A 57,671-nucleotide genomic window follows, 5' to 3' on the forward strand; every position below is an offset into this window, starting at 1 on the left:
CTGTGGATCCGGATCGTTGGGAGCGGGGCGTTCCGGGCAGGCTTGCGTGCCGTAGGGGGACCGATTCCTGTTAGGCTCCGAGGATGCGAGTTCTCTTCCTTCTGAGCGACTACGTGCTCCACAACTCGCTCTTGACCGAGTATGTCAAAGCTCGGCCGGGAGACGCGGTCGCCGTCGTCAAGATCCCGTTGGTCTTGAAGGGGAAGGGTCGGCGCCGATCGGTCGAGCGGATCGTCCCGCAACTCTCCAGACGATTTGCGTTCGGAAAGCTCGCCGAGTACGGGTCCCTCCTCGCGATCACGGCGTTGCCCAAGTTGCTGGCCAGAGGCGCGGTCTTTCGTCGGTTGCGCAAGACATGTCATGTGCTGGGGTTACGATTCCACCGCACGGAAAACATCATGGACCAGGGCACGTTCGCGTTCGCAAGCGAATTCCGCCCCGATGTGATCGTCAGTCTCTGTCATCAAATCCTGAAGGAGCCATTGATCTCGCTTCCGACGCTTGGGGTCGTCAATATCCACCCCGGGATCCTGCCGAACTACCGAGGGATCCAACCGTACTTCTGGGCGCTCGCGGAAGGCGCATCCCGATCCGGCGTCACGATGCATCTCATCGAGGACGAACGGATCGACGCAGGGGGAGTCCTCGGACGGGCGAGCTATCCCAACCGCCCCGGGATGTCGGTCCAGCTGAACTACTTCTTGACGATCAAGTGTGCGTCCGCACTACTGCCGGACTGTCTCGCCGCGCTTGCGGCGGGGCAGTTGACTCCGCGCCCGCAGCGCCCGGACGAGGGAGGCTACTTCCGGTGGCCCGACTCTGCGGCATTCGAGCGACTGCGAGCCCGGGGGTACCGGCTCATTTCGTTCCGGGAACTGACCAAGATCCTCATCGGTCGCTACGATCGGTTCTCCGCCGAAACGTCCGAGTTAAGCCTGCGTTCCGCCGACACGACGGGCAGATCCGGATAACGGCTGCTACATTGGCGTCTCGCCAAGTTCCATTTCCCCCTCATTAACACGGGTACCGAACGATGATCGCCACACAGGATCTCTCGCTGCAGTATGGGAAACGGGTCCTCTTCGAGGATGTGAGCCTGAAGTTCACCGACGGGAACTGTTATGGACTGATCGGTCCCAATGGTGCAGGCAAGTCGACCTTCCTGAAAATCCTGTCCGGCGAGATCGACTCCAACGCGGGATCCGTGATCATCCCTCCCGGCCTGCGGATGGCGGTCCTCAAGCAGGACCACTTCGCGTTCAACGATTTCGACGCCCTGACCACCGTCCTGATGGGTCACAAACGACTCTACGAGGTGATGCAGGAGAAGGACGCGCTCTACGCCAAGCCGGACTTCGACGAGGCCGACGGGATGCGCACCGCGGAACTGGAAGCCGAGTTCGGGGAGCTCAACGGTTGGGAGGCGGAGGCGCAGGCAGGAGAGCTGTTGTGTGGGCTCGGCATTCCGGTAGCCCGTCACGGCAACCTGGTTCGCGATCTCGACGACGGCGACAAGGTTCGTGTGCTCCTGGCCCAGGCTGTCTTCGGCGAACCGGACATCCTGCTCCTCGACGAGCCGACCAACCATCTGGATGTCGACTCGATCCTGTGGCTGGAAGAGTTCTTGATGGCGTTCAAGCACACCGTGATCGTTGTCTCGCATGATCGTCACTTTCTTAACAAGGTCTGTACCCATACGGCCGACATCGATTTCCAGAAGGTCCAGCTGTACACCGGGAACTACGACTTCTGGCGTCAGGCCAGCGAGATGGCGCTCCGTCATCGCTCCGCCAAGCGAGAGAAGGCCGAGGATCGGGCGAAGGAACTGAAGGCGTTCATCGCGCGGTTCAGCGCCAACGCCGCCAAGTCCCGTCAGGCGACGGCCCGGAAGAAGATGCTGGGGCAACTGAACCTCGAAGCGTTCAAGCCGTCCTCGCGAAAATACCCACACATCGTCTTCGACCCGAAGAAGGTCCACGGCAAGGAGATGCTCGTCCTCGACAACGTTTCGAAGCATCTCGGCGAGACCTGTCTGTTCAAGGATGTCAGCCTGACGATTACCAAGGGCGAACGCGTCGTCGTCGTCTCCCGAAACTCGGTTGCCGTCTCCACATTCCTCGAGACCCTCGCCGGCACTCAAGAGCCCGATGAGGGTGAGGTGAAGTGGGGAGTCTCCGTCCAACGCTCGGACTTGCCGAAGGACTACAACGATCTGTTCGAGATCGACCGAAGCGTGATCGACTGGCTGCGACAGTTCAGCGAAGAGCAGGATGAGCAGTTCATCCGTCAGTTCCTGGGCCGGATGCTGTTCACCGGCGAAGAATCGCGAAAATCGGTACGGGTCCTTTCGGGCGGTGAGAAGGTGCGTTGCATGATCGCCCGGCTGATGTTGGAAGATCCGCAATGCATGATCCTCGACGGCCCGACCAATCATCTCGACCTCGAGTCGATCATTTCATTGAATAACGCCCTGGTTAAACGGAACGGGACGCTGATCTTCGGATCCCACGACGTCGAATTGATCGAATCACTGGCAGATCGGGTGATCGAGATCACCGACGATGAGGTGATCGATCACCAGCACAGCTATTCCGAGTTCCTGCGTCGCCGGACGGCGGGGATGGGCCTTGACTCGGACCTGACGCCTACCCTAGTCTCGCCCTGATCTCCATTGTGGCCGAATAGATCGTCAGTCGCCGGGTATCTACGGATACTTGGGCCCCCGGAGTCACCGGAGGGCAACGAAATGGCGAGGTGATGGCTTCAATATAGAACTCGCATCTTGGTTGCGGCACTTCATCGAGGAGCCCGATATGACCTGGTGGATCTGGATCGTGGGGGGAATCGCCCTTCTTGCCTTCGAACTCGCCATTCCCGGCGGAATCATCTTCCTGTTCTTCGGCGTCTCGGCAATCGTCGTCGGCACCCTCGTCGCGTTGGACATCGGCGGGCCACTCTGGCTGCAGACGGTCATCTTCGCCGTCATGTCGATCGTCTCGACGTTGACCCTCCGCGGCCCGATACTGCGGAGAATGGCCGCCAGCACCGGAGACTCGGCGTCGATTGACGCCATCGTCGGCCAGGAGGCGGTCACCGCCGAAGAGATCATTCCCGGCGCCGAAGGCAAGGTCGAGTTACGCGGTGCATCGTGGACCGCCCAGAACGTCGGCACCGAGGCTCTTGCCGCCGGCCACCGGTGCACTGTCGAGCGAGTCGACGGGCTCAAACTGTACGTACGCTAAGGAGAAGCTCATGGAACCAGGGATTATCATCGGTGTCGCAGTCGCAATCGTCGTCATTGTCTTTCTGGCAAAGGCCGTTCTGGTTGTTCCCCAGCAAAATGCGTATGTCGTCGAACGTTTGGGTAAGTTTCAGGGTAGTTTGCGGGCCGGTTTTCACATTCTGGTGCCGTTCTTCGACGCCGTTCGCTACAAGCACTCCTTGAAAGAGCGTGCCGTCGATATTGCAGAACAGATCTGTATTACCCGGGACAACGTGCAGGTCGGCGTTGACGGCGTGTTGTACATGAAGGTCATGGACCCGCAGCGGGCCTCGTACGGTGTGACGGACTATCGATTCGCGATCAGCCAATTGGCGCAGACCACCCTCCGTTCGGAGATCGGCAAGATCGATCTCGACCGAACATTCGAGGAACGGAACCACATCAACGTCCAGGTCGTTGCAGAGGTCGACAAGGCGTCGGAACCGTGGGGCATCAAGGTGCTGCGTTACGAGATCAAGAACATCACTCCGCCTAACGACGTGCTGGCCGCCATGGAAAAACAGATGCGCGCCGAACGTGAGAAACGCGCCGTGGTTCTGGGATCCGAAGGCGAGCGGGACGCGGTCATCAACGCGGCCGAAGGTGATAAACAGCAAGTCATCAAGGCGTCGGAGGCCGCGCGGCAGAAACAGATCAACGAGGCCCAGGGCGAGGCCGAGGCTATCCTGGCGGTCGCGACGGCGACCTCAGAAGGGCTGCGAAAAGTCGCAGCGGCGACCCAGGCGCCAGGTGGCTACGAGGCCGTTCAGCTGCGGGTCGCAGAGAGCTATATCGATCGCTTCGGCGAGTTGGCCAAGGAGAGCAACACCATGATCCTGTCGGCTAACGCGGCCGATATCGCCGGGACCATTGCCACGGCGATGAAGGTCATTCAGAAGAGCCCGTCACCGGGTGCCGGCTAGGGTCTCCCTGAGTCGAGCCGATTGCTCCGCAAGCGCGTCCATGCCCTCGGCATGGGCGCGTTTTTCGATAGCGGTCAGATGATCGACTAACAGGTCGTTCAGGCCCTCGTCGACCTTGCCCGCCAACTCCGACACGATGCGGAAACGGGTATTCAGGTCGGTCTCCTGACCGAGCCGATCGATGAGGAGTCCTCGGGCGATGCTTCCCCGACGACCCCGCGACCGTCCGCTGACGGCCAACTGGGAATCCAGCTCGAACGCGTCGGCCTCTTCATCGCCGTCACACGAACCGAAGGCGTCCCCGTGACGCATGTGCGCCCGCACCGCGTTGGGTGAGATGTTGATGTCGTGCTGGTTGGACGGGTTGCCTCGTGGGACATGGCACATCGTGACCTTGCCGTCGCCGTAGTAGTCCTGCGCCTTGGCCCAGGCTCCCATGCCGATGTAGGAGCCCATCACCCGTCCGGGCAGGTCGTCGGCGATGGGGTGGATCCCACCCCACAGTCGGGAGATACCGGCCTCGTCGGCGGCATCGTAGTAGGTCGCCCACTGCAGTTGGACGGTCTCGCTGGGGCCGTCCTCGAACTCCAGGTACTCGTTCTGGTGAGCCGTGAACGTACCCATGCCACCCGGGAAGAAGATGTCCCCGGTCAGCCCGGCCATGACTTCGGCTGCGGCACGGCTGAACGTGCTGTGTCCGGAGACGTAGCCGGCGAACGGCGGTGTGACGAAGGTGTCCCGTTGGTAGGGCAGCCACAGGAGCGCGCGGATCCAGCCGACGCCCCCGATTTCGTTCTCCGGGTCGTCCGGAATGCCGAGCCAGGCTCGGATGGCGATCTCGCCCTCGTAGCCTGCTAGATGTTCGTGACGCTCGCCGGCCATCGTTGTTGCCGCGGTGATGACCTCGATCAGGCCCGGCTCGAGCGGCAGGCCGTCGGGGTGGTAGGACGGGCCCATGGGATCGGAAGACTGACCCTGTTCCGCCATGTGGCGAATATGGGAGATCGGCCGCGAGTAGTCGTAGTACCCCTTGCAGCCCCAGGCGGCGACCGCGGCGTCATGGACGGCACCGTTCATGGCGAGGTATGCCTTCACATCCCACTCGAGGGCATCCAGCAGCGGCCCCTCGCCTCGCAGTCGTCGTTCGAACTGTGGGTGGTCGGTCACGTAGTTCAGCAGCGTATTCCAGTGTCCGGGAGGTGTCTCGGAGTCCGGCCCGTCGGCCCAGAACTCGGCGAGCACGCGACCGTAGTCGCCACGCCTGACCAGATTGGGTGCGTAGGGTTGGCCGGTATGGGGGTTCAACGGACGCCCCGTTCCGTCGTGGGTGCCCAGCGCGTTGTTGTGGATCGCGCCGGGGGAGATATCCATCATGACGGCGTCGATCGGATCGAGGTAGCTCTGGAGTCGGATCAGATCGACGGCGTTGGTCTTGAACGCACCATCGGTCGCGGTCCCCAGCATTGGCGGGGCACCGGGATCCAGGTAGACCCACGGGAACGCCTGATCTTCGGGGCGCAGCGCAAACGGCGCGACCTTGCCCCAGTTGGGTCCCAGGAACTCCTGGACGGCAGCACCGACGACGATGCCGTTCTGAAAGATGAAGTGTTCAAACGCCAGCGGCTGCCAGTAGTTCGGTTGGAACATCAACGCGCCGGGGAGCTCGAATACCAGTGATCGATTGCGGGGGAAATAGCCGGTGTCGTCCGCGTAGTCCAACATGGGGCCCTCGTTGGCCCCGTCGGTCAGTCCGTAGTCGATGATCGTCTGACCGATTCGATTGCCGATCGCCGCCGGGGAGTCTCCGTCGGTCGAGGTGTTTGACCGATCGTAGCCCAGGGTGTCCATCAACTGATCGAAAGCGGCCTGGGAGGTCGCCTCGCCGGGTCCGAACCGGTAGCGATGTTTGAGGACCCGATACGCTGCGAAGCTGATCGCTTCTTCGCGAGCGGAGGTTGGATCGTTTAGAAGAATCTTGTCGGTCACCAACACACCATGGGCCGTCGGATCGTAGACCGCCCAGGCATCCCACATCGCGATCGATACATGAAACAGGTTTCGCGAGTGGACCGTCGGCTTCGGAATGTCGATCCGAATGGAGTCCAGCAGAATCTCGTTCCACTCTCTCGCGACGCTCGGCTCCGTGGTTTGCTGAGCGGGTGGGGTGCCACCTACGACGCTGCCCAGCAGCGCGAGCAGGACCCATCCCGTCGCGATCCATTGACGCTTCATCACGCTGTCCCCCCAGTGACGTGTGCCCTTATACCCGTCGGTCCCATACACGTACCGCAAAACCGACCGGTTTTCCACCCCTCGCTTGATATCGGATCTAAATGATACGGGAGCGGTGGCGCGCGGGTTCTCGACGACTCGCCTCCGGGTCGGCGGCCCCCCCAGTTTCTTGGTCGTCGTGCTTGTCGGGTGCCCGTGCGTTCAGCGCCCGCTGCCGGGACGATAGCTCCGTCGCCGCCGAATTACTCGAGCGGTAACTCGTCATCTTCATCCCGCGGTCTCAGGTTTGCTCGCCGGATCGTTCGTACGCAGCTATTCCATCTCAGGATCGCGTCGTCGTGACCGGCCGGCCGAAGCGTCTCCGCAGCTTCGTAGCCGTCCATCGCCTCGCGCAGACCGTCGTACGCGAACGAACTGGACATGCCCTTTGCAAGCAGGGCGCGTGCGTGCCGCTCGCTGATCAGCGCCGAGTAGTAGGTTCGGGCATAGTCGTCCTGCAGTTTTCCGGCGTATTCGCGGGCGTTTCGAACACCGGCGGCGTCACGCCCAAAGCGGTCGGTCAAGGTCAGGACAATCTGGACAAGGGCCTGTTGATTGTCAGGATCGACTCGAAGGACGTCGCGACAGATGCTCTCCGCCTGAGTGGGTTCGTTGAGAAGTCGGTATCGCTCGGCCTTCTTGAGCGCTTCGGCGACGGCTTCTCGCGAAATGGGTTTCAGATTAAACGTCTCGACGACCGACATCTCGCCACCTCATTAACTCGTCTCGCCACCGCCGAATTTCTTGCCGAACAGTTTGGACGCGATGACCCGCAGCGGGTCGTAGTACCGATCAACAACCCGTTCCTTCAACGGGATGATCCCATTGTCGGTGATGTTGATGTGTTCCGGGCACATTTCCGTGCAGCAGCGGGTAATGTTGCAGAGTCCTGAACCAAATTCCTTCTTGATCTCGGGTATGCGATCGTCCACGTCGAGCGGGTGCATCTCGAGGCCGGCGAGGCGAATCATGAATCGCGGCCCGACGAACGCGTCCTTTCCGTCGCGGTCCCTGAGAACGTGGCAGACATCCTGGCAGAGGTAGCACTCGATGCACTTGCGGAATTCTTGCACGCGATCGACATCTTCCTGGTACATCCGACGCTGACCGTCGCTATCCTTCGGCGCCGGCTTGAACGGGCGAATGCGACGATTCTGTTCGTAGTTCCAGGAGACATCCGTCACCAGGTCGCGGACGATCGGGAAGGTCTTGAGGGGCTGAACTGTGATCGACTGCTCGGGTCCGAAACTGTTCATCCGCGTCATGCAGGCCAGGCGTGGCTTGCCGTTGATCTCGACGCTGCAGGATCCACATTTGCCCGCCTTGCAGTTCCAGCGGACCGCCAGATCTTGCGCCTGGTGGGTCTGGATCCGGTGGATGACATCCAGGACGACCATTCCGGGGTCAACCTCGACCTCGTAGGTCTTGAACTCACCCTGCTGAGCGTCACCCCGCCAAACATGGAACGTACGGTTTTCAGCCATCGCTCTTCCGCTCCTCTGCGACCCGGCGATCGAGGTCTTCGATGTCGGCATACGCGATCGCCGCCAGTTCCTCCGGTGGCGCGGGGCGCTGGATCTTCTCCACCTCAAGCTGATCGTTGTCGCCGAGACGAGCCACGATGTTGACGTTCTGCCAGTCGTCGCGCTCACCTTCGAAGTCCAGACGCGTGTGGGCGCCACGACTCTCCTGCCGCACGTGAGCGGCCCGTGCGACGGCCTGGGAGACCAGGAGCAGTGAACGGATCGAGAGAGCCTGATGCCAGCCCGGGTTGTACTGACTGGATCCCGGGGAGCGAACGTTCTTGCCTCGTTCTGAAAGCGCGGAGAGTTTCTCGATGCCGTTCTCGAGCTCATCGTGTGTTCGCACGATCCCCACGTGACTCCCCATGATCTCCTGCAGCTCCTCTTGAAGGAGGTAGGGGTTCTCGCCGGACTCACGATTGAGGGGTGCCGTTGCACGGCGAAATGCGGCCACGATCTGTGCATCGTCGGCCAACGGAGTCTGCGCAAGTCCTTGAATGTAGTCTGCGGCGCCGGCGCCGGCACGCGATCCGAACACGATCAGGTCCGACAACGAGTTTCCGCCGAGACGGTTGGCCCCGTGAAGTCCGGCTGCGCACTCGCCGCAGGCAAACAGGCCCGGGACTCTCGTTTGCTGGCTCTCCGCATCGACCCGAATTCCGCCCATGAAGTAATGCAGGGTTGGCCCGACCTCCATCGGCTCCTTGGTTATGTCTACCTCCGCCAACTCCTTGAACTGGTGGTACATCGATGGGAGCTTGCGTCGGATGATGTCGGCAGGTCTCCGCGACGCGATGTCGAGGAAGACTCCGCCATGGGGAGACCCTCTACCGGCCTTGACCTCCGCCGTGATCGCGCGGGCGACGACGTCGCGAGTCAGAAGTTCCGGGGGGCGACGGGCCGACCCGTCGCCGTTCAGCCATCGATCGGCCTCTTCGACGGTATCGGCGGTCTCCGACGCGAATTTCTCCGGGACGTAATCGAACATGAAGCGTTCGCCCTTGGAGTTCAGCAATACGCCGCCGTCGCCACGTACACCCTCCGTAACGAGGATTCCCCGAACCGAGAGAGGCCACACCATGCCGGTCGGATGGAACTGGGTGAATTCCAGATCCATCGCCTCGGCACCGGCCTCGAGGGCGACCGCAAGACCATCGCCGGTGTACTCCCAGGAATTGCTGGTAACGCCCCACGCTTTCCCGGCGCCGCCGGTCGCGAGGATGACCGCCTTGCATCGGAACAGGACCAGGCGTCCCGTTTCGCGCCAGTACGCCGCGATGCCTGCAATGCGATCTCCGTCCTTGAGGAGCTGAAGCGCCGTGCACTCCATGTGAGCCACGATGCCCTGATGGATTCCGTGGTCCTGGAGCGAACGAATCAACTCCAGGCCGGTACGGTCTCCGACGTGGGCCAGACGAGGGTAGCGATGCCCTCCGAAGTTGCGCTGATTGATGAGTCCGTCACGGGTGCGGTCGAACACCGCACCCCATTCCTCGAGTTCGCGGACTCGGTCGGGCGCCTCCCTGGCGTGAATCTCGGCCATCCGCCAGACGTTGAGGAACTTCCCGCCCCGCATCGTGTCGCGGAAATGAATCTTCCAATCATCACGGGGATCGACGTTTCCCATGGCGGCGGCCATCCCGCCCTCGGCCATGACCGTGTGCGCCTTCCCCAGCAGGCTCTTGGATATGAGCCCCGTGTCGAGGCCCTTTGCGCTGCATTCGATGGCTGCCCGGAGCCCGGCGCCACCGGCACCCACGACGACGACGTCGTGTTCGATGGTCTGGATCTCTCTTACATCCACGACATCAGCCCCACGTGTTGAAGTCTCGGATGGTGCCCATCGAGACGAGTCGGACGTAGATGTCGCTGAACGCGACCCAGAACAGGCTGAGCCATGCGAAGCGCGCATGGAACACGTTGAGCCACGTCGATCCCTTCCACATACGGAAGCGCAATGTCTGCTTGCCGCACGACATGCAATCCTTCTGGCCGGCGATCAGGTGGCGGAATGAGTGGCACCCAAACGTGTAGCCGCTCAGAAGTGTGGCGTTCATGAAGAGGACCCCAGAACCGACACCGACGCCGATTTCCCCGTTGCGAACGAACGATGCAACGACATCCGCCCAGAGGATCGGAAGAAAGAGTAAGGCGCCGTAGAGTGCGTAGCGATGGAGATTATTCAGGATGAGTAATCGGGTTTCGCCGTGGTACTTGCGCATCTTCTTGGCCGCCGGCACCAGCGCGCAGCCGGGCGGGGAGCCGGTGAAAGAGCGGTAGTAGGCCTTTCGGTAGTAGTAGCACGTGAATCGGAAGAGACCCGGAAACGCGAGGATGAAGAACGCCGGAGAGGTCGGCAGAAAATCGGGCCACCATTCGGGCCAGGCACCAAACGCGGAGTGGAAGAGGGGCGCCGACCCCGGCATGGAGGTCTCCGTGAAGAGCACCGGAGAGTAGAAAGGGCTCAGGTAGGGTGCGGCGTAGTAGTGGTTGCCCTGAAAGGCAGCCCAGGTCGAGTAGATAACGAAGAGGGTCAAGATGATGGCGGTTGTGACCACGCCAAGCCACCAACGGTCGTCACGTCGACCCGCCGCAATCCCCTCGGGGTGGCCGCCATCTGCCAGCAGTTGCGTGGTACCCACCGTCTCTCCCTCTGTTCCTGGTGACGAGCGTGCCCGCGAGCAGGCACTTCGATTTCGGCACCGGATGATAATCGGGCCCGGTGGCGGGAAGCAAGGACGTCGAACCCACTGATTCAGGGGCCTGAAGATTCGCGGGAACTTTGCTGCGGTGGCGGTGTCTAGGGGGGCAGACAGGAAAGACCACAAAGGAGAACGGGATGTTCCCAGGGAAATGGAAGAAACACCTGCTAGGCACGCTCATCGTCACGCTGGCACCATCGCTACCTCTCATCGCCGGCATCAAGCTGATCACACTCCCGCCCCGGGATCGCGTCGAGATCCAGTTGGATCATGGGCAGGTCACCCTCGTGGAGGAGGAACGCCGGGTTCCGCTCACCGCGGGGTTGAACGAGGTCGTCTTCGCCTGGGCCAACACGAGCATCGATCGCAGCAGTATCCAGCTGCGTCCGCTGGAGGCCCCCGGAGACGTCGAGGTGATCTCGGTCTCCTACCCACCGGGACAGAGCGAGTTGGTCTGGCAGGTCGCAGCACGAAGCGCGGGGCCGGCTCGGGTCCGTATCAGCTATCTGATCGGTCGCCTGGATAAGACCTTCGCCTACCGTGCGGAGGCATCCGAGGACGAGTCGACATTGTCTCTCCGTCAGTACGTGCTGTTACATAACGCCGCCAACGAGGAATTTGGAATTGCCGGGATGTGGCCCGGATTCGGTGCCCGTATCGAGCGGCCCATCGGGGTGAACGAAACTCGCAAGATCCTTACGTCTCGCTTTGAGGGCGTTCCGATTCGAAAGACCTACACCGCCGATTTTGCCCGCCATGGGTATCAGGATTCGGCAACGAAGCAACTGACCATTCCGATGCACTACGTGTTGGTGAACGACGACGCCAATGGCCTCGGCGAGTTTCCCCTCCAATTCGGCAAAGCCCGAATCTTTCAGCTGGATGGACATGGCGGGGCGGCGTTCCTCGGAGAGGACTGGGCGGCGTTCACGCCGCGCGATGACGAGCTGAAGCTGTTCCTCGGCGTGACACGAGACATCGTCGTGAAACGGACAATCGATCGAAGGGACGAAATCCGACGCGACGGCAACCTCCGAGACTATGACGTTGTCGTCAAGTACGAGATCGAGAACTTCAAGGACAGTCAGGCAACGCTGGACATCGTTGAATCGATGAACGCGCTGCGGCAGGAGATTCTCGGGCACTCGGGGCGTGATGTCGAGTGGGAGATCGTCGGGAAGAAGTCGCTCAACAGCCTGATCGACGACAGCCGCACGACGGCAGAATCGGTGGTTGCACAGGTTACCGTTCCCCCCGCGTCGGGAGATCAGGGCGAAGGCAAGAAGTCGTTCGCGTTTCAGTTACGCATCAAGAACGAATGGTAGGAGTGGATCCCATGATGAAGAAGATGATGACGGTTCTTGTGGCTTCGATGATCGCAATCGCTCTTGCTCACGGAAAAAACGTCGACCTGAGTACGGTGCCGGGCCGAGACTCCGTTCAACTGACAATCTACAACTCGGAAGACCTGACTCTCGTCCGGGAAACGCGAGTGGTCACGTTCAAGCAGGGCATGAATCCACTACAGTTCTCCTGGGCCGGGACGCTCATCGATCCGACCAGTGTCGATATCCGCTTTCGGACACAGTCCGGAGACCTGGATCTGATGGACACCACGTTTCCTCACGACCGGCCGCAAACCCTCTACTGGAACGTCCAGAGCGCAGTCGACATCGATGCCGTCGTCGAGATCACGTACTTCACGTCGGGAATTACGTGGTCTGCCGACTACCGCTGCGTAAGCGACACGGAAGAGACGCGAATGAGCCTCGACGGCTACGTGAAGATCACCAACAACTCCGGTGAAGACTACGCCGGAGCACAGATCCGTCTAGTGGTGGGGACAATCAATCTTGTCGAGAAGGTGACTCACCTTGCCGAGCGAGGCATCCTGTCGGAGCGGGACGCCGACGACTATCGCGAGGGCAAGAAACGGCTTCAACAGATGCCGGCCGTTGCACGTAGAGAGATGATGGATGCTGCGGCAAAGAGCATGGTCGTCGCGGAATCGATGGCGCCCAAGGACATCGTCAAGGAAGGACTCTCGGAATATTTCATCTTCACGATCCCGGGCGTCGAGAGCGTTCCCCACACATGGTCCAAGAGGATGCGTCTGTTCGAAGGGCGCGAGGTGCCGTTTGCCATTCACTACCGCTACCGGGTCCAGCAATACGGCGACATGCTTGCTCGAATCTTCCTCCTGAGGAACGACGAGAGCAGCGGCCTCGGTACGACACCCTTGCCCGATGGTGTCGTCAGGGTCTATCGGGACAACGGTCGTGACGGGCTGTCGTTTCTTGCGGCGCAGAATTCGCGCTACGTTCCGATCGGTCAGGAGATCGAGTTGAATCTTGGAGCCGATCCTGAGGTCGTCCACGAGCGGGTCCGTCTCAAGAGCTTTCGCGACAATTTCTGGTTCCACCGACACGGCGCAAGCATCCACGTTAGTCCGGGCGAGGGGCATCGGATCCAGATGCGAGACACGATTGCGGGTTGGGACGATCATCAGCGGTGGATCGACAGGATTCGCAACTACCGGGACAAACCGATCGATGTGGAGATTCGTCGATCCTTCGACGGGCACGTGATCTTCGAAAGCAGTTTGTCGCCGGTACTCCACGATTACCGGACCCCACGCTTCTCGGCCAGCGTCCCGGCGGGGGAGCATTCGGACCTCTCGTACGAACTGACGTTCCGGCAGGGCTACAACAAGAAGCAGGACAACGTGACTCTTCGATCGGCCAGGTAGGCAAGAAACCCATGAAATCTTCGTATCGAGCCAAATTCCACTGCCCAGAGCCATTTTCCGAGAAGATCCGGCTTGTCCGTGACCTCTCGCCGCCGTACAACTAGACCCGGGTATTCTTGCGTTCCGGGGGTGACATGTCGCAGACGTCGAGGCGACGATCGCGCAATTGGATTGGGTGGTCGTTGTCGATCCTTCTCTCTTTCGTGCCGGTCGCGCTGCTCCATTCCGCCGAACCGAGCGGGCATCTGCAGTTCGACGTGCTCTGGGTTCGAGAAGACGTCGTCAGACTGCAGATTCGCCCTCTCGTTCCTCTGGTCGATGGTGCGCTCAGCGTCTCGGCCCCGACGGGCTCTCGACTCCAGCCGCTGGGCCCGGACTCAGCGGAGTTTCGTCACGTGGATCCGATTCCGCAGCGCCAGGGGTTCAAGAGGGATGGCATCCAGCTCAATCCGTCGGTGACGACGGAGTTTGAATTCGAATGGGTCCTGACCGCTGCCGATCGGGGAGTCCTCGAGTTCATCGTTGAGGGTACGGACGGTTCCGGTCGACGGGTGCGGGACGCGATCGGCTTCGCGGTCCAGGCAGACGATGACCCTTTGACGATTCGTCTGGGTGCGGCCGAGTACCCCGCGACGGTCCTTCGCTCCGAGGGGTCGAGATAACTTCATGGGACGTTGTTCAAGACGAATCCTGATACTCGTCTGCGTCTTGCTGGTCGCGATCAGTCTGCCGGCTCTTGCCGATTGGACCGTTAGTGGAACAGCGATGTACCGCGATCGTGAATTCGGGCCGACCGGTTTCACCGGGGTGGAGCCCCTTCGACCGATCCGCTCTGCGGATGTCGAGATTATCGATGCCGTCGCATTGACCGTCCTCGCCTCGGGAGCGACCGACGATGTGGGAGCGTTCTCGATACTGGTCTCGGACAATCAGACCCGTGACATCGAGATTCGCGTGCTGGCACGTGGAGCAGGGACTCCCGGCCTGTACCTCGAAGTGACGAACGCGGCATTCGTTCCGTACGCAATCGTCAGTCCGACCGTCAACGCCCACTTACCGAATGCGGATCTCGACATCGGCACCCTGGTTGCAGAGATCGGGCAGGGGGGGGAACCGTTCAACTGTTGGGACGCCGGGCTGTTGGGAACCGACTTCGTTGCCTTCCTCGACGGCAGTCGTCCGGGATCGGGGGATTCGCTCAGGATCGTCTGGGAAGCGTCCAGGGGGCAGCCTGCATCCACGGCATCCTTTTCGCGGATTGACGTGCGCGACACCGGTGCGTATGACGATACGGTGATCCTCCACGAATACGGCCACTTCATCGTGTTCAACTACTCCGACTCGGATAACCCCGGTGGGCCACACGGGTTTGCCCAATGCGACCAGAACCCGAAATTATCCTGGGAGGAGGGGCACGCGACGTTCTTCGGTTGCGCAGCCAGGAAACATCACGGTGTCGCCACGCCCAATATCTACGTCCGCACTACCGGTGCGGCAGGACCCGGGCATGTTTCCCTCTACGCCGATCTCGAAACCGAGACCGAGTACGAGTGTGACGGGGACACGAGCGAGGTCAGTATCTTTACCGCACTCTGGGATGTGTTTGACGGTCCCGGGGATCTGGATTTCACGCCAGGTGTGGACGATACTTCGATCGATCTGCTCGATCTCGATCTTGTCGAGCATTGGGAGACCATGACCGAGGGCTTGCCCGGTCGGAAGCGGATCACCTCCGAGGACTACTGGGATGCGTGGTTCGAATCCCCAGTGCAGAACGGATATCTCACGGAGATGATTACGATCTTCGGCGAGGGTGTCGGTATCGAGCACTTCGAGGATTCCTTCGAGCCAAACGACACACGTGCATCGGCCATGGCGGTGATTCCCGACGGGACTCTGGCGCACGCCACGTTCTTCACCGACCCCGACGGCGACGGATCCGGTGAAGATGATCGAGATGTTGACTGGTTCTGGTTTGATGCGGTCGGCGGTCGGACGTACCACATCGAGACAATCAATCTCTGGTCCGTGGCCGACACGAAGATCACCGTCAGGGACGATGGCGGGCCCGCCCTGGCGTCGAACGACGACCGCGAGCCCGGGGACGCGTCGTCGTTCGTCGAATGGGTTGCCCCGGCTGACGGCACGTACTTCGTCGAGGTCGTCCAGCCCAACGATTTCACCTACTACGGGTCGTTCGATCTGAGCGTCGCCGCCCCGGATATCGATGGGGACGGCATCCCCAACGCCGAGGACCCGTGCCCCGCTGATGCCGGCAACGATATCGATGTCGATGGTTTTTGCGGCGACGTCGATAGCTGCCCGTCGATTTTCAACCCTACGCAAACCGACACTGACCTCGATGACGAGGGTGATCATTGCGATCTCGACGACGGGACGATTCATCTCATTCTGCCGGATGCCACGACCGTCCAGTGGCAGCCTGAGATCGGATTCACCGATTGGAATCTTTATCGCGGAGATCTCGCGGTCTTGCGGGGCGGCGGAGCGTACACCCAGGACCCGCTGGGAGTTCCACTGGCCACGAAACTCTGCCTGACGAATGTGGAATCGATCGTCGATGCCGATCCGATCCCGTCGGGACAGAGCGTCTTCTTCCTGGTGACGGGCGTATCGGGATCCAGCGAGGGCGACCTCGGAACGGACAGTCTGGGTATGCTTCGACCCAACGACAACGCCTGCCCCTGATCTCGATCGTCGAGAGCGAATGATAGAATGAGTTTTTGGTGCCGTTCCGATGGATAACTTCGGCCAAAAACTGCGACAGGAACGAGAGCGACGGAACATGCCGCTCGAGGATCTCTCCCGCTCCAGCCGCATTGGTCTTCAGTACCTGGAAGCCCTCGAACGAAACGAGTTCGAGTCCCTGCCGGGGCCACGAGCGTTCGGCAAGCTCTACATCCGCGCCTACGCCGAGATCCTGGGGTTTGATCCGGAACCCCTGATCGCCGAGTACGACCAGGAACGGTATCGACGGATTCGGGAAGCCCGCGAGCGGCCCGCAGAGCCCGTCGAAGAACCCGCCGCAGAGATCGAAGAAGAATCGATGGTGACAGAGCCCGAACAGCCGCTCCCCACGGCGGCGGCGGAGCCGGTGGCTGTCCCACGTCGGCGCGGTCTGTGGATGGTCGCGGTGGTTCTGAGCGTGGTCGCCGTCTGGGTTGTCATACGGCTGCTCTCCGCGGATGAGTCCCCGAGCCCCGCGGTGCAGCAAGCGCTGCCCGTCCCCCAGCCTGCGATGTCGATTCCCGAAGTCGTTGAGAGTTCCGACCCTGAACCCGAAGCGTCGGAGCCGACGCCTCCACCCTTACCGAACAGCCATCTGAGCGTGACGGATACCGGGCTCGGGCTCGGTATCCGCAATCATCGTGTTCGCGAAACGACGACCGATTTTGAGGAGGGGCAGGTCGCGTGGTTTACGACCCGTGTCGAGGGTGGCACCCGAGGCGAAGTGGTTCGACATGTTTGGCTACGCGGTGGGGGATGGGTGCAGACGATCGAATTGGGACTCGGTAGTGCTAGCTGGCGCACGCGAAGTTCAAAGACGCTCTGGGGAACCGGGGACTGGAGCGTCGAGGCTCGCGATGTGGAAGGTAACGTCCTGGCGAGAGCCGAGTTTTCAGTTCATTCGCGGGGCTGATCGATAGCCCATCACCAGCTGTGCTGGTAACGAACCTCGAAGTCGCCGGTGCCAGGGTCGACGGCAGGCTGGAATCGTCGCCAGAGTGGAACGGGTTCGTCATCGAGTCCACGAGACCGATGCGTCACCATCTTGCCGATACTCTGACCCAGGACCGCGCCGGCGATCACATCCGAAGGGTAGTGCCGCTCCAGGCTGACCCGCGAGAAGGTGATCAACGTGGCTGTGCTGTAAGCGACCACGGAGACCCAGCGTCGCTCGTGAAACTCGCCGGCGATCACCGCCGCCATCGCGAAGGCACCGGCGGCATGGCCGGACGGAAAGGAGTCGGTCTCCTCGTGTTCCATGGGACTCGAGATGAAGAACTCCCCGCCGCCATGGTCGTTGGGACGCGCACGCTTTGACACCCGCTTGAGCACTCCGACGTAGATCGTCGTGTTGATCAGCGCCTCACCGGTCAGGCTGGCGGTGCGCTCGATGCGCTCATTGCCGGCCCAGCGAGAGATGAGATAGCTGCTGCCGATCAGGGCCGCGACCGCCCGCCGATCGCCGATCTGGGTCAAAAATTCGTGGGCACCCTTCTGTTCCCCGGAACCCCAATGACCGAATCCGGACGAGAGCTGATGGTCGGCGGAGCTGGAGCCCTGCCCCCCCTGGGTGGCCCCGATCACCGACGCCGCCAACGGCACCGTGAACCCGATCCGCCGGAATTCCGCCGGCCACCAAGTCGTGATGAGGAACTTCTGGTCCGAGCCCACGCGCTTGAACAGGTTTCGGCGCCAGTATTTGCGATCGGTGCCGGAGGAGGGGTCGGGATACGAGCCCTGACCCAACTCCGTGCTCTTGAGTGGGTTTTCCGGGGTTTCAGGCGGGGTCCAGGCGGATTCGTCGGCCAGGAGGGGGGTTCCAAGGGCCAGGCAGAGAAGGGTCAACCCTACGGGAATCCGCCGTCTGTCTTCCCGCATCCGGTCACCTCACGGCAATCATAGGGTCGTATTGACCAGAAAAGCACGCCTGCGCCGAAATCCTCGAATTCCCCATACAAAGCGTTTGACGGTGCCTGGATCAATCACGCTAGAATCGCCGCGATTCGACTCTTGAAGCGAGCCTGGGAACCCAAGAGATTCCATCTAACAGGGCGTTATTGCCACACGGCGGGCCAAATTGGTCTTTGCCACTGGGGGATACATGAAGAAGTTCGCGTTATGCACGGCAGTACGACGAGAACGTCGAGTTCGAGTCGATGAATTACGACTTCAACGTCGCGTTCCTGTATGACTTCACCCCGCACTGGGCGCTGGTCGTCGGCGGGTCTTACGAGTTCTACGAGGAAGAAAATACCTTCCGTGTGGTCGACATCGACGTGGTGACGCCGGCCAACAACCAGACGATCACCAACCGAGACACGTGGGATGAGGGTTCCACGCGTCTGCGTGCCGGTGTTCAGATGCGTTACGACCGAATCATTTTCGGTTTTGACGGCACCACGACGGACGGCCGCGACTCGATCGATTTTGACGAGGTCATCGTCGCAGCTCGCTTCCAGTTCGACTGATCGTTCCGATTTGGTTTGAGGGGGCCCTCACGCTGTGGGGGCCCCTTTTCTTTTTGGCGTCGGTTATTCCCAGCGGTTGCGTTCATCGCCGTGTCCGTTCACAATCCGGTCCGGATCTCTGGAGGACCGCCGTGCGCCAACCCAACCGCCTGTTGCTGCTCGCTGTCGGGCTGACCTTCCTGGCGCCCGTGCTGGCCCAGATCCCGTCGACGGACATCTTTCTGATGGATGTCGTTGCTCAAGACGGCGATGTGGGCGTCGATCAGGTGCGTCGGCTGACCGACCGGGTCGGCTACGACAATCAGCCGAAGTTCCTGCCCGACGGCAGGTCGATCGTCTATTCCTCCTGGCGCGATACCGGGACCGATATCTACCGCATGGATCTCGCGACCGGAGAGACGACCGTGGTCACGGGAACCGCCGAGGGGGAGTACTCGCCGACGCCGATTCCGGGTCAGAACGCCATCTCCTACGTCCGGGACTATGGCGACCTGAAGCAGCAGCTGTGGAGCGTCAATCTCGATGACGGGTCGTTCAAGCTTCTCCTACCGGACGTCAATCCGGTGGGCTACCACGCGTGGAACGGCAGCGATGAGCTTCTCCTGTTCGTGTTGGGCGAGCCGATGACGTTGCAGGTCGCCCGAACGGGGCCCGGCGCGGGACGTCATCTCGCCGACTCACCGGGACGGGGTCTGTCGCGGATTCCGGGACGCGACCGGATGAGTTATGTCGACAAATCCGCCGAACCCTGGTGGTTGACGGAGATCGATATCGCAAGCGGCGATCGGCGACCGCTGGTCGAGACACCGACCGATCGGGAGGACTATGCCTGGGCGCCCGACGGGTCGGTCTGGATCGCCGATGACAGCCGTCTGTATCGATGGCACGAGGGTGAGAGTGCATGGACGGAGGTCGCAGATCTCGATTCCCATGGAGTCCGTGGCATCACACGCGTCGCGTTCTCACCGGATGGAGATCGTCTGGTGGTCGTCGGTGCGCGAACCCCCGAGGATCTCGCAGCAGCCTACAGCGAACCGGCGGGACGGATCATCGGTGCCGCCCTGACCGACACCGAGGGTTGGAAGAACCTGGACCATCTGGCGACGGTGATCGGACATCGGTTGAGCGGCTCGGAGCAGCTCGCGGACGCCATCACCTGGGCCGCCACGCAAATGGAGTCCCGGGGTCTTTCCGTACGACTGCAGCCGGTCATGGTGCCCCACTGGGTTCGTGGGGAGGAAAGCGCACGGGTCGTGACACCGCGACCACGCGCGCTTCCAATGCTGGGACTGGGCATGAGCGTCGGAACCCCGGAGGGCGGTATCACAGCGCCGGTGGTTGTCGTCGAGAGTTTCGAGGAACTCGAGGCGATGAACCCCGAGGAGATCGAAGGGAAGATCGTCGTCTACGCAGTGGAGTGGATAGGATACGGCGGGACGGTCGCCTACCGTACCCACGGAGCCTCCCGGGCCGCAGCACTCGGTGCAGCCGCGGTTCTCGTGCGATCGGCGACCTCAAGGAGCCTCGTGACTCCTCACACGGGTGCGCTCCGTTATGACGGCGAGCAGCCGAGGATTCCCGCCGCCGCGATCACAGTCGAGGATGCCGAGTGGTTCAAGCGCATGAAGGCTCTGGGTCAGACCATGACCGTCGAGTTGAAGATGGCGGCCCGAACGCTTCCGGACACCGAGTCCCACAACGTCATCGTCGAGATTCCCGGAGCCGAGCGACCGGAGGAGGTGGTCGTGATGGGTGGTCACTACGACTCGTGGGATGTGGGAGAGGGCGTCCACGATGACGGCGCGGCGTGCGTCGCCGCATGGCAGGCACTCCAGATCATCGAGGATCTCGGACTGCGGCCACGCCGGACTCTCCGGGTCGTCCTCTGGACCAACGAGGAGAACGGCCTGCGCGGGGCGAAGGCCTATCGTGAGGCTCTAAGCGACGCTCAGTTGGCGAATCATGTCGCCGCCATCGAGATGGACGGCGGGAACGAGAGCCCCGTTGGGTTCGGCCTGGGGCTGCACGGAGTCGATCACAAGGCCGAGACGCCGGACCCCGAGTACGAGCGTGCCCTTGCGACGATGGAGCAGGTCGTTGGGCTTCTGGCCGCCATCGATGCCGACAGGATGAGTCGTGGTGGCGGTGGAGCCGACATCAGTCCGCTGACGAAAGAGGGTGTGCCCGGTATGGGCCTCCGTACCGTTGGTGAACACTACTTCGACTGGCACCACACCCACGCCGATACGCTGGACAAGTTGGACCCCCAGAACTTCCGCAAGGCGATCGCCCTGCTGGCCGTGACGGGGTACGTGCTTGCGGATATGCCCGAGCGACTTGTCGATCGTCGCTAGGGTGTCGACAGTTCGTTCCGGTGAAGTTTTCCGTCACGCATGATCACCGGTAGAGCATCCTGCGGATAACGTAGCGCGTTGATGTCCGAGAGTGGTTCGCCGTCGATCAAGACGATATCCGCTTTCCAACCCACCCGAATCTCACCGAAGTTTCCGTGACGATTCAGCTTCCCGCACATGCGAATGATCTCGGCGCTCTCCGAGGTCGCTTGCCGCATGATCTGTGCGGCGTTGAAGTGCTCGGCGCGAGCGACAAACTCCTGACCGATGTCGCGATGGGTGCCGAAGATGAAGTCGGTGCCGAAGCCCATTCGGATGCCGTATTTTTTGATCAGCCCGATCAGGGTTGCCTGCCCTTGCTGAACCTGGCGGAGTTTTCGAAGATTCTCGCCGGTAATCCCGGGAACGTCCTTCGACGGGCTAAAAATAGCCACCTGCGTGCTGATCACGACGTTTTTCTCGGCACACAGTTTTGCCGTCTCTTCGTCAATCAGGAGGCCGTGTTCGATGACCCGAACACCGTTATCAACGAGTCGTCGGATCGCCTTGGCGGTGTAGGCATGGGCCAGGACGTACGTGCCCCAGTCGCCTGCGGCCTGCACGGCGGCACGAATCTCTTCGGGGGAAGGTTGGAGCGTGTGAATCGGGTCGTAGTCGGACGCAACACCGCCGCCACCCATGATCTTGATCTGCGTCGCGCCGGCTTTCAGATTCTCGCGTACCGCCACGAGCGTCTGGGTGACACCGTCGGCGAGCACCGACAGGCCACCGCCAAGCACCGGATCGCCACGACCGGCACCGAGGGTCGGATGGGGCGCTTCCGGTCGGCGAAAATCGCCGTGTCCGCTGGTCTGCGAGACGATCGCACCGGAAGGGTAGACCCGCGGTCCGACCAGCAGGCCGGCCTCGATGGCCTTGGCCAGGTCCGGATGGGTGCCTCCCGCGTCGCGAATCGTCGTGAACCCGCGGTCCAGGTAGTCCCTTGCCGTATCACCGGCGACCGCACCGGTGACGAACGGATGGCTGTAGCTCCAGTCTCGCGGTCGAGACATGGTCAGGTGGGCATGAATATCGATGAACCCTGGCGAGAGGACTCGCCCCTCGCCGTCGATGATCGTCGCACCGGTCGGTGGGGCGATGGGTGTCGTCGAAATCTTGGCGATCGTGTCACCCTGCACCAGGACGTTGCCGGATGTCAGCGTGGAATCGACACCGTCAAAGATCCTGACGTTCTTGAACAACACGGCGGATTCCTGGGCCACGAGAGGTTGGATCGAGACGCATCCGATCAACAGGATGGCCAGGGCGCAACCGGTACGAACGAAGGAAGTGTGATTCATGGGAGGCTCCGTGTGGGTGACTACGGAGTCTAACCAGCCGCGGCCGGTCAGGGCAAGTTCGAACCATCAAGCACGAATTCGCACCAGGTGGACACGCGCGGCCCGAGCCCCGTCGATGGCAGCGCTCATGATGCCGCCGGCGTAGCCGGCCCCTTCGCCCAGTGGATAGAGGTTCTCGAAGCCGGTGGCGGTCAACGTCTCGCGATCCCGCGGGATCCGCAACGGACCCGAGCTGCGGGACTCGAGCCCCACGAGGATTCCCGAATCGCCGGCATAGCCGGGGATCTTCCGATCGAACTCCAGTAGGGCGCGTCCGATTGCATCGTAGGCTCGCCCGGGTAGCAACGTGTCGATTCGAGCGGGGGTCGTGCCCATTCGATAGCTGGAGCGACGCAAAGTTTCGGTGTTCGAACCGCGAATGAAGTCGTCGGCGTGCTGGGCGGGCGCGGTGAAGTCTCCACCCCCCGCATCGAAGAACGATCGCTCGAGTCGTTCCTGGAACTCGACGCCGGCGAACGGGCCATCGCCAAATTCACGCGGTCCAAAGGTGGTGACGACGGCGGCGTTGGCGAACGGTGACGAGTGAGTCGAGTTGCTCATTCCGTTTGTACACAGTTCGCCCGGCGTATTGACACTCGCCACGATTCGACCTCCTGGACACATGCAGAACGAGTGAGTCGCGGGCTTATCGTTCCGTGCGCGGCACACGAGGTTGTACGAGGCGGCACCGAGGATCGCCGCTTCCGGCCCCTCTCCGAACCGACCGCGATTGATCAACTCCTGGGGATGTTCGATTCGAACGCCCAGTTGGAATGGCTTGGCGGAGACTTCAAGGCCCTGTGCATGGAGGGAGCGCAGCGTGTCTCTTGCGCTGTGACCCGGTGCGAGGAACAGCGCATCACAAGAGAGGTCGCCGTTGTTCGTTCCTACACCGAGGACCCGAGACCTATCGGGGTCCACCAGCAGACGCTCCAGGCGTGTTCGCCAGTGAAATCGAACCCCCTGGTCTACGAGCGTTTCGCGGAATCGCGGCAAGATCTTGTGCAGGCGGTCCGTGCCGATGTGTGCCCGAGAGTCAAATAGAATCTCTTCCGGCGCGCCATGATCGACCAGAGTTTGGAGGCACGGGATCTCGAGGGCATCGTCGACACGGGTGTACAACTTGCCGTCGGAATAGGTGCCCGCACCGCCCTCGCCAAACAACAGATTGGATTCGCGATCCGGTACCCGCGTGCGGTGGAAACCGGCAAGGTCTCGTGCACGCTCCTGAAGCGGTGCCCCTCGATCGATCAGATCGACCCGGACGCCGTTCAACGAGAGCACCATCGCCGCCAGAAGTCCCGCCGGTCCGCTGCCGACGACCACGACCCGATGATTCTCCGGATTCACACCCGGGACACTGAAATCGATCACGGGAGGTGTCTCGACGATGGTCCCGGTACGGATCCCACGACTCAGAGCGGTCGAGCGGAACTCCGCCGGCAGAGCCAGATCGACATGGACGATGAAACGGAGGCGCCGGACCTTACCGCGGCGTCTGGCATCCAGGGATCGACGGGCGATGCGAAGGCCGACAAGCGACTCGGTGTCGGCGCCAACGGCGGTGGCGGCCAGTGTGCGCAGGCGACTATCCGGCGCATCGACGGGGATCTCGAGACCGAGAACCCGCCACGTCTGTGTCGAGTGAGTCAGTTCTACTTGCGGCCGAAGACCAGCAGCTTGGGCCCGGTCTCAAAGCCGACCTGCATCTTGCCGTTGTTGCGGATCTCGACCACGCTGCCGGCACCGAAGGCCTTGTGTTGGATGATGTCGCCAACCTCGAAGATCGCCGCCATCGAGTACGGCTTGGCGCTTGCAAGATCCTCTTCCGCAACCAGAACGGCACCCTTGATGCGTCGCCGACTCTTTGGTTTCTTGGCGGCGGCACTCTTCGGGCGTCGGAACAGATGGCTCTCTTTGCAGGTGTTGCAGACGACCCGGTTGATATTTCCGTCGGACTTCAGCGTCTCGATGACGCCGGAGCGATCCTCGTCACAATCCTTGCAGTACGCCTCGATTTCTGTGCCGACCTTGTACTTGGTGGTTGCCATCCCGTCTCCCAGACCGCCGTAAGGTGCCGAATTGAGAACAATTTGAGATTCTAGCAGATGGGGTCGGTTGGCGGCTACGCCCGCAAGAAACTGCCCGGAGGACCCGAACGCTTCTCGGTCCATCCTCGCGGGCGGCGGGTGTGGAAGGCGGCGATCCGTTTGGAGGTCATGTGGGTTCCGCGAGTCTTGACGCTGCGGATCTTGACCTCCGCCAGTTCAAACGTCTGTTGGTGGATTCGCTGACCCTTGCGTTTCTCATACCTGACGTAGAGCGTCTTCGGGTCGTCGGCACTGAAGAACAGGAGCTCCGACCTTTCAGGAATACAGCGGTACTCCTTGTTGAGGATCGCGCCACCAAAGGTGAATCGCTTCAGGTGACTCAGTCCTTCCTCGTCTCTGAAGACCAGCACGAATACACGATCTCGCTCGAGGAGATCACAATGCTGCAAGCCTTCGACGAAGAGTTTCTCGGGGGGCGTCATGACCTTGTACCGGCCGTCGCCGAAGACGACCAACACCTTGTCGAGAGAAGAACAGGTCAGTACCGGTGCCCCTTCGATCCCATGACCGACGTAACCCTTTTCGGCGTCGTGCTGGAGTGTCAGCTCGGACGCCGTCAGATCGCGTTTCTCGATCGTGTCGAAGGACTGGATCTCCGTTCGACGCGGATGGGTTGCGGCGAACTCGCGGATCAGTGAGCGTAGATAACGTTTGGTGTACGGAACGATGGCCTCGAGATGTTTCTCGATGGTGAGAAGTTCCTTCTCGAGATCGCCGATCTCCTTGCGATTCTTGTCCATGTCGTAGCGGGAGATCTTCTTGATCTTGATGCCAAGGAGCATCTCGACATCCTTGCCGGTCACATCGCGACGAAGTTGTTTTCGGAACGCCGATACACCGTCGAGTACGGCCTTCTGCACGGCCGGGTAGGACGTGCACTCTTCGATCCGCTTGTAGACCCGTTCCTCGACGAACAACTGCACCAGGGTCAGATGGTGCAGTCGTGCCAGGCAATCGCGATTACGGGCCTCGAGTTGACGCCGGAGTGTCTTGACCAGCGTTCGGGTGTTGGCCTTGAGGACCTGTTCGAGGTTCATCTCGACGGGTCGCTCTCGATCGATCACGACGATTCGACTGGCCAGCGCCACCTCACACTGGGTGAAGGCGTAGAGCCACTGAATCGTCTTCTCGGGATCCTGGTCTGCCGCCAGGAGGATCTCGATCTCTACGTTCTCCGCGGTGAAATCATTGATCGCCTTTAGCTTGAGCGACTTCTTCTTCGCCGCTGTCTCGATGGAGGCGATCAGCGAGTCGGTGGTTACCGTCGGCGGGACCGAACGGACCACAAGGGCGTCGTCGCCCCGGCGATCGATCCGAGAACGGACCCGTACACGACCGGTGCCATTCTCGTATTCTGCGGCGTCCATCAGGCCGCCCTGGCGGAAGTCGGGGACAACCGTGAATGGTTTCTTGTCGAGAATGGCGATTTGCGCTTCGAGCAGTTCGATGAAGTTGTGTGGGAGGACTCGGGTCGATAGGCCGACGGCGATCCCATCGGCACCCATCATCAACAGCAAGGGCAAGCGAGAGGGGAGCGAGACCGGCTCTTTTCGACGGCCGTCGTAGCTGGGACTGAATTGGGTCAGGTCGTTCTGAAACAGATGGTTTCGGGCGAGATCCGTGAGTCGGCACTCGATGTAGCGAGCCGCCGCCGCAGGATCGCCGGTCAAGACATTGCCGAAGTTTCCCTGACCCTCGATGAGCAGGCCCTTGTTGACCAGGGTCACCAGCGCATCGCCGATACTCGCATCCCCGTGGGGGTGGTATTGCATCGTGTGGCCGACGATATTAGCGACCTTGATGAACTTCCCGTCGTCATTCTCGTGGAGGGAATGAAGGATGCGTCGTTGGACCGGTTTGAGGCCATCGGCGAGATCGGGGATCGCGCGATCGCGAATGACGTACGAGGCGTACCGAATGAAGTTGTCGTCCATCAGACGGCCCAGGGGGCCGTCTTTCAGTCCGCCGCCGTCAAACGTCGCGGCATTCTCCGGTTTATCGAAGAGGCTTCCCTGGCCATCGCTCATGCAGAGGCCTCAACCACCAGATGGTTCATGATGTAGCCGCGGCGTTCCGGCGTGTTCCGTCCCATGTAGAACTGCAGCAGCTTCGGGATCCCCGAATGGTCTCCGACCACGACCGGGGTGAGCCGCATGTCATCGCCGATGAACTGCTTGAATTCGTGGGGAGATATCTCGCCGAGACCCTTGAATCGGGTGATCTCGATTCCGCGGGAGAGCTTCTTGATCGCCGAGTCTCGCTCCTCCTCCGAGTAGCAATAGTGAGTCTCCTTACGGTTCCGCACGCGAAAGAGCGGAGTCTCAAGGATGAACACGTGGCCACCGAGAACGAGGGGTTCGAAGAATCGTAGAAAGAACGTCAAGGCCAGATTGCGGATATGGAGGCCGTCGACGTCGGCATCGGTGGCCAGCACGACCTTGTCATAGCGGAGATTGTCCACGGAGCCTTCGATGTCCAGGGCTCGCATGAGGTTGTATAGCTCGTCGTTCTTGTAGACGGCGTCGCGATTGAGGTCGCAGACGTTCAAGGGCTTGCCCTTCAGCGTGAAAATAGCCTGCGTGTTGACGTCTCGACATTGAACCATGGACCCGGCTGCGGATTGTCCCTCGGCGATGAAGATCATCGACTCTCTATCACGCCGCTTCTTCGCCGAGTCCGTCCGATGGATCTTGCAATCTTTGAGTTGGGGGACACGAATCGACGTCGCGCGAGCCTTCTCGCGGGCGAGCTTCTTGACCGCCTGAAGCTCCTTGCGAATCTTCTGTGTCTCTTCGACCTTCCGTATCAGACGGTCCGCGGAATCCGGGTGCCGATGAAACAGGTCGACGATCGCCTCACGAATCGTCCCCACGAGGCTGCCGCGAATCTCGGTGTTGCCAAGCTTGTTCTTGGTCTGCGATTCGAAGATCGGATCCTTGAGGCGGATTGCGATGGCGCCGACGACGCCATCCCGAACGTCATCGCCGTCAAATCGCTTTCTTGAATAGTCGTTGACGGCCTTCAGGAGACCCTCGCGGAACGCGCTGAGATGGATTCCTCCATCCACCGTGTACTGACCGTTGACAAACGAAAAATAGGACTCGCTGAATCGGTTCGTGTGGGTCAGAGCGATCTCGAGTGTCTTGTCGCGAAAGTGCAGGACCGGGTAAACGGCGTCTCGCTTGACGTCGGCAGAGACCAGGTCTAGAAGCCCACCCTCCGATCGCCACTCCTGGCCGTTGTACTCGATCGTCAAGCCGGCGTTGAGATAGGTGTAAAAACGGATCCGGCGCTGCACCAACTCTTCGTCATATCGCACGTCGCCAAAGATGTCCGCATCCGGCGAGAACGTCACGAGGGTCCCGTTCTCCTCGCCGCGACAGCGACCGCGTTTCTTGCCGGTGATTTCGCCACGCTTGAAAGAGGCCTCGGAGTAGCTCCCGTCACGAACACTCCGAACATGAAACCGCTTAGAGAGCGCGTTGACCGCCTTGGTGCCGACGCCATTCAGCCCGACACTGAACTGAAAGACGTCGTCGTTGTACTTGGCTCCCGTATTGATCTGGGAGACACACTCGACGACCTTGCCGAGCGGAATCCCACGTCCGTGATCCCGAATAGTGACTTCGGTCCCGTCGATGTCGACGCGGATCGTCGTTCCGTAGCCCATGATGAATTCGTCGATGGCGTTGTCGATGACTTCCTTGAGTAGGACGTAGACCCCGTCATCGTAATGTTGGCCATCTCCGATCCGGCCGATGTACATCCCGGTTCGCTTACGGATATGTTCCAGCGAACTCAGCGTCTTGATTTTTGACTCGTCGTAGCGATGACGAGGGCTTGGCGGTGTCGCTTTCGGGCTCACAGGTCTCTTTCCGAGAGGAGGAAGGCCAGCAGGACCCCTCATTGTGAGCAGAGACCGATCTCCATTCAAGCCCAATCCCGCCACGGGGTATAGAGTGGACCGATGCGAACTAGCCGATATCGTCCTCTTCTGCTCTTGGTGCTGCTGACGGTCTGTTTCCCGGGGGCCTCCTCGGATGCGCCGACGGACGAGGGCCGGTGGCCCGGATTCAGGGGTCCCCTGCAGACCGGTGAGGCGCCCGGCGCGGTCCCTCCGTCCGTCTGGAGCGAGACGAAGAATATCCTCTGGAAGCATGCGATTCCCGGCGAGGGGCAGGGGACGCCGGTGGTCTGGGGCGATCGGATCTTCTTGACGACGGCGGTCGACGCCTCACCGCTGGCCTCGGACGGCCAGCGCTCCGTCGAAGAAGCCCACGGCCATCAAGGCGCCCACGATAACGAGGATCCGACCCATCGTCTGGAGTTTCGGGTCTTGGCCCTGAATCGGCACGATGGAGAACTCGTCTGGAGCCGGACGGTTCGGGTGGCGGCACCCCACGCCCCGATCCACGTCAGCGGAAGTTGGGCCTCCCAGTCGCCCGTGACCGACGGTAAGCGGATCTATGCATCGTTCGGGTCGGCGGGTCTGTTCGCGTTATCGATGAGAGGAAAACCGATCTGGGAGCGAGACCTGGGTCCGATGGAGATCCGCCATGCCCACGGGGAGGGCAGTTCGCCGGCACTTCATGGCCAGACGCTCGTCGTCAACCAGGATCACGAGGGCGCATCGATACTGACCGCACTGGACACCCGGAATGGGAAGATCCGTTGGCAGGTGCCACGCGACGAGATAACGTCGTGGTCGACACCAATCATCGTCGAGCAGGACGGTCGTGTTCAGGTGATCGTCGCCGCCACCGGCCGGACACGTGGCTATGCGTTGAAGGACGGCAAGTTGCTATGGGAGGTCTCGGGTCTCTCACGCAACGTGGTCGCGTCGCCCGTGGTGGGGAACGGCGTCGCCGTCGTCGCCAACAGCTACGACACCCGAGCGATGCTGGCCATCGATCTCTCCAGGGCGAACGGCGAACTGGACGGAGGCGAGGCCATACTGTGGACGCGAGATCGCGACACGCCCTATGTGCCCTCTCCGGTTCTCTGGAACGATCGAGTCTGCTTCGTGAAGCACTATCAGGGGATCCTGACCTGTCTGGATCTTCGCCATGGGACGCCCCTTCTGGGACCGTCACGGATTCCCGGCATACGAAACCTCTACGCGTCTCCGATCGTCGCCGCCGGCCGACTCTACGTGGTCAGCCTTGAGGGCGTCACCAGCGTCGTCTCTGCCGATGGCGACGCGCTCGAGAGCGTATCGGTGAATCGCCTCGACGACAGTTTCGCTGCCTCGCCGGTCGCCGTCGGGCGGACCCTCTACTTGCGTGGGGAGCGATCGCTGTACGCCATCCGAGACGGCAAAGCTGGTACGACGATTGCAACTGAGTGATGCGCGTGGCTAACGGAGTGCATCATGAGGCGAATAATTGCTCTACCGATAGCAGCAATCCTGATCTTCGGGACGCTGACTCCAGGGTTTTCCCAGCGTCGCGGAAGGATCGACGTGCACCCAAAACTGGACACGACGTCCTTCATCGAGGACGGACGTAGGCTCAGTCTGATCGTCGGCACCCGCGCGGCGATCCAACGTCTCGACCGGGACTTCATCCCCCTCGAGATCGCCGTCGTTAATCGTGGATTCGCCGGCCTGACGCTGACACCGGAGTCATTTGCCCTTGTCGACGCCGATGGCCGACGCTATCCGGCCGTCTCGGGTGGCACCCTGAAAAAGGCATACGGAAACATCGATGTCGATCGTCGATTGTCCGTACTGTCATCGATCCTCAGGGCCCGTCATGCGTTCTATACGCCGGTCGACGGTCCCCTGACCGCTAGTTTTGACCGGCCATTCGTCCGTGACATCAAGCTGCACCGATTCAGCTTTGCCACGGAGATCGTCTATTTTCCCAGACCGACCGGCGACGTCGCCGGGCAGCAGCTGCGGCTGATCATGAAGACTCGAGAATTGGACGAGCCTGTCGTTGTCTCATTCCTGATCGCATCAAGAAAGTCCTAGCGCTTCCCCGAGGCGCTGGATAGGCCACTATCGCGGGGTCGGGTCCCTCCTCCCGACCCCGCGTCTGTTTTTAGTATGCTCCCCACGAGGGAGTGAATACCCACGCGATGAAATCGGCCGCGAAGGAAACCCGAACGTTCAGGTTCGCTCGTAGGTTCGTCCGCCTGCTGCTTCAGATGTTCTTTCGCGAAGTCGAGGTTGTGGGACTCGAGAATGTACCGTCGGACCGCGGTGGCTTGTTTGTCTCGTGGCATCCGAACGCCCTTGTCGACCCGGCACTGATTCTGGCGTCGACGCCCAGGAACGTCGCGTTCGGCGCCCGACACGGCTTGTTCAGCGTTCCGATTCTTGGATCGTTGATGCGCGCTATCGGCTCTGTCCCGATCTATCGAGCCCACGATCGAGACTCCGGTGAGACGGACGAAAGACGTCAACGGAACCGGAACAGTCTGGATCAGCTTGCAGGCAGAATCGCCGGCGGCGCCTGGTCGGTCCTGTTCCCGGAGGGTGAGAGTCACGACCTGCCACATCCCAAGGTCTTGAAATCCGGAGCGGCCCGTCTCTATTACCGGGCCCGGACCATCGGAGGGGAGGGGAGTCCGACTCCTGCGATCGTCCCGGTGGGACTGCACTACGATCGCAAACTCTTCTTTCGTTCGCGTGCGCTCGTCTGGTTTCATCCTCCATTGACTGTTCCTGCCTGTCTTGACCTGACGCCCCCCGCCGACGAAGACGACACGAGCGCGCTGGCCCGTGCCGGGCAGCTTACGGAGCAGATCGAGGCGTCGTTGAGTGAAGCGGTTCACGCCACCGAGGACTGGACGATTCATCGGCTCCTCCATCGTGGGCGTCGGGTGGTCCAGACGGAGAGCGCGGCGCGTGAAGGGCGGAAGACGGGGAGACCGACCGTCCGTGAATCCACGGAAGCGTTCGCGACGATTCGACGCGCCTATTACCTGGGTAAGTCGGCGATGCCGGACCGTGTACGTCGGATGCGATCCCGGATGCGTAGCTACGACGCGCAGCTGCGAATCCTGGGCATCCGCGATCGAGACCTGGACGGCCGACCCTCACTGGGCTCCCCGTGGTTGCCGATTCTTCTCCTGTTGCAGGCGGTCTTCGTCTTTCTGCTGCTTCCACCGGTGTTGCTCGTGGGCTACGTGGTGAACCTACCCGCTGCGTTCTTCGTCTCCGTCCTGGCACGCCAGGGCGCCAGCAAGCCCAAAGACATCGCCTCCCTCAAGATATTGATCGGGTCTCTGGTGTTCCCGGTCTCGTGGGTCGGAGCCGGAGTCACTGCAGCACTCATCGAGAGTCGTTTGCGCGAGGCATTTCCGTCCCTGCCCGCTCACCCCATCCTGATCGGCGTGCTGATCACCAGCTTTGCGATTCTCGGTGGGTTGATGTCGTTGCGCTACCTGAGGCTCAGTCGAGAGACGATCGGGTCCCTCAGGATCCGACTCACGAGGCTACGTCAGAGAAAGACAATTCAGCGTCTTCGAACTGAGCGCTCGTCACTCTACGACGAGTTGCTCGCCATCGCGTCCGCTCTGGATGCGGAACGGGTGAGTTAAACGGGTGGAACGTCGCTCGCCACGTCGCGCAATCGCGTCCTGGGTCTGGTTGGTGCTCCTGATTGCGCCGCTCGTTTTTCTTCATTTCACGCCGATGGGTCGCGCAACGACCATCGGACTCGAGCTTCGCAATCTGGGTCATATCCCGTTGTTTGCGTGCGTCACCCTGGCACTCCTTCAACTACTGTCCAGGCCGGATCGATCGATCCGCGCCCGTTACGCGTGGGCGATTGGGATCTCGATCTTCCTTGGTATCACGAGCGAGGCCTTGCAGATCCCACTGAGAAGGGATGCGGACCCTCAGGATCTGGGACGCGACGTCATCGGCGTGGCGCTGGCCGTCCTCTTTAGTCGGTGGGTGTGGGAACGAACTCGCAAACGCAGGCAAGGTGTCTTGCTGTTCATGCTGGTCACTCTTGTCGTCATCGCGGTAACGGCGTGGCCGCTGTACCAGGCGATCGGGGCCGTCCAATCGCGATCGCGCGCGTTCCCGACCCTGTTCGACTTCGAGCACGAGTGGCAGCGGTACTACATCGATTCCGTGGGGACCGGAGTCCTGTGGCGTGAATCGCCGAAATCCTGGGAACGTCCCGAGTCGTCGACGGCCGCACGAATCTTCTTTGGTAATCTGCGATTTCCGCGAGTCACTTTCGATGAACTTCACCCGGACTGGACGGAGTACGACCTGCTGGCGTTCGAACTCTTCTCGGAGCAACCGCATGCGGTCAAGATTACGCTGACGATCGATGACGCGAAGCACGATTTCCAGTGGGCCGATCGCTACAATCGGAGGCTCCACATCGCTCCCGGCAGGAACGAGATCCGCATACCTTTGGAGGAGGTCAGGCTGGGTCCTGGTGCTCGCGAGCTGGACCTCCGATCCATCGTGTCCATGTCGCTCTATTTTTCGAACCCTCACGAGACGAGAGTTCTCTGGATCGACGACGTTCGTCTCGAACGGACCGTCGACTAACGGGCACCGACTCGGCGACGCAAGCGTTCCAGTCGTTGGTCTCGAAGCTTTAACGCCGCGGCCCGCATGTCGACGACGCGATCCGATTCGTCGACGATCTCTACACCCAGAACGGTCTCGGTGAGATCCTCGAGGGTTACCAGACCCTCGATCCCCCCGTGCTCGTCGGTGACCATCCCGATGGGTTCGCGGCGACGTAGGATCTGCGCGAGCGCGACATCGACCCGAGCAAGCTCCGGGATGAACGTGATCTTTCGAACGAAGTCATCGAGGCCCCGCTGGGTATCCGTGCCATCGGCCACCGCCCACAGGACGTCTCTGAGAAGCAAATAGCCGACGACGTTCTCGCGATCGCCGCGGAAGAGGGGAATACGGCTGAAGACCTGCGATTCCGTTTGGGCGAGAAGCTCCGCGATCGTGGCCTCGGCGGAGTGCATGTAGACCACGGTGCGGGGGGTCATCACGTCTGCGACTCGGACTTCACGCATGCGCAGGAGGTTTGCCAACATCTTCGATTCGTCGTCGGTGACGGTTCCCTCGGCCGCTGCGTTATCAATGACCGCCTTTAATTCAGAACGTGAGTACACATGTCGTTTGCCGCGGGTAAGCCAGCCGGTCAGGGCGCGAGAGACCCGCAGCAGCGGCCACATGATCCTGATGAGAATTCGAAGCGTGCGACCGGTGAATCCCGCCAGGGGAGCGGCGTACGTCGCACCGATGGTCTTGGGGATGATCTCCGAGAGCACCAGGATGAGCAACGTCAGCACCCCGGAGAAGGCACCGACCCAGGGATCGCCGAACACGCGAGCGGCTTGCGCTCCGGCCATCGTTGCGCCCAGGGTATGTGAGATCGTGTTGAGGATCAGGATCGCGCTGATGGCGTCTTCCAGTTGGCCGCGCCGGATATCGAGGAGATAGCCGGACCCGACCTCACCGGCGTCGCGTTGCTCCGTCAGCGTCGCGTCGCGGGCTGCCAGGAGTCCGGCCTCCAGCAGTGAGCACAGGAAAGAGATACTCAGCGCGAAGCTGACGAACAGCAGAAGGGTGGCCATCGGTGTCGCATTGTACCCCCAAAGAGCCCTCCGGTGTTGTCGTGATTTTCTGTCGAATCACCGTAATGTAGGGCCAGTCGACGTTGTCTGCGGATCTTCCATCGTCTCAATGGCATTGCGTCTGTTGCGCGACTCCTCAAATGACCGTACGCGTTCAGGCATGGAATTGTGCGCGTGTTGGAATCGAATCCGGCAGGTTGCGGTGCTGACCGCGATCCTGATGGGTGTTTCAGCGCCTTCGATCGCTCAGGATGCGGTGGCCGAGCCCCCGTTGCAGAGCACTGAGCTTCCGAGTCTCGGCGATCTTCCCGCCCGCTTCTCCGTCGGGTCGGCACTGCCGGCACTGAGGCGGTCAGAACAGACCCGAGGGTTTGTCGCGGGGCACCTGGTCCCGGGCCTCGTCCGGTCTCTGGACCGCGAAACGAGCTTCCACAGAACGTTCACGGATGTCCACGAGCTCCAGGGGCACGCGCTTTTCGAATACTACGTTGATCGCACCGAGCGCCGTGTGGGGCGCGGCGCCCTCCGGGCGGCCAAGCTCTACATGCTGGAACGAACCGGGCTGGAGTCGGCCATCGACGGCTGGCTCAATCGTCGGGGTCGGGGATCCGTGGCCGATCTTGGCGACGCGTCCGGTGCCTCTCGCGATACGTCCTACGGTGTCGGAATCTCCGGCGGGCTTCCGGAGGCTTCCGTGACCCGTCGCCTGGAGAAGAGTCAGGTGAGGTTGCTGCTTGGCGTACGAGGCCGGTCATCCGTTGAGTACCGTCACCAGCGATTCGAGGGAGTCCGCCTGCGGCTGCACCACGATATCGAAGAGCAGCACACGGGACTGGACCTACGGATCTTCTTCTAGGAAGCGCTCAGTCTCCGCCGGTCTCCTCGGTCGCCGAATCCGGAAACAACAGATCCAGGTCGAGCTTCTCGAAGAGAATCTCCGGCTCTCCGAGCGCCTGCCCGGCCGGAAGGTCGTCGAGTGCGCTTTCCCAACTCAACTCTTCCGAGATGGCTAGCATCTCCGCGACACGCGTCGCGGAGAACGGCATGAACGGAGCCATCAACGTCGCGAGCGCTCGTACGGTTTGTAGGCAGATATTCATCGTCGATCCACATGCCGCGAGATCCGTCTTGCGCTGCTTCCACGGGGCCTTGGTGTCGAGATAGCCATTAGCAGCCCGTGCGAGTGCCATGATCTCTGCAATCGCTGTTCGGAACTGAAACGCCTCGAGTCGCTTCGTGACCGCCGCATGTCGTTCCTCGATCTCGGCGAGATGGGCCAGATCGACCTCGTCTCGCGATCCGATCTCGGGAACACGACCCTCGAAGTTCTTGATCGTAAAGGTCAGAGATCGGTGAATGAAGTTCCCCAACGCATTCACGAGTTCGCCATTGTTGCGTGCGGCGAAGTCCTTCAGGTCGAAAGTCGTTCGTTGGGACTCCGGCGCAATGGTTGTGAGGTAGTAGCGCAACGGATCCGGTGCGAACTGTTTGAGATACTCCTCGACCCAGATCGCCGTGCCTCGGCTCTTGCTGATCTTCTGTTCTTCCTGCCCGGGGAACTTGATATTCACGAAAGCGTTTGCCACGACATTCGACGGCAGTTGGAAGCTGCCTTCGGCCATCAGCATCGCCGGCCAGATCAGTGCGTGGAAGACGGTATTGTCCTCGCCGATGAAGTGAACGATCTTGCAGTCGGGGTCCTTCCACCAGCGTGAGTAGTCCTCGGTGCTCTCGCCCAATCGTCGACAGAGCTCCGCTGTGAAAGAGACGTAACCGATCGGCGCGTCGAACCAGACGTAGAGGACCTTACCCTCGGCGTCCGGGTCATCGAGTGGAACCGGGATGCCCCAGTCGAGATCGCGGGTCATAGCGCGTTCAGGAAGGCCCTGCTTGATCTGGCCCAGAATGAAGTTCAGAACCGTTTCGCGCCACGCGGGACCCTCTTGTGGGGCACGATGGGACTCTAACCATTTTCGAAGGGGTTCCTCGAAGTCCTGAAGTCGAAGATACCAATGGGTCGTGTCCCGTAACTCCGGCCGTGTGCCGGTGATCGTGCTGACGGGATCTCCAAGTTGGGTTGGGTCGATCGCGTTCCCGCACGATTCGCACTGATCCCCAAATGCCTCGGGGTGCTGACACGGCGTGCCGTCGGCACCGTCGTGATAGCAGCGACCCTTGACGTAGCGATCGGGGAGAAACTGCTTTGCCTCAACGTCATAGAGTTGCGAACTGGTGCGCTTCGTGAAGTAGCCCTTCTCGTGGATCTTCAGGAAGAACTCCTGGCTGAATCGCTCGTGTTGTTCCACGAACTCTCGCTGGTGCGTTCCGCCGAAGATATCGAAGCGGATTCCCAACCCCTCGAAGTCCGCCGCTTGGCGCCGATTATAATGAGCCGTCAACTCCTCGACGGGTCGGCCTTCTTTCCGCGCACTGATGAGCGAGGCGACACCGTTGTCGTCACTGCCGCAGACGAAGCGAACCTCCTCACCTCGGGCGCGGAGGTATCGAACGTAGGTGTCGGCAGGAAGGTAGGCCCCGCCGATATGACCGACATGAAGCCGGCCGTTGGAGTACGGCAATCCGGACGTTATAAGATGTCGTCGCTTGTTCATCTGGTCTCTCTATTCATCCGCTCTTGCATGATCGGCTCAACGACGATCGGGACCCCGTTCCGAACCAACTCGCATTCGAGTTTGTTGCCCACACCGGCTCCCGCGACGAGGATCGCGAGTTGATGCTGAGACGCGACGTCTTGACCGCCGATGGTCACGAGTAGGTCTCCGACACGCACCCCGGCCGTCTCGGCGGGGCTTCCCTCGGCGACCGCGGACACTAGAACTCCAGCCTTCTCGCTCCCGCCGAAATGTTGTTGGAGGGAGGCCGGTAGGCTGATCGATTCGACGCCCATGTGGGCGCGTCGCAGGGCACGCCGCTCGCGTTCCAGCGGTCTGGCACCGATCTGGATTCGCAGATCTCGGACCGCCCGTCCACGCTTGATGGTCAGTGTGGCCCAGGCTCCCGGCTCGTGGGCACGCACCAGGTCGATCAGCTCGCGAGAGTGTTCGATGCCCTGTCCATCGAACGCCAGGATCGAGTCTCGTGCACGAACTCCGGCCTCATCGGCGGGCCCACTCACGACGACTCGACCGACCAGAAGCGGTTCGCGATCGTCATTCACGACAGATGCAGGATGAGGTCCCAGAGGGTTGCCGAAGGTCAATCCAACCCAGCCGGGCTCTCGTCCGTCTTCAACTGCGCTGGCAGGGGCGGCGGTGAGGGCGATCCACGCCAGGACACCGACCGCGATGGCTACGCTCGTTCGCATCCGCCCCATGGTACTCGATGGTCAGTCGTGCGTCGTGTTCTCGAAAAATCGAATCCCGTACCCGGCGAGCTCGTCGAGTATCGGTTCGTAGATCACGGGTTGATTGGGGATCCAGACGCCCGGTTCGATCTTGGCGCCGGCGAGAATATTTCTGGCAGCGATTGCGGCCGGTAGGGATACCGTTCGAGACGTCGCAGAATCGCCGTCCGGGTCGCCATAGCTCTCGAGGATCGACACCGTCGTCTCCGTGCTGCCGTCGGGAAAACGGCAGACGAGCTCATGTCGCATCAGGACCATGTCTCGCTGCTCCGGCTCGTAGGACATGCGGTCGTTGAACAGCTTCGCCAACAAGTCAACTCCCGAACCGTCAACATCGGGGAGTGGTGTCTCGTCGAACAGCCCGACCCACGCCATGCGATCCAGGATGTCGTCGTGTTCGGGGATGCCGAGGAACTCCGTGACCCGATTGCGTGGCGATGCGCTGGACGCCGGGAGCGTCTCGCAGGTCCACGAGGCCCAGGTGGAACCCCGGCGCCACGGTGACTCTCGGTGGAACAGATCCAGTTTGACCAACGCCAACATCGCTCGGCACCATCCGGGGTAGCGGATGGTGCCCCGACGGATGGAATCGATGCCCCGGAGCGAGTACTTCTCGATGTAGGGCATCGAGTCTCGGTTGGGGTACATCTCGAAATCGCCGACGCCCTCCACGGGGTAGTCCGTTTGATGATTGAATAACTCCGGCCCCGGAATCTCGACGACCTCGCCGTTCTTCAGGTAGCGAGCCGGGTTGAGGCCTGCCAGCAAGGCGCCACGAGGACTCCAGGAGAAACGGTACTTCCACGGGTTGTCTGCGGCCTCGGGAGACGGGAGTCCGCCCGTGCAACTCGAGAACTTTTCGACGCGACCTCCCCGTTTGCGCGCGTCATCGATGATGCGCAGAGCCGACATGTGGTCCAGTCCGGGGTCCAGTCCGACCTCGTTCAGGACGATCACCCCGGCCTCTCGAGCCGCGTTATCGAGGGCCTGCATGCCCTCGGAGAGGTAGGAGGCCGTGACGAGGTGCACATGGTGATCGATGGCGAATCTGGCGACTCGGGGGTGAAAGTCGAAGGGCACAAGACTCACGACGAGATCGCAGTCTGCGACCAGGGGTACCACTTCCTCGTCCCGTGTTACATCGACTGCGAGCCCGGTACCAAGCGGATGCCCGTCGATCAGGGCCTTCGCATCCCGTTCATACAGCGATCCCACGGTGACGCGGGTGTCACCAAGATCCAGGAAGTAACGGACGATGGGGCGGCTAACGAGGCCGGCACCGAGGATCAAGATCTTCCGCACAATCAAACTCCGCCGGCGCGAAATTACGCGTCCAGATACTCGCCGAGAAACGCGAACGGTTTCGTCAGAGATCCCCGATGGGTGATAATCGCATTGCGAAGACTCGTCGGTAGTTCCAGTTCGCTCCACGCACGGGACCAATCACAGCGAGCGAGCAGGGGAACGAATCGTACGAGCGTGTCGCCGAAGTGCTGGGATGATTCGACCGGGAGCTGACACGGCAGATTGTCCACCGTCATCATGATGGGGCCCCGGCCCTCGACTCCGTGGCGGATCCCACCGTTTTCCGGGTCGTAGACGAATACCGGGTCGCCGGGTTCGGTCGCCTCGACGGTCGTCTCGATCCCCCCGCCGATATCGCACGAGATGTCGGCAATAACCCGGAGCGATGGGGCGTCGCCGCTCCAGAGCGACTTGACGTCGTCGACCGAGACGATCCGTGGTTGATCCGGGCTCCAGAACGAACCGTGGCACAGCATCGTCAGGTGCGGAAGCCATTCCGGCATCCGACTCTCGTAGCGATCCGGATGTTCGCTGAACTCGTCGGCATCGTACCCACCGTCTTCCTTCCGTCGTACACGGTGTTTGCGCTCGAAGACGACCTTGTGGACGGTCTTGCGGGAGAGCCGGTCGTTCGTGACCAGGGTCGCCAGATCCTCCGGAGCGATTTCCAGCGTGGGTAGTCGGTCATATACCTCTTGCGCACCTCGCGAGACGTTTCCGTGGCCGGTAAACCCGCAAACGATCGGTTGCTGGGACATCTCCAATCCGTTATGTCGCAACGTCTCGCCGACCCTGGAGATGTGATGGGTCGCCTCGTCAAGGTTGGAGTAGTCGTGGGCCAATCGGATGTCCCTGAACGGGGTCGTGAGCCCTTCGTATTCAAAACGTTTTCCGAGGGCCCACAGCGAGTTGATCATTCCCGCGTATCCGGCATGCTGGCCGAAGAAAATCAGGCGCTTCTCACGCTCGTCAACGATGTACTCGTAGTCGATCAGTGTTGACCGGGACTCCAGGAGCCGACGTAGGAGCGGCATGTTGTGGGATTGACCCTTCGCCGTGTGGGAAAAAAACAGGTAGACCCGGTTGTCTTCAATTTTATCGACCGGGATCTCCTTGATCCCGAAGACGATCCGACAATCTTCCACGCTGGGTCGGATCTCCGCGCCGGCGTGGGTGTAGTCCAGGGTCGGGAATGCGCGATGGGGCGAAGGCTGGACGACGAACCGCAGATCGGAGTGCTCACCCAATTCCGCAATATGATCGGGTGTCAGGGGTGAACGACGCTCCCAGTGATTCTTGTCCTCGGCGCGGATTCCAAGCATACGAATCTCGTTCATCGATAGCGTCCAGCACTGTGTTGGAATCCGAGGAGTCTAGCAGACCGTTCTATTCCAGTTTTTCGCCCTCGATCCGCGAGGCCCGCGGCGGAGCGAGCCGCCGGACCACGACCCGGTCCGTACGATCGAAAACAAGATGGCCACGGATCAACCGTGGTCGCCGTTCGAAGTCGCCGGGAAGACGTGCGTCGATATCGACCGGAGTCGGTCGGTCGCCGGCGCTTCCGATCCGATGAGCGAGAGAACTCCCGTCGAAGAGGAGGAGTTCATCACCGGCGAGACCCTGCGCCGGGGTTCTCAGGGCCCACGGGTTGTCGGCATCCCCCCCGCCGAGCGAGATCGGGTCGTAGGCGAAGATCTCGCCACCGTCGCCGTCGATGATGTCGAAGCGCCCAAACCGTCCTTCGGTGATGAATCGATCGTGTCCCACGACCCGCAATGCGGATGTCGAAAAGCGATGCGGGCGGCGCCACGCCTCGATGAGCGTGGCCGGGTCGTCGGCGGAGCGCTCCAGGCCGACCAGCGCCTCCGCCGTCGAGAGCACCAATCGGGACCCGCCGCGAATCGCGGTGACTCCGTAGACCGGTTCTCCGGCATCGTGCTCGAGACGGGGTTTGCCGTTCAGGCCCAGAATCGTGACGCGGGTCCCGGATCGACACGCTCCGGCGCGAGGCCAGCCGACGATCGATGTCCCGTCCGCGCCGAATGAGAGGTAGAGGTCCTCCTGGATCTCCCAGAGAAGGGTTCCATCCGATCCCAACAACGATCCACCCCCACCATGGCAATCGCCCTCGCCGGCCGGACGGCGGACGAGCAGCATGCCGCCATCGGGGGACAGCTCGAGTCCGTCGCTGCGATGGGGCAGATCGATTATCCGCTGCCGCACGCCCCGTCGGTACAGCAGAGCATCCGCCTCGTGGTCGATGTTGGAGATCTGCACGACGATCTCGTCACCGACAACATCGACGTCGGGTGAAGCGCGAAACTGCCAACCCTCCGGCGGTTCGAGATGAACATCTCCGGCGCCGGACGCGGAGGCGCCCAACATCACGACGAGGAGGCCGGTCGCGACGTGGCAGGGCCTAACCATGAGTGCCCGTCGGCCGACCCACAAGCCGAAGGATCCCGAACAGCGTAAGGGCTGATGCGATCAGCGACAGCCATGGCGAGAAGCCCAGCCCGGCCGGGATGTAACCGAAGACGAGGGCCACGCCCGCGACGACCATCGCGTACGGCATCTGTGTTCGCACGTGGTCGACGTGATCACAAGCTGACGCCATCGACGAGAGGACCGTGGTGTCGGAGATCGGGCTGCAGTGATCGCCGAAGATCGCCCCGGCGAGAACCGACGAGATGGTCGCAAGCAGGATCGATTCGGCGCCGGCGACGCTGTAGCCGCCTGATTGTGCGAGGGCGAAGGCGGACGGGACCGCCAGCGGGATCAGGATGCCCATGGTGCCCCACGCAGCACCGGTAGCGAACGCGGTCGCGGCGGCGATCATGAATACGATTGCGGGGAGGAGACCCGGATGCAGCCGATCAGAGAGGATGTTCACCATGTAGTCGGCGGCGTGTAGGTCCTGACAGACCGCCGAGATACACCATGCCAACGCGAGGATGACAAACGCCATCATCATCCCGCGGACACCGGCGATCCATGCACCGACGGCCTGAGCCAGCGACAGTATCCGTTGGACCCACGGAAGGGCGATCGCGACGAGGCAGCCCGACAGCGACGCGTAGAGCAGTGCGTCGTAGGAGCTGCCGGCCCCCAGGACGTTACCCAGCCCGCGCCATCCGAGTTCGCCCAATGTGCGGGTTCCGTCGGGGTCGCCATTTTCGATCAGGCCTGCGCGACCGGAGAGCCAAAGCGAGACGAACGTCACGATCAATACGGATGCGACCGGTACCACGGCATTCCACAGGCGATGGGGTTTGTCGCCAACCGGTTTGAGGTCTTCATGGTCGAAGTCTGCCAGCGGGGTCGAGCCCTCGCGCAGAACATGACCCGACAAGGCACGCTTTTCCGCCTCGCGCATTGGACCGAAGTCGCGTCCGGTGCTGCACAGCATCAATCCAAAGGCCAGGGCCAGAACGGGATAGAAGTTGTACGGGAGCGACCTCAGGAAGACGACGTAGGGATCCAGGTCGGAACCACTCGTGGTCAGCGCGTCACCGATCAGCGAAACCTCGAACCCGATCCAGGTTGACACGAGGAAGATACTGGCGACCGGCGCGGCCGTGGAATCGACCAGGAACGCCAGCTTCTCGCGGGAGATGCGGAGTCGGTCGGTGACGGGGCGCATGGTGTTTCCGACGAGCAGGCTATTGGCGTAATCGTCAAAGAAGACGAACAGCCCTAGGCCCCAGGTCGTCAGCTGTCCGCGTCGCCTGCTGGTCGCGAAGCCACGCAGCGAGTCGACCAGTCCGTTCGTTCCACCGCTCCGAAGCATCACTCCGACCATCCCGCCGAGCAGCAGCGAAAACAGGAGCACCCGCGTGTGGTCGCGATCGACAATCGCGTTGACCGCGTAATGATCGATCCATCGCAGCAGGCCGACAAGCGGGCCGCCATAGACGATCGTCGCACCCACCCACACGGCGATGGCGAGAGCCGGGAGTACCTGCCGGAACAGCAGGGCCAGAAGGATGGCCAGGGCCGGCGGAACCAGGGCCAGCCAGCCGGGGATTCCGCGGACGGGAACGTCGATCGCGTCCACAGACGATCCCGGCAAAACCAGCCGTAGTTTTCCTCGCCCGGGGGGTCCGTTCGGTATCTCGATCGTTGTCCGCCCGTCGTCGTCCAGAACGCCCGAGGCCAGTCGGGAGCCCGCCGAGTCGTTCAGCTCGTACCGCAGACCCGCCACCGTCGGATTGTCCGCGATGACCTCGAGTTCCATGGGGAGCCGATTGAGATGGAGGCGAGGGGACTCGACGCGAATTCCGGGCTCTTGCGCCAGCGCGGGACTCGCCAGACCGAGCAGGAGTAAGAGAAAGGTAAAGACCGCAGAAAGACGTCGCATCGCAAAATGCTAACACGCCCATGTCAGGCAGGCAGCCGCCGTCGATTCGCGATCCGCCAGGCGAGCGTCAAGAGGAGGAGAGATGCCCCGATGACGACCGCCAATTCCACCAGCGCATTGGGGCCCGCCAGAACCACACTATCCGGAAGATCTGCTCCGTAGAGTCCACGACGGATGGCAGCCATGCCATAGGTCAACGGATTGAACTGAACGACGGGGCGCAAGACTGCGTGTAACCCGTCTGTCGGAAACATCGCCCCCGAAACAATCCACAACGGGAACAACGCGAGGCTCATCACGACGTGGTATCCCTGGACGGAATTGAGCCACCAGGCGATCACGAAGCCGGTCAGTGTGAGTGCAAGCGCCAACGACAAAAGGGCGGCCAGCAGCGTGGGCCACGCGATGTTTCCGAGGGGGAATCCTGCCCATGGTGCCAGGACCAAGAACATCAGGCCATGCAGGACGGCAACGCTGGCAGCACCGAGGGACTTACCGAGGACCATCGATCCGCGGGATCCCGGCGCGACGAGGACACCTTGCAGGAAGCCCTCACGGCGATCCTCGATGACCGACATCGTTGTCGAGATGCTGACCTGGAGGAGCAGCATCATGAGAATCCCCGGGTAGAGGTATTCGAGGTAGTTCACCTCGCCGTTACCCAGGGAGAACCGCGGAGCGATCCCCGCGCCGATCGCGAGCCACAACAGAAGCGGTGGGGCCAGGGCGCCGATCACCCTGGACCGCTGACGAAAGAATAGGCGAACCTCTCGTCTCCATAGGACACCGACGGTCGCGAGTTGGATTCGTAGCTCCATCAACGGTCTTCCTCGATATCCAGCCGTTGGCCGGTGCGATCGAGAAACACTTCGGCCAGACCCGTCCGTCTCATCTCGACGGATCGTAGGCAACCCGCCTCCAGGGTCTCCGTGATTCTCGGAATCCAGCGATGCGCCTCGTCGAGCCGCAGGGCGAGCCGGTTGCCAACGATCCGTGATTCGAGTTTCAGTCCGTCGGAGAGTTGGTGACCGACCGATTCGGGGTCGTCCGCTTCGAGCCAGAGAAGATCCCCGCGGACGGATGCACGCAGGTTGTCGGGAGAGTCGCACGCGATGATCGAGCCCTTATCCATGATGGCCACGCGGTCGCTCTGCTCGGCCTCATCGCCACGATGGGTCGTGTACAGGATCGTGACGTCTCGTTTTTGACGGAGCGCGAGTAGATCGGACCAGACGCGGCGAAATGCACCCTCGTCAAGACCGGTCGTTGGTTCGTCGAGGAGCAGGAATTGGGGTTCATGGATCAGGGCGCGGGCTATCTCGACACGACGTCGCATACCGCCCGAGAATGTCGAGACAATGTCATCGGCGCGATCCGAGAGGCCGACGTCGCGCAGTAGCCCGTCGACTCGCTTGCGCGCGCTGCCGCCCCGGATGCCGTAGAGACTGGCGGCCATCAGGAGGTTCTCTTTCGCGGTGAAGCGGTTGTCCAGCGCGGGGTCCTGGAAGACGACCCCGGTGGACGCGAGGAACGTCGACTCGTGCGCTCTGAGATCATTTCCCGCCAGCGTAACCGCTCCGGAGTCGGGGCGCAGCAGACCCGTCAAGACGTGAAACAGGGTCGTCTTGCCGCAGCCGTTGGGTCCGAGCAGTGCCAGGACCTCGCCGCGGCGGATCTCGAGACTCAGCCCCGCGATGACCTGTCGCTTACCACGACGGACGTGCAGGTCGCAGACGGAGAGCGCAATGACACCGTGAGACAAGGTTTTGTTCAGCCCCTCAGATGAGATCGACGACCAGGGCCGTCAACACGACGGGGAGGTAGACGAGGGAGTAGAGGAAAACCCGTCGAGCCCAGCGGGCCGAATCCGTGCGTTCGCTTGGAATGGCCAGAACGACAAAACCGATCCCCATGACCCCTGCACTAAGGAGGTAGGGGGTGCCACCGAACGGAACGAGGAGAGGCAAGAGACTCCAGAGGAGCATCAAGATCGTTGAGCCGAAAATTGCGTAGCGAGTCACCCGTTCACCGTAGACCAACGGCAAGACACGGATCTCGCCACGCTCGAAATCGTCACGCAGGTAGAGGGAGATCGCGATGAAGTGCGGAAGTTGCCAGATGAACAAGATCCCGAACGCAAACATGCCGACCCATGTGATCTCGTTTGCGACGGCCGTGGATCCCATCAGCGGTGGCAGCGCCCCCGGCAGGGAACCGACCAGCACCGCCCAGGGGGTCACCCGCTTCATGGGTGTGTAGATCCACGCGTACGAGACGAACGCCAGGAGGCCGAGGCCGGCGGTCAACAGGTTCGTGGTAAGCGCAATGCCTGTCAGGCTGACCGTCGCCAGGCTCAGTCCGACGGCCAGTGCAGTTCTCGGTTCGACGCGACCGGTCGGGAGCGGCCGATTGCAGGTGCGTTGCATCCTGCGGTCGTTGTCCCGCTCGATCCAGCAGTTCAGCGTATTGGCGGCTGCCACCAGCGCCGAGGTCGAGAACAGGAAGATCAAGGTCGGCATCGCCGGCAGAGAGGCCGGCATCAACCAGATGCCGGTGCCCGCCGTGAACACCACCAGGAACGAGAGGCGTGGCTTGCCGAGTTCGACCAGGTTGCGAAACTGGACGAACGGGGTGGGTGCGACAGTGACGCTGGAGTGACTCATAAACTCGTAGTTCCCGGCAGTGGGCGCGGCGCCGGGGGACAGCGTACTATATCGGGAACGCCGTCGGCCATCCGGCGACGGGACGACCCGTTCGAGTCTCAGGAGTAGGCGATGAAGATCAGGATTTGGCGGCGAGAACAGTGGCTCCTGCGTGCTCTCGTCCTGTGTCTGATGATTGTACCGGTCATGGCCTACGGGCAAGACTCGGCGCCGATGGAGACGGCCTCCGCCGAGGCCGATGTGCAGAAATGGGTCGAGATCTTCGAGGATCCCGAACGCTGGAACTGGCAGGGGGGCATTCATATCCTGGGTCTCATGGCCATCGAGTACGGGGATACCGTCGCGGACATCGGGGCGGGAACCGGTTACTTTGTTCGATACCTCGCGCCGGCGGTCGGCGACGACGGAACGGTCTACGCCGTGGACATCAATCCGGCGTTTCTGGATCACATCACGTCGCGAATCGACTACCCCAACTCGGATCGGGTGTTCCCCATCCTGGCCGCCCCCGACGACCCTCAGCTACCGGCGGGAGAGATCGACGCCGCGCTGATCCTGAATACTTGGCATCACATCGACAATCGCGTTGCGTACGCGGAAAAACTGAAGGAGTCGATGAGTCGATCCGGTCGCGTCGTGGTCGTCGACTGGCGCGCCGAATCCCTCCCTCTGGGTCCACCGATTGAGGAGAAGGTGTCGCGGGAGACGGTGATCCAGGAATTCGAGAAGGCCGGTTGGAGACTCGTGACCGACAGCACGATCCTTCAGTACCAGTACCTGCTGAGTTTCTATCCGGATCGCTCCTGAGTTGGCCGGTCCGTCGCCGCCTTTAGAGCTTTGAGCCCTTCCGTGAAGAACCGGGCCACACTGGGCGGGACTAGTCCCCGAGCGTGACGTATAATCCCGGCCGGAGGCTATCCCGTGACAACCGAAACTGAAACAGAACCCCGAATCTCGTTCGAAACTCACCCGGATCGATACCACCACTGGAAGCTCGAGATCGACGGTGCCGTCGCAACCCTGAAGATGGCGGTCCAGGAAGATCACCCCCTGCGACCCGGGTACGAGTTAAAGCTCAACTCGTACGATCTGGGAGTCGACATCGAACTCCAGGACTCGATCCAACGTCTACGGTTCGAGCATCCGGAAGTTCGATCGGTCATCGTCACCGGTGGGTTCGATCGAATCTTCTGCGCCGGCGCCAATATCCATATGCTGGGCTCCTCGACCCACGCATTCAAGGTCAACTTCTGCAAGTTCACCAACGAGACTCGCCTTTCCATTGAGGATGCGGAAGCCAACAGCGGTCAGCGTTTTCTGGCCGCACTCAACGGCACCTGCGCCGGAGGTGGCTACGAGCTTGCGCTCGCATGCGGTGACATCGTGCTCATCGACGATGGAAACTCGGCGGTTAGCCTTCCGGAGGTTCCGCTGTTGGGCGTCTTGCCGGGGACCGGCGGATTGACTCGGCTCGTCGACAAACGAAAGGTGCGACGTGACCTGGCCGACGTGTTTTGCACGACCGCAGAGGGGGTCAAGGGCAAACGCGCCGTCGAATGGGGACTCATCGACGCGACCGTCCCACGAAGCAAGTTTGATGAGTTCGTCCAGGCCCGCGCCGAAGAGTTGGCCGGTTCGTCGCCGGCACGGAGCGATTCGGGGATCGAGCTCACACCCCTGGACAAGACGATTGAGGACGACCGATTGATCTACTCCACGCTCGAGGTCAACCTCGATCGGGAGAGCCGGGTCGCGCGAATCGAGATCAAGGGTCCGGATCAAACGGCTCCGGCCGATGCGGCTGCTGCGAAGGAGCTGGGAGCGTCCTGGTGGCTGTTCAGATTATTCAGAGAATTTGACGACGCCCTTTGCGACCTTCGTGCGAACGAGGCCTCCATCGGTCTCGTGTTGATTCAGAGCCAGGGCAGCCTGGAGGATGTGCTGGCCCACGATGCCATCCTGGAGAATGCGGGAGACGACTGGTTTCTTGACGAGGTCCGGTTGTTCATCGCGCGGACCCTTCGCCGAATGGACCTGACCGCACGATCGCTGTTTACGTTGATCGAACCGGGTTCCTGTTTTGGCGGCACGCTGTTCGAGTTGTCGTTGGCGTCCGATCGAACGTATATGCTCGACGATCCGGATCGTCCTGTCGCCGTCGCACTGAACCGAATGAATGCCGGCGCGTACCCGATGTCTCACGGGCCGACGAGGATGGTGGTCCGCTTTCTCGGCAAGCCCCAGCAGGCAGAGAAGCTTCTGGCGAAATCACGAAGCTACGACGCGGCCGACACGGAAGAGGCCGAGCTCGTCACTGTGGTTGCGGATGACATCGACTACGAGGACGAGGTTCGACTAGCCATCGAGGAACGTTCCAGTCTCTCTCCGGATTCTCTGACGGGAATGGAGGCCAGCCTTCGTTTCCCGGGCAGTGAGAACTGCGATTCCAAGATCTTTGGACGTCTCTCCGCGTGGCAGAACTGGATCTTCCAGCGACCCAACGCGGTGGGCAAACAAGGCGCATTGACGCTTTACGGCAGACCCGACCGTCCGACCTTTGATTTCAGGAGGACCTGATGCAACTGTTCGAGAAGATTCCAAACAACGTCAATCTCTCACAGAACAGACGACTTCAGCGGGCACTGGAGAAATGGCAGCCGAACTACCTGAAGTGGTGGCAGGACGCCGGACCCGCCGATTATCAGGCGGACGATATCTATCTGCGGACGGCGATTTCGGTCGACTCCAAGGGTTGGGCGCACTTCGACTACGTGAAGATGCCGGACTATCGCTGGGGAATCTTTCTTGCGCCGCCGGAGGCCGATCGCCGGGTTCCGTGTGGGGATGGCTTCGGCGACCCCGCTTGGCAGGAGGTTCCCGGCGAGTTTCGAAACGCACTTCGCCGGATCATCGTGACGCAGGGCGATACCGAACCGGCCAGCGTCGAGCAGCAACGTCTTCTCAGTGATACGGCACCGAGCCTCTATGACTGTCGCAATCTGTTTCAGGTCAACGTGGAGGAAGGACGACACCTCTGGGCGATGGTCTACTTGCTGCACGCCCACTTCGGTCGCGACGGACGGGAGGAAGCCGAGGAGCTCCTCGAGCGTCGCTCGGGAGACTTCGATAAACCGCGAATCCTGACCACGTTCAACGAACCGATCGACGATTGGCTGTCGTTCTTCATGTTCACGATGTTCACCGATCGTGACGGGAAGTACCAACTTCTGGCCCTCGCCGAGAGCGGGTTCGATGCGCTCTCACGAACCACACGGTTCATGCTGACCGAAGAAGCTCATCACATGTTCGTCGGAGAGACCGGAATCGGGCGAGTTCTGAAACGTGCGTGCGAGTTGATGAAGGAAGACCCTAACGAAGACGCCCGCGCGGGAGGCGGATTCGAGCTTGACCTGATCCAGCGCTACGTCAATTTCTGGTACTCGTCCAGCCTAGATCTGTTCGGCGGCGAGATCTCCTCGAACGCGGCCGACTACTTCGCTGCGGGACTGAAGGGGCGGGCCAAGGAAGACAAGTACGACGATCACGTGGCTCTCAGCGGAAACTACGAGATGGACGTGTTGCAGGACGGGAAGATCGAGACGCGCCTGGTACCGATGAGGAATGCCATGAACGAGGTGTTGCGAGACGCCTACGTCGATGACAACCAACGGGGTGTCGATCGTTGGAACAAGATCATTCGCGCCGAGGGCATCAACTACGAGATCAAATTGCCGAATCGTCGATTCAATCGAAAGATGGGAATCTTCGCAGGCCATACGTTTGATCCGCAAGGGAACCCCGTCAGCGCCGAGACATTCGAGGCGCATCGGGCCGAATGGCTTCCGACCGAGGGTGACAAGACGTACGTCAAGCACTTGATGAAGCCGGTTCTGGCCCCCGGCAAGATCGCCAACTGGCTGGCACCACCGGCCCGTGGCATCAACGGGCAGCCGTTCGAGTTCGAGTACGTCCGCCGCTGTTGATCCTGTCATGCGTCGACTCGCCGTAGCGCTGATCGCGACCATGACGATCCTCGAGCTTGGTTGTCCCGCAGGCATCGACGACGTCGACGACGGTGTCGCGGAGACCGCGCCACCCGTGTACGTGGACCGCGCACGCGATGCGGGACTGACGCATCCGGTGATCGTCGGAGACGCCGTCAAGAATCATCTCCTCGAGACGACCGGAACCGGCGTGGCGGTAGGGGACTACGACAACGATGGAGATGAAGATCTCTACGTGGTCACCGCCCAGAGTTCCTCCGGCTGGCTCGCCAATCGACGATCGGAGCACAATCGGCTCTATCGAAACCGCGGAGACGGGACCTACGACGAGGTCGCAGACGAGGCGGGTGTCGCCCTGGCGACATGGGGGCAGGGTGCCTATTTCGTCGATATCGACGACGACGGCGATCTCGATCTGTTTGTCACCAACTGGGGTCCCAATGTTTTCTATCGCAATTCGGGGGACGGGACCTTCGTCGACGAAACTCTCGAGTTGGGAGTGTCCGGCGCACCCGATGCCTGGAGTGCCGGTGCGACATTCTCGGACCTCGACGGCGACGGCGATCTGGACCTCTATGTCGCGAACTACTGCGAGTTCGATCTCGCTAACCCACCGCACGGTGGGAGTCGGATCGTATGGAAGGGAATCGCGGTGTTTCGCGGCCCGCACGGGCTAGTCGCCCAACCGGACACGTTGTACCGAAATGACTCCGGTCGTTTCACGGATATCAGCCGGTTAGCCGGGATCGCTTCGGACGCGGCGCCGCGATACGGACTAGGTGTGGTCGCGGCGGACTTCGACGAGGACGGCGACCAGGACATCTACGTCGCCAATGACTCGCAGTCGAACTACCTCTGGATGAACGAGGGTGGGCTGAATTTCACCGACGTCGCCACGCGTTCCGGTGTGGCCACCAACGGGGATGCCAAAGAGCAGGCGGGGATGGGGACCGACGCGGCAGACTACAACGGCGACGGCAGACTCGATCTTGTCGTCACGAATTTCTCGCACGACTGGAACACGCTTTATAGAAACGAAGGCCAGATGTTGTTCCGTGACGACACGTTCCCCGCAGGTCTGCAGGATAGTTACCTGAATCTGGTCTGGGGCGTTAAGTTCTTCGACGCCAACGACGATCGGCGCCTCGATCTGTTTGTCGCCAATGGGCATATCTACCCTGCCGTGGACTCTCACGCCCAACTCAACACGAGTTTTCGGCAACCGAACACGCTGTACCTGAACTCGGGAGATGGGACGTTCCGCAACGTCAGCAACGAGTCCGGCAGCGGCATGGCGGTGCGCGAGTCGAGCCGCGGCGTCGCGATTACGGATGCCGAGGGAGACGGCGATCTGGATCTCGTAGTGACCAACATGGATCAGATCCCCACGCTCCTGATCCGAACCGAAGGTGGGTCCGGAGCCGGATTCTCGCTCGACCTGGACTTGCGATCGTCCGGACCCAATCGCTACGCAGTCGCGGCCCGGGTGCAGGTCACGACACCCGACGGTGTGGATCGGCATCGCGTCAACCCGTTCAACTCGTATCTATCCCAGAGTCGCTATCCGATCCACGTCGGACTCGGTGCCAATCGGCTGGCCGATCGTGTCGAGATTTCCTGGCCCTCGGGGGCGGTCGAGAATCTGGAGGCCGTCGCCGCGGGCGCACGGTACCGTATTGTTGAGGGGCAGGGAATCGTCGAGCGGATTCCCTACCGGGGAGAGGGGTCATGAGTTATCGAGCGATGGGGTTGTGGATCGCCTGTCTCGTCTTCGCGGCCTGTAGTTCGGAGCCGCCGAGTTCCACCACCGGTGGCGTTGTCGGGTCGCCGGCCGGAGAGCGCGACTGGAGCGGTTCCGACGACCCGGGTCTTGCGTCGCCCGGATACGCAAGCGCCATCCGTGACCTCACCGCCGCCAATGAACGGGGCGACATCGACGGCACCGTCGCGGCGGCGCAACGCGCGTTGGCGATCGCCCCCGCCTCCGAGGCCACCTGGCAGACGCTTTCGAATATCTACATCAGTGCCGGGCGGGATACGGAAGCCCTTCGATTCTTCGGCGACCGGGTCGAGCGAAACGATCGACGCATGTGGGCATGGTTCTTCCAGGGCTATCATGCTTTTCGAGTGAATCGGTGGGACCTGGCGGCCACCTCGTTCGAAACGGTCACGGAGCTCGAGCCCGATTACCCGGAGGGCTGGTTCCGGCTTGGAGTCACCCGCCATACGGCCGGCGATTTTCCCGGAGCCGTCGATGCCCTTCGAAATGCCTACCGCCTATCGAAGGAAAATGCCCTCTACGCCGCCTATCTTGGGCGAGGGCTGCGAGTCATCGGCGAGACCGACGAATCGGCCCAGGTCGTCTCTGACGCCCTGATGTTGCATCCCGATTCGGCGCAGCTCCATCTCGCGTTGGGGCGGCTCCGTGCCGGCGCGAACGAACTCGACGAAGCGGAGACCTTGATCCGCCGTGCCGTCGAACTTGAACCCAGTTCAGCAGAGGCTCACTCGGAATTGGCTTCGGTGCTTCTCCGACTGGGGCGGACCGACGACGGGCGACGTGAAGAGCGCACCGCGGTTCGTATCCGAGACTACAATCGTGTTAAAGGCTTTCTTGTCGAGCGGATGGGGTTACTCCCGGAGCATCCGCTCGTTCCTCTGTTGCTGGCAGAAGTCGAGATGAGCGAGAGGAAACCGGTGGAGGCAAGACGAGCGCTTGCTCGCAGCCTCCAATTCGGTGGAGATCCGAAACGAATCGCCGCCGGCGAAGTCTGGCTGGCGGTGTTTCAGAGCGAACTCGATGCCGCCGACAGCGCCGTCGCGCGTCTCGGGTCGGGGCCACGGGCCGAACTTGCCCGGTCGATGAACGCAAATCTGAACCAGGATTTCGACGCCGCACGGGATCACCTGGATCGCGCGCTGGCTGAGGCACCCGAAGAGAAAATTTTCCTGCGGCGAGCGGCCGACCAATGCCGAACACTTGGTCAGGACCAGCGTGCCGAAACACTCCTTGACCGAGCCGAACAGGCGGGGTTCGCCTCGGCGCCTACCACGCAGATCCTGGTCGAAAAGGCACCGGGCTGATGGAGTGGCGTCGCTAGCGACGCAGTAACTTTACACCGACCAGCTCGCCCGGCATGAGATCCATGTTGGGCGAGGCTGCGATGACGAGTGCCCTTCCGTGGTCGGGGATCCGCTGATCTCTCCAGAGACGTTGGGGGAGCGGGGCGATCGACTCGCCAACCCGTACCACCACCGATTCCGATAGTGCGCCAGGTCGCGTACGACTGGCGACGAGGACCGGCGTGTTGACGGCGATGTCCCTTGAGTCACCTTCCCGCACGTAGGCGACGATCTCGGACACGCTCTGATCCGCGATAGTGAGTATGGGTTCCCCGGGAACGACCGCCTGCCCGGATCGGCAGAGAATCTGGCTGACCTGCCCGTCAATCGGGCTACGCAGCAGCATCGCTTCGCGCGTCAACTCGATCTCGCGGATGCGGGCCTGCTCGACGCCGATGGCAGCCCGCAGCGGCTCCAGGAGCGTGTCCAGATTGGCGAACGACGGCATCTTGCTTTCGAACGAGGTTCGACGCCCCTGCGCGACACGAAATTCCTCTTCCGTCTGCGCCAGCAGGACGCGGTTCTCGGCGAGTTGCGTATTTGCGCTGTCGTAGAGCAGAGTAAAATTGTCGAATTCCTGTTGTCCGATCAGCCCCGTCTCGAGGAGAGGGCGTGCGCGTTGCGCTTCAAGTCGAAGCCGCTCGACCTCGATCTCGTCGCTTTCGATCTGGACGCGAAGCGAGAGGATCTCCAGCCGTCGCTCTTCCTCGTCAACCTGGAATCGACGCAGGTCCGCCGAGCGATCCGCGTGGTCCGCGCCACGATCGGCGAGAATCTCGATCCGTCGTGCAGCGAGTTCTGCACGAAGCTGCGCCAATGCACCATTTGCCGTGTCAATCGCCGCCAGGAGCGGGGCATCGTCCATCTTGGCAACGACGTCGCCGGGGTGAACGGTGTCGTAGAGATCCACCACGACCGTTTCGAGCGTGCCGGTGGCCGATGCGGAAACCTCATACTGCAACGAGTTGGCAAGACCGACGTACTCGAAATCTTGTCCACGCCCGATCAGAAGTCCGATCGCCAACGCGGCGGCGACGAACCACACGATCATCGGTAATGTGCGGACCTTGAAGTCCGCGACGCGCTGTTCGCGCGGCGTCGGAATCGTCTGTTGGGATTCGCTCATGAGACCTAGACCTCCGACAGATCGCTTCGAAGAACGACGGACGCATGCGTCACACTGTCGAGTTCGCGTAACTCGCTCAACAAGTCGCCCGCGCGATTGCGGTCACGAAGTCCAATTTGGAACACGAATTCAGCCGACTCGTCTTCGCCACTCTGGCGAGTGGAGACTTGCTTGATTGCCCGACAGAAACGATCGAGCAGATCGGAAGACGTTTCAAGTCCGACGCCCGCCGATGCAACGCGGACCGTGAGGTAGCCGTCAAATCGACCGTGACTTCCAAATCCGGTCGCGTCCAGATAGATCACCACCCCTAGAAGGCAAACGGTTCCGATGATCGCGGTCAAGTACAGTTGTGACCCGACGGCTAGCCCGACCACGAGTGTGACGAACACGAACACGGTGTCGCGCGTGTCTTTCAGCACGTTTCGAAAGCGGATCATCGCCAACGCACCGAGGAGTCCGAAAGCCGTGACGAGGCTGTCACCAATCACGAACATCACCAGGGCGACGACGAGCGTCATCAGGACCAGCGATTGAGTGAACGAACGAGAATACGACAGACCGCTGTGTGTCCACGTGTAGGTCCAGGCGATCAACTGCCCGAGCACGAACGCCAACAACATCGCCAGCATCGTCGACGCAAACGAGAAGTCGCCAAACCCGTTGTTTGCGGCCTCCATGGCGTGCATGAACTCTTGCACCGTCCTTCGACCTCCTCAGCTCGTCCGCATGGGCGGAAGTTCGACACCGTCCAGACCAAATGTCGCTTCGCGCCCGCCGTGCAGCACGTGCTCCATCGACCAGACGTACTTGGGGACGGCCTGTTGCATCAGACCGAAGACGCGGACGATGTCGCGAATGAACGACGGATAGCGTTCGGTGAATTTCAATTCCAGGATCGTTCCGGGAGTGGGAGTGCTCACCCATCGACCGTCTTCATGGGACAGGTTGTCGTCCATCGTGACCGCATGCCTGAGTTGTGTGTCCAGCGTGATCCGCACCGGATCATCCCCGCGGGACTCGTACGCCTCACGCATGTAGCGGACCCGGACGACGGGTCTCGCGCGGGCGAACGCCATCTGGTGTCGGAAGTAGGCCATCGTATCGAGGGCCTCCGTGGGAGGCGTCGGAGCATCGTCGGTCGTGAGGCCGAGGAGCGACGGGACCCACTGGCGTTCCAACCGCACACGGTTCTTGCGGACGATGGTGTTGATTCGGTTCTTCACTTCCAGGAACGCCGGTGTCGCCGGATCGTCGGAATAGGTTCGTATCCGGAGCTTGTAGCGATCCCGATGGCCGCCCTCGGTCTGGTGATAGAGGCGAAGATCCTCCGAGTCGAGGTAGAGGCTGCAGATCGGATAGCGATAGTCCTCTCGCATCGCCGCGAAGCGATCCGGTTTCATGAACGGCCGGATGAATTCACGGACCTCGGCCACGATCATCGGGCTGATGATGTACTTGCACTCGAATCGTGAGCGCAGAGTCCTGTCGCTGGCTTCCGCCTGTCGTTGTGCCATCCCAGATTCGTCCGTGCCGTCGGTCGTCCCTGCAGTCCACTCGCGGGCCGACCGGGATCGCCATCTTACAGAACCCCCCGGTCCGATGGCAGCACCGCCGGACCGAAGCGTCTTGTAATCTGGCATTTACCGATCTTCCTTTATATACGGACAGCCTGATCCGCTTTCTAGCGGTTTCGCATTCCGCACAAAACTAAAATTGTTAAATGCTCTTCCGCGCCTCACCTCACCTGAGGCCGCGCGACCCGTTATCGGGCGATCGGAGGAATCGAAACCGAGCTAATCTCCCCGCTGAGGGCGTAAGAATCCGGCACGGGACGTGCAAGGTAGAGGGCGGGAAAACAATGGACTCACCGCGAGGTGGGCCGAGGAGAGGAACAAAAATGAAGCAGAAAACCTGGATCCTGTCGTGGGTTGTCATGTTGGCCGCCGGTTTGACCGCCGCCCTCGCAGGAGACGGCCACGCCCGATCCTGGAGCCACAGTGGCTCCGCCATGATCCTTCACGAAGACGGCGCAGAGAGTTTTGACGTGGGAGATCTGGCCGACGGCGAAACCCGTGTCTTCGGAGCCGGCGACAAGCAGATCACTGCGACACGCTCCGGCAACGTCGTGACCCTCCTGCGAAACGAGAGCGGGGACGAGAAGAAGATCGAGATCCTCTGCAACGTGGACAGCGATAACTGTTCCATCGTCACCGCCGGCGATGGCGACTCGGTCGCGATCGTCGTTCAGAAGACCCGTACCTGCCACGGAAACAAGGACGAATGCGGTGCCGATCCTGCGATCGCGGATTTCGCCTCGGGTGAAGGCCTTGCGCGTGTCATTATCGAGAAGCACGCCGACTGCGAGGGCGACGATTGCGACGAGTTCGAAGTTCTCGTCAGCGGCGAAGGGCACGGGAATCACTTCTTCCACCACGAGAACAACTCCGTGGTCATCTCCCCGGACGGTGCCGAGGGCGAGTGGGTCAGTGAAGACGGTCACGACATCGCGATCGCAGGCCCCAACGCGATCTTTCTCTCCGCCGATCAGTTGGTTCTGCGTTGCCCCGAAGGGGACACCACGACCCGTATCGAGAAGGACCGGCGGCACGAGACGTTCCTCTGTCCGCAGCATTCGGTCCCGCTCGAAAAGCAGAAGATGCCGAGTATCCGGCGTATAAAGATCGAGCGTCCCCATTCGGGCGACGACGATCACGACAAGAAGAAAATGTAGTCAGAGCGTTTTGACGAACGGGCCAGGTGACATCTGTCGCCCGGCCCGTTCTTGTTGAGGCTACGCCGACACTCTTCGCCTGATAAAGTAAGATCGTTCGGCGAGACTTCCCCCGCCGGTCTACGTCAGGCTTATCACCTTGCTGCGCTCGCTACTCGGCCGAATTCAATCGCTCGCTTTCACGCGCCCCCTGACGGTTCTGGCGATTTCCGGGGGGCTTCTGCTGATCGCGCTCGCGCTCGGCTCTCAGGTCGAGTTCCGCAAGTCTCGAAGCGAGTTGGCGCCCGACGACGATCCGGATCAGCAGCGTTGGGGACGACTCCTCGACGAATACGAAGGGACCGAGGCCCTCATCGCCTGCGTCGAGGCCGATCCGGAAGCGGCGCGCGACGCGGATGCCAAGTCTCTCCAGGCCTTCGTCGGCGTTGTTGCGGAGGCTGTCGCCAACGACGAAAGCGTCGCCCAGGTCTTCTATCGAGTCGACCGGAATTGGTTCTACGAGCGCGGGCTCTATCTCATGCCGCCGGACGATCTCTCGAAGATCGTCGACCGTGTTCGCGATCAACAGCCACTTCTCGATCTGTTGGGATCCGTTGACGGCTTCCCGGCGTTGAATCGAGTGTTGTCGGGCCAACTCTCCCGCTCGCTGGAGAGCGGCGCCGCCGATTCCGGACAAGATGCAGACCTGACACCCATTCTCAACTACCTCAAGTATCAGAACGAATTCCTGGCGGACCCCGTGGCCTCCGTATCGGCATGGACCGACGTGCCGTTCATGGACGTCCTCGGCAGGCAGCGCTACGGCGATGAGGCGGACGGTTACCTCAAGACTTACGACGGCTTGACCTATTTCATCCTGATCACGCCTGCCGGCAAGGATGACAGCCTCGATTTCAGGCGCGGACTCCTGGCCACTCTGGGCGATCGCA

47 protein-coding genes (1 of these 47 running past the window's edge) are annotated in these 57,671 nt (G+C 61.5%); 23 read left to right on the forward strand and 24 right to left on the reverse strand.

Annotated elements, in window-relative coordinates:
* Window positions 1-83 precede the first annotated feature (83 nt).
* The 4 genes from OES25_09600 (at window position 84) to OES25_09615 (ending at window position 4,185) form a co-directional block, all read left to right on the forward strand.
* On the forward strand, window positions 84-971 hold the full coding sequence (locus OES25_09600) for a formyltransferase family protein (GenBank protein MDH3627895.1): 888 nt from the start codon (window positions 84-86) through the stop codon (window positions 969-971).
* Window positions 972-1,033: 62 nt separating this feature from the next.
* Entirely contained in the window at window positions 1,034-2,665 is a 1,632-nt protein-coding gene (locus OES25_09605) for an ATP-binding cassette domain-containing protein (protein ID MDH3627896.1), read from the forward strand.
* A 148-nt stretch (window positions 2,666-2,813) separates the two neighbouring features.
* A complete protein-coding gene (locus OES25_09610) occupies window positions 2,814-3,242 on the forward strand; it encodes an NfeD family protein (GenBank protein MDH3627897.1) in 429 nt (142 codons plus the stop codon).
* Between the two features lie 10 nt (window positions 3,243-3,252).
* Window positions 3,253-4,185 carry a paraslipin gene (locus OES25_09615; GenBank protein MDH3627898.1) on the forward strand — a complete coding sequence of 311 codons (933 nt, stop codon included), beginning with the start codon at window positions 3,253-3,255 and terminating at the stop codon, window positions 4,183-4,185.
* On the opposite strand, the gene OES25_09620 is transcribed toward OES25_09615, so the two are convergent.
* The 5 genes from OES25_09620 to OES25_09640 all read right to left on the reverse strand — a co-directional run bounded on the left by OES25_09620 (window position 4,168) and on the right by OES25_09640 (window position 10,621).
* Entirely contained in the window at window positions 4,168-6,420 is a 2,253-nt protein-coding gene (locus OES25_09620; GenBank protein ID MDH3627899.1) for a vanadium-dependent haloperoxidase, read from the reverse strand. The genes OES25_09615 and OES25_09620 overlap by 18 nt on opposite strands.
* Before the next feature lie 239 nt (window positions 6,421-6,659).
* The gene (locus tag OES25_09625) at window positions 6,660-7,160 is read right to left on the reverse strand and encodes a hypothetical protein (protein ID MDH3627900.1); all 501 of its coding nucleotides are present in this window, start codon (window positions 7,158-7,160) and stop codon (window positions 6,660-6,662) included.
* A 12-nt stretch (window positions 7,161-7,172) separates the two neighbouring features.
* Window positions 7,173-7,940 (reverse strand): succinate dehydrogenase/fumarate reductase iron-sulfur subunit, encoded by a 768-nt coding sequence (locus tag OES25_09630; GenBank protein ID MDH3627901.1) that lies wholly within the window; start codon window positions 7,938-7,940, stop codon window positions 7,173-7,175.
* A complete protein-coding gene (locus OES25_09635) occupies window positions 7,933-9,783 on the reverse strand; it encodes a fumarate reductase/succinate dehydrogenase flavoprotein subunit (GenBank protein MDH3627902.1) in 1,851 nt (616 codons plus the stop codon). Before OES25_09635 ends, OES25_09630 begins: the two co-directional genes overlap by 8 nt.
* Window positions 9,784-9,787: 4 nt before the next feature.
* Window positions 9,788-10,621 carry a succinate dehydrogenase gene (locus OES25_09640; protein ID MDH3627903.1) on the reverse strand — a complete coding sequence of 278 codons (834 nt, stop codon included), beginning with the start codon at window positions 10,619-10,621 and terminating at the stop codon, window positions 9,788-9,790.
* 197 nt (window positions 10,622-10,818) lie between these two features.
* On the opposite strand from OES25_09640, the gene OES25_09645 reads away from it, so the two are divergent.
* From OES25_09645 to OES25_09665, 5 genes are all read left to right on the forward strand, one after another.
* The gene (locus OES25_09645) at window positions 10,819-12,006 is read left to right on the forward strand and encodes a DUF4139 domain-containing protein (GenBank protein MDH3627904.1); all 1,188 of its coding nucleotides are present in this window, start codon (window positions 10,819-10,821) and stop codon (window positions 12,004-12,006) included.
* Window positions 12,007-12,017: 11 nt separating this feature from the next.
* The gene (locus OES25_09650; protein MDH3627905.1) at window positions 12,018-13,430 is read left to right on the forward strand and encodes a DUF4139 domain-containing protein; all 1,413 of its coding nucleotides are present in this window, start codon (window positions 12,018-12,020) and stop codon (window positions 13,428-13,430) included.
* Between the two features lie 182 nt (window positions 13,431-13,612).
* Window positions 13,613-14,092 carry a hypothetical protein gene (locus OES25_09655; protein ID MDH3627906.1) on the forward strand — a complete coding sequence of 160 codons (480 nt, stop codon included), beginning with the start codon at window positions 13,613-13,615 and terminating at the stop codon, window positions 14,090-14,092.
* 4 nt (window positions 14,093-14,096) lie between these two features.
* Window positions 14,097-16,139, forward strand: coding sequence for a PPC domain-containing protein (locus OES25_09660; protein MDH3627907.1), 2,043 nt, complete (start codon window positions 14,097-14,099; stop codon window positions 16,137-16,139).
* 49 nt (window positions 16,140-16,188) lie between these two features.
* Window positions 16,189-17,091 carry a DUF2914 domain-containing protein gene (locus tag OES25_09665; protein MDH3627908.1) on the forward strand — a complete coding sequence of 301 codons (903 nt, stop codon included), beginning with the start codon at window positions 16,189-16,191 and terminating at the stop codon, window positions 17,089-17,091.
* An 11-nt stretch (window positions 17,092-17,102) separates the two neighbouring features.
* Here the strand turns inward: OES25_09665 and OES25_09670 are convergent, their stop codons facing one another.
* Window positions 17,103-18,056, reverse strand: a complete 954-nt coding sequence (locus OES25_09670) for a phosphatase PAP2 family protein (protein MDH3627909.1) — start codon at window positions 18,054-18,056, stop codon at window positions 17,103-17,105.
* A 278-nt stretch (window positions 18,057-18,334) separates the two neighbouring features.
* Here OES25_09670 and OES25_09675 point away from each other — a divergent pair, with 278 nt between their 5' ends.
* Window positions 18,335-18,646 carry a hypothetical protein gene (locus OES25_09675; GenBank protein ID MDH3627910.1) on the forward strand — a complete coding sequence of 104 codons (312 nt, stop codon included), beginning with the start codon at window positions 18,335-18,337 and terminating at the stop codon, window positions 18,644-18,646.
* 131 nt (window positions 18,647-18,777) lie between these two features.
* A complete protein-coding gene (locus OES25_09680) occupies window positions 18,778-21,000 on the forward strand; it encodes a M20/M25/M40 family metallo-hydrolase (protein MDH3627911.1) in 2,223 nt (740 codons plus the stop codon).
* Here OES25_09680 and OES25_09685 read toward each other — a convergent pair.
* The 5 genes from OES25_09685 to OES25_09705 form a co-directional block, all read right to left on the reverse strand.
* Window positions 20,997-22,340 carry an amidohydrolase family protein gene (locus OES25_09685; GenBank protein MDH3627912.1) on the reverse strand — a complete coding sequence of 448 codons (1,344 nt, stop codon included), beginning with the start codon at window positions 22,338-22,340 and terminating at the stop codon, window positions 20,997-20,999. The genes OES25_09680 and OES25_09685 overlap by 4 nt on opposite strands.
* A gap of 66 nt (window positions 22,341-22,406) precedes the next feature.
* Window positions 22,407-23,753 (reverse strand): FAD-dependent monooxygenase, encoded by a 1,347-nt coding sequence (locus tag OES25_09690; protein ID MDH3627913.1) that lies wholly within the window; start codon window positions 23,751-23,753, stop codon window positions 22,407-22,409.
* 281 nt (window positions 23,754-24,034) lie between these two features.
* Entirely contained in the window at window positions 24,035-24,430 is a 396-nt protein-coding gene (locus OES25_09695) for a hypothetical protein (GenBank protein MDH3627914.1), read from the reverse strand.
* Between the two features lie 74 nt (window positions 24,431-24,504).
* Entirely contained in the window at window positions 24,505-26,517 is a 2,013-nt protein-coding gene (locus OES25_09700; GenBank protein MDH3627915.1) for a DNA topoisomerase IV subunit A, read from the reverse strand.
* Window positions 26,514-28,355: a toprim domain-containing protein gene (locus tag OES25_09705; protein MDH3627916.1), complete on the reverse strand. Its 1,842-nt coding sequence runs from the start codon at window positions 28,353-28,355 to the stop codon at window positions 26,514-26,516. Before OES25_09705 ends, OES25_09700 begins: the two co-directional genes overlap by 4 nt.
* A gap of 102 nt (window positions 28,356-28,457) precedes the next feature.
* On the opposite strand from OES25_09705, the gene OES25_09710 reads away from it, so the two are divergent.
* The 4 genes from OES25_09710 (at window position 28,458) to OES25_09725 (ending at window position 33,011) form a co-directional block, all read left to right on the forward strand.
* Window positions 28,458-29,837, forward strand: coding sequence for a PQQ-binding-like beta-propeller repeat protein (locus tag OES25_09710; protein ID MDH3627917.1), 1,380 nt, complete (start codon window positions 28,458-28,460; stop codon window positions 29,835-29,837).
* 24 nt (window positions 29,838-29,861) lie between these two features.
* Window positions 29,862-30,464 carry a hypothetical protein gene (locus tag OES25_09715; GenBank protein ID MDH3627918.1) on the forward strand — a complete coding sequence of 201 codons (603 nt, stop codon included), beginning with the start codon at window positions 29,862-29,864 and terminating at the stop codon, window positions 30,462-30,464.
* Window positions 30,465-30,571: 107 nt separating this feature from the next.
* Window positions 30,572-32,038 carry a 1-acyl-sn-glycerol-3-phosphate acyltransferase gene (locus OES25_09720; GenBank protein ID MDH3627919.1) on the forward strand — a complete coding sequence of 489 codons (1,467 nt, stop codon included), beginning with the start codon at window positions 30,572-30,574 and terminating at the stop codon, window positions 32,036-32,038.
* 4 nt (window positions 32,039-32,042) lie between these two features.
* Entirely contained in the window at window positions 32,043-33,011 is a 969-nt protein-coding gene (locus OES25_09725; protein MDH3627920.1) for a hypothetical protein, read from the forward strand.
* Here the strand turns inward: OES25_09725 and OES25_09730 are convergent.
* On the reverse strand, window positions 33,008-34,063 hold the full coding sequence (locus OES25_09730; protein MDH3627921.1) for a hemolysin family protein: 1,056 nt from the start codon (window positions 34,061-34,063) through the stop codon (window positions 33,008-33,010). The genes OES25_09725 and OES25_09730 overlap by 4 nt on opposite strands.
* Window positions 34,064-34,223: 160 nt before the next feature.
* Here OES25_09730 and OES25_09735 point away from each other — a divergent pair, with 160 nt between their 5' ends.
* The gene (locus OES25_09735; GenBank protein ID MDH3627922.1) at window positions 34,224-34,919 is read left to right on the forward strand and encodes a hypothetical protein; all 696 of its coding nucleotides are present in this window, start codon (window positions 34,224-34,226) and stop codon (window positions 34,917-34,919) included.
* Window positions 34,920-34,926: 7 nt separating this feature from the next.
* Here OES25_09735 and metG read toward each other — a convergent pair whose 3' ends face one another.
* The 9 genes from metG to cyoE are packed head-to-tail and all read right to left on the reverse strand — an operon-like array spanning window position 34,927 to window position 45,755.
* The gene (gene metG / locus OES25_09740) at window positions 34,927-36,675 is read right to left on the reverse strand and encodes a methionine--tRNA ligase (GenBank protein ID MDH3627923.1); all 1,749 of its coding nucleotides are present in this window, start codon (window positions 36,673-36,675) and stop codon (window positions 34,927-34,929) included.
* Window positions 36,672-37,388, reverse strand: coding sequence for a PDZ domain-containing protein (locus OES25_09745; protein MDH3627924.1), 717 nt, complete (start codon window positions 37,386-37,388; stop codon window positions 36,672-36,674). The genes metG and OES25_09745 overlap by 4 nt, the downstream gene beginning before the upstream one ends.
* Before the next feature lie 21 nt (window positions 37,389-37,409).
* Window positions 37,410-38,729, reverse strand: coding sequence for a saccharopine dehydrogenase NADP-binding domain-containing protein (locus OES25_09750; protein MDH3627925.1), 1,320 nt, complete (start codon window positions 38,727-38,729; stop codon window positions 37,410-37,412).
* 23 nt (window positions 38,730-38,752) lie between these two features.
* On the reverse strand, window positions 38,753-40,069 hold the full coding sequence (locus tag OES25_09755) for a hypothetical protein (GenBank protein ID MDH3627926.1): 1,317 nt from the start codon (window positions 40,067-40,069) through the stop codon (window positions 38,753-38,755).
* Between the two features lie 49 nt (window positions 40,070-40,118).
* On the reverse strand, window positions 40,119-41,159 hold the full coding sequence (locus OES25_09760) for a hypothetical protein (GenBank protein MDH3627927.1): 1,041 nt from the start codon (window positions 41,157-41,159) through the stop codon (window positions 40,119-40,121).
* Window positions 41,152-43,092, reverse strand: coding sequence for a Na+/H+ antiporter NhaC family protein (locus OES25_09765; GenBank protein ID MDH3627928.1), 1,941 nt, complete (start codon window positions 43,090-43,092; stop codon window positions 41,152-41,154). Before OES25_09765 ends, OES25_09760 begins: the two co-directional genes overlap by 8 nt.
* A gap of 23 nt (window positions 43,093-43,115) precedes the next feature.
* Window positions 43,116-43,910 (reverse strand): ABC transporter permease, encoded by a 795-nt coding sequence (locus OES25_09770; protein ID MDH3627929.1) that lies wholly within the window; start codon window positions 43,908-43,910, stop codon window positions 43,116-43,118.
* Complete coding sequence (locus OES25_09775) at window positions 43,910-44,854, reverse strand: ABC transporter ATP-binding protein (GenBank protein MDH3627930.1); 945 nt, start codon at window positions 44,852-44,854, stop codon at window positions 43,910-43,912. Before OES25_09775 ends, OES25_09770 begins: the two co-directional genes overlap by 1 nt.
* A 16-nt stretch (window positions 44,855-44,870) precedes the next feature.
* Entirely contained in the window at window positions 44,871-45,755 is an 885-nt protein-coding gene (gene cyoE / locus OES25_09780) for a heme o synthase (GenBank protein ID MDH3627931.1), read from the reverse strand.
* A 111-nt stretch (window positions 45,756-45,866) separates the two neighbouring features.
* On the opposite strand from cyoE, the gene OES25_09785 reads away from it, so the two are divergent.
* From OES25_09785 to OES25_09805, 5 genes are all read left to right on the forward strand, one after another.
* A complete protein-coding gene (locus OES25_09785) occupies window positions 45,867-46,562 on the forward strand; it encodes a methyltransferase domain-containing protein (GenBank protein ID MDH3627932.1) in 696 nt (231 codons plus the stop codon).
* 114 nt (window positions 46,563-46,676) lie between these two features.
* Complete coding sequence (gene boxC, locus OES25_09790) at window positions 46,677-48,332, forward strand: 2,3-epoxybenzoyl-CoA dihydrolase (protein MDH3627933.1); 1,656 nt, start codon at window positions 46,677-46,679, stop codon at window positions 48,330-48,332.
* Window positions 48,332-49,738, forward strand: coding sequence for a benzoyl-CoA 2,3-epoxidase subunit BoxB (gene boxB / locus OES25_09795; GenBank protein ID MDH3627934.1), 1,407 nt, complete (start codon window positions 48,332-48,334; stop codon window positions 49,736-49,738). Before boxC ends, boxB begins: the two co-directional genes overlap by 1 nt.
* Window positions 49,739-49,745: 7 nt before the next feature.
* Window positions 49,746-51,491 carry a CRTAC1 family protein gene (locus OES25_09800; GenBank protein ID MDH3627935.1) on the forward strand — a complete coding sequence of 582 codons (1,746 nt, stop codon included), beginning with the start codon at window positions 49,746-49,748 and terminating at the stop codon, window positions 51,489-51,491.
* Window positions 51,488-52,843, forward strand: coding sequence for a tetratricopeptide repeat protein (locus OES25_09805; protein ID MDH3627936.1), 1,356 nt, complete (start codon window positions 51,488-51,490; stop codon window positions 52,841-52,843). Before OES25_09800 ends, OES25_09805 begins: the two co-directional genes overlap by 4 nt.
* A 13-nt stretch (window positions 52,844-52,856) precedes the next feature.
* Here the strand turns inward: OES25_09805 and OES25_09810 are convergent, their stop codons facing one another.
* From OES25_09810 to OES25_09820, 3 genes are read right to left on the reverse strand one after another with little or no spacing between them, the layout of a single operon-like run.
* Complete coding sequence (locus tag OES25_09810; GenBank protein ID MDH3627937.1) at window positions 52,857-54,008, reverse strand: efflux RND transporter periplasmic adaptor subunit; 1,152 nt, start codon at window positions 54,006-54,008, stop codon at window positions 52,857-52,859.
* A gap of 5 nt (window positions 54,009-54,013) precedes the next feature.
* Window positions 54,014-54,709 (reverse strand): DUF4956 domain-containing protein, encoded by a 696-nt coding sequence (locus OES25_09815; protein ID MDH3627938.1) that lies wholly within the window; start codon window positions 54,707-54,709, stop codon window positions 54,014-54,016.
* Between the two features lie 15 nt (window positions 54,710-54,724).
* The gene (locus tag OES25_09820; GenBank protein ID MDH3627939.1) at window positions 54,725-55,525 is read right to left on the reverse strand and encodes a polyphosphate polymerase domain-containing protein; all 801 of its coding nucleotides are present in this window, start codon (window positions 55,523-55,525) and stop codon (window positions 54,725-54,727) included.
* 383 nt (window positions 55,526-55,908) lie between these two features.
* Here OES25_09820 and OES25_09825 point away from each other — a divergent pair, with 383 nt between their 5' ends.
* Window positions 55,909-56,742 carry a hypothetical protein gene (locus OES25_09825; protein ID MDH3627940.1) on the forward strand — a complete coding sequence of 278 codons (834 nt, stop codon included), beginning with the start codon at window positions 55,909-55,911 and terminating at the stop codon, window positions 56,740-56,742.
* 139 nt (window positions 56,743-56,881) lie between these two features.
* Window positions 56,882-57,671 carry the 5' portion of an MMPL family transporter gene (locus OES25_09830; GenBank protein ID MDH3627941.1) on the forward strand. It continues 1,955 nt past the right edge of the window, so the window shows 790 of its 2,745 coding nt (coding positions 1-790); it begins with the start codon at window positions 56,882-56,884; the stop codon falls past the right edge of the window.

Source organism: Acidobacteriota bacterium (genome assembly GCA_029861955.1).
Taxonomy (GTDB): domain Bacteria; phylum Acidobacteriota; class Polarisedimenticolia; order Polarisedimenticolales; family Polarisedimenticolaceae; genus JAOTYK01.

Excerpts from the sequence above, each read along its gene's own strand:
- OES25_09600 (MDH3627895.1), top strand. The coding sequence starts at position 84 with ATGCGAGTTCTCTTCCTTCTGAGCGACTACGTGCTCCACAACTCGCTC.
- OES25_09605 (MDH3627896.1), top strand. The coding sequence starts at position 1,034 with ATGATCGCCACACAGGATCTCTCGCTGCAGTATGGGAAACGGGTCCTC.
- OES25_09610 (MDH3627897.1), top strand. The coding sequence starts at position 2,814 with ATGACCTGGTGGATCTGGATCGTGGGGGGAATCGCCCTTCTTGCCTTC.
- OES25_09615 (MDH3627898.1), top strand. The coding sequence starts at position 3,253 with ATGGAACCAGGGATTATCATCGGTGTCGCAGTCGCAATCGTCGTCATT.
- OES25_09625 (MDH3627900.1), bottom strand. The coding sequence starts at position 7,160 with ATGTCGGTCGTCGAGACGTTTAATCTGAAACCCATTTCGCGAGAAGCC.
- OES25_09630 (MDH3627901.1), bottom strand. The coding sequence starts at position 7,940 with ATGGCTGAAAACCGTACGTTCCATGTTTGGCGGGGTGACGCTCAGCAG.
- OES25_09645 (MDH3627904.1), top strand. The coding sequence starts at position 10,819 with ATGTTCCCAGGGAAATGGAAGAAACACCTGCTAGGCACGCTCATCGTC.
- OES25_09650 (MDH3627905.1), top strand. The coding sequence starts at position 12,018 with ATGATGAAGAAGATGATGACGGTTCTTGTGGCTTCGATGATCGCAATC.
- OES25_09660 (MDH3627907.1), top strand. The coding sequence starts at position 14,097 with ATGGGACGTTGTTCAAGACGAATCCTGATACTCGTCTGCGTCTTGCTG.
- OES25_09665 (MDH3627908.1), top strand. The coding sequence starts at position 16,189 with ATGGATAACTTCGGCCAAAAACTGCGACAGGAACGAGAGCGACGGAAC.
- OES25_09670 (MDH3627909.1), bottom strand. The coding sequence starts at position 18,056 with ATGCGGGAAGACAGACGGCGGATTCCCGTAGGGTTGACCCTTCTCTGC.
- OES25_09675 (MDH3627910.1), top strand. The coding sequence starts at position 18,335 with ATGAATTACGACTTCAACGTCGCGTTCCTGTATGACTTCACCCCGCAC.
- OES25_09685 (MDH3627912.1), bottom strand. The coding sequence starts at position 22,340 with ATGAATCACACTTCCTTCGTTCGTACCGGTTGCGCCCTGGCCATCCTG.
- OES25_09695 (MDH3627914.1), bottom strand. The coding sequence starts at position 24,430 with ATGGCAACCACCAAGTACAAGGTCGGCACAGAAATCGAGGCGTACTGC.
- OES25_09700 (MDH3627915.1), bottom strand. The coding sequence starts at position 26,517 with ATGAGCGATGGCCAGGGAAGCCTCTTCGATAAACCGGAGAATGCCGCG.
- OES25_09710 (MDH3627917.1), top strand. The coding sequence starts at position 28,458 with ATGCGAACTAGCCGATATCGTCCTCTTCTGCTCTTGGTGCTGCTGACG.
- OES25_09715 (MDH3627918.1), top strand. The coding sequence starts at position 29,862 with ATGAGGCGAATAATTGCTCTACCGATAGCAGCAATCCTGATCTTCGGG.
- OES25_09720 (MDH3627919.1), top strand. The coding sequence starts at position 30,572 with ATGAAATCGGCCGCGAAGGAAACCCGAACGTTCAGGTTCGCTCGTAGG.
- OES25_09730 (MDH3627921.1), bottom strand. The coding sequence starts at position 34,063 with ATGGCCACCCTTCTGCTGTTCGTCAGCTTCGCGCTGAGTATCTCTTTC.
- OES25_09735 (MDH3627922.1), top strand. The coding sequence starts at position 34,224 with ATGGAATTGTGCGCGTGTTGGAATCGAATCCGGCAGGTTGCGGTGCTG.
- metG (MDH3627923.1), bottom strand. The coding sequence starts at position 36,675 with ATGAACAAGCGACGACATCTTATAACGTCCGGATTGCCGTACTCCAAC.
- OES25_09745 (MDH3627924.1), bottom strand. The coding sequence starts at position 37,388 with ATGCGAACGAGCGTAGCCATCGCGGTCGGTGTCCTGGCGTGGATCGCC.
- OES25_09755 (MDH3627926.1), bottom strand. The coding sequence starts at position 40,069 with ATGAACGAGATTCGTATGCTTGGAATCCGCGCCGAGGACAAGAATCAC.
- OES25_09760 (MDH3627927.1), bottom strand. The coding sequence starts at position 41,159 with ATGGTTAGGCCCTGCCACGTCGCGACCGGCCTCCTCGTCGTGATGTTG.
- OES25_09765 (MDH3627928.1), bottom strand. The coding sequence starts at position 43,092 with ATGCGACGTCTTTCTGCGGTCTTTACCTTTCTCTTACTCCTGCTCGGT.
- OES25_09770 (MDH3627929.1), bottom strand. The coding sequence starts at position 43,910 with ATGGAGCTACGAATCCAACTCGCGACCGTCGGTGTCCTATGGAGACGA.
- cyoE (MDH3627931.1), bottom strand. The coding sequence starts at position 45,755 with ATGAGTCACTCCAGCGTCACTGTCGCACCCACCCCGTTCGTCCAGTTT.
- OES25_09785 (MDH3627932.1), top strand. The coding sequence starts at position 45,867 with ATGAAGATCAGGATTTGGCGGCGAGAACAGTGGCTCCTGCGTGCTCTC.
- boxB (MDH3627934.1), top strand. The coding sequence starts at position 48,332 with ATGCAACTGTTCGAGAAGATTCCAAACAACGTCAATCTCTCACAGAAC.
- OES25_09800 (MDH3627935.1), top strand. The coding sequence starts at position 49,746 with ATGCGTCGACTCGCCGTAGCGCTGATCGCGACCATGACGATCCTCGAG.
- OES25_09805 (MDH3627936.1), top strand. The coding sequence starts at position 51,488 with ATGAGTTATCGAGCGATGGGGTTGTGGATCGCCTGTCTCGTCTTCGCG.
- OES25_09810 (MDH3627937.1), bottom strand. The coding sequence starts at position 54,008 with ATGAGCGAATCCCAACAGACGATTCCGACGCCGCGCGAACAGCGCGTC.
- OES25_09820 (MDH3627939.1), bottom strand. The coding sequence starts at position 55,525 with ATGGCACAACGACAGGCGGAAGCCAGCGACAGGACTCTGCGCTCACGA.
- OES25_09825 (MDH3627940.1), top strand. The coding sequence starts at position 55,909 with ATGAAGCAGAAAACCTGGATCCTGTCGTGGGTTGTCATGTTGGCCGCC.